This is a genomic window from Enterobacter cloacae complex sp. 309I3, assembly GCF_050031595.1.
GTDB classification, from domain to species: Bacteria; Pseudomonadota; Gammaproteobacteria; order Enterobacterales; family Enterobacteriaceae; genus Enterobacter; species Enterobacter cloacae.
On record NZ_JBLGWI010000001.1, the window covers coordinates 3,542,288 to 3,599,958 of the forward strand.

Below are 57,671 nucleotides of genomic sequence, written 5' to 3' on the forward strand. Positions count from 1 at the left end.
CACCGTCGATTCCGTCCGTGCTGGTGGAGACCTCTTTCATCACTAACCCGGAAGAAGAGCGTCTGCTTGGTACCGCGGCGTTTCGTCAGAAAATCGCCAATGCCATCGCCTCCGGCATCATCAGTTACTTTAACTGGTTCGATAATCAAAAAGCGCACTCCAGGAAACGTTAATGAAACCGAATGCAAAGCGGGTAAAAACCTTCCTGCTGCAGTTGCAGGATGAGATTTGCCAGAAACTGGCCGCTGCAGACGGCGGTAATTTTCAGGAAGATAACTGGCAGCGAGAGGCCGGCGGCGGCGGGCGTAGCCGTGTGTTGCGAAACGGCGGGATCTTTGAACAGGCAGGCGTCAATTTTTCCCACGTTTACGGGGAAGCCATGCCCGCTTCTGCAACGGCGCATCGTCCTGAACTGGCAGGCCGCAGCTTCCAGGCGATGGGCGTTTCGCTGGTGGTACACCCGCACAACCCGTTTGTGCCAACCAGCCACGCCAACGTGCGTTTTTTCATTGCGGAAAAACCGGGGGCCGATCCGGTCTGGTGGTTTGGGGGCGGTTTCGACATGACCCCCTACTACGGCTTTGAAGAGGATGCCGTGCACTGGCATACGACCGCACGCGATCTCTGCCTGCCGTTTGGCGAAGACGTTTACCCGAAATACAAAAAGTGGTGCGACGACTACTTTTACCTCAAACACCGCGACGAACAACGCGGCATTGGCGGGCTGTTCTTTGACGATCTGAACACGCCTGATTTTGATACCGCGTTCAGCTTTATGCGTACGGTGGGCGAAGGCTATACCGACGCTTATCTGCCCATTGTTGAACGGCGTAAAAACACCGACTACGGCGTGCGCGAACGCGAGTTCCAGCTTTACCGTCGCGGGCGCTACGTGGAGTTTAACCTGGTATGGGATCGCGGGACGCTGTTTGGCCTGCAAACCGGCGGGCGCACGGAGTCGATTCTGATGTCGATGCCGCCGCTGGTGCGCTGGGAGTACTGCTACGAGCCAAAAGAAGGCAGCCCCGAGGCTGCCTTGAGTGAGTTTATTAAGGTTCGGGACTGGGTTTAACTGCCGGATGGCGCTGCGCTTATCCGTCCTGGTCAACCCGTAGGTCGGGTAAGCGAACGCGCCACCCGACACCACGCGCTTACAGCGGCTGCGTCTGCGCCTCAACCACCGCCAGCGCCACCATATTCACGATACGGCGTACAGACGCAATTGGCGTTAACACATGCACCGGTTTTGCCACACCCATCAGCACCGGCCCCACGGTCACCCCTTCAGAGCTCGAGACGCGCAGCAGGTTGTAGCTGATACGCGCCGCTTCCACGTTTGGCATAATCAGGATATTCGCTGAGCCTTTCAGCGGGCTGTCTGGCATACGTTCATTGCGGATGCTCTCCACCAGCGCGGCGTCGCCGTGCATCTCACCGTCAATCATCAGCTCCGGTGCGCGCTCGCGAACCAGCTCCAGCGTCTGTCGCATTTTGCAGGCCGCCGCAGATTTAGAGGAGCCGAAGTTAGAGTGCGACAGCAGCGCCACCTTCGGTTCGATACCAAAGCGACGCACGGTTTCAGCCGCCATCACGGTGATCTCCGCCAGCTCGTCCGGGGTTGGATCGTCGTTGACGTAGGTATCGGCGATAAAGGTGTTACCGCTTGGCAGCAGCAGCGCGTTCATCGCACCGGCCGTGTGCACCCCGTCGCGATAGCCGAAGATCTCCTGCACTACGCTGAAGTGCTCGTGGTAATCACCGATGGTGCCGCAGATCAGCGCATCCGCCTCGCCGCGATGAACCATGATTGCGCCAATCACCGTGGTGTTGCTGATCACCGCCCGCTGCGCCTGCTCCTGAGTGATCCCGCGACGTTTCATGATCGCGTAGTATTCGCTCCAGTACTCTTTAAAGCGCGGGTCGGATTCATTGTTGACGATCTCAAAATCAACGCCCGGTTTGATCTGCAGGCCCAGCTTCTGGATACGCATCTCTATAACGCTCGGGCGGCCAATCAGGATCGGCTTCGCCAGCCCTAAGGTGATCAGCTCCTGCGTGGCATGGAGCACGCGCGCCTCTTCCCCTTCCGCCAGCACCACCCGCTTCGCGTCGGCACGAGCCTGAGAGAAAATCGGCTTCATAAACAGGTTAGTTTTGTAAACAAACTCGGTGAGCTTATCCACGTAAGCATCGAAATCGGTTATCGGGCGCGTCGCCACGCCGGAGTCCATCGCCGCTTTCGCAACCGCTGGCGCGATTTTGACAATCAGACGCGGGTCGAACGGTTTTGGAATGATGTAGTCCGGGCCAAAGCTCAGATCCTGATCGCCATAGGCTGAAGCAACCACTTCGCTCTGCTCGGCGTGTGCCAGTTCCGCAATGGCGTGCACCGCCGCGAGCTTCATCTCTTCGTTAATGGCCGTCGCACCTACGTCCAGCGCCCCACGGAAGATGAACGGGAAGCAGAGCACGTTGTTCACCTGGTTCGGGTAGTCGGAGCGACCGGTACAGATGATGGCATCTTCACGCACCGCTTTCGCCAGCGGCGGCAGGATTTCCGGCTCGGGGTTCGCCAGCGCCAGAATCATTGGCGCACGCGCCATCTTCTTCACCATCTCCTGGGTCAGCACTTTCGGGCCTGAACAGCCCAGGAAGATATCCGCGCCGTCAATGACATCCTCAAGCGTACGCTTGCCGTCGTCGTCCACCGCGTAGGCTGCTTTGGTTTCCGCCATGTTCGGTTCGCGGTCTTTGTAGATCACGCCTTTGGAGTCGCAGACCACAATGTTGTGTTTCTGCATCCCGAGCGCCACCAGCAGGTTCATACAGGCAATGGCCGCCGCACCCGCGCCGGAAACTACCATGCGCACGTCAGAAAGATTTTTCTCCACCACGCGCAGGCCGTTAAGAATGGCGGCGGTGCTGATAATCGCCGTCCCGTGCTGGTCATCATGGAACACGGGAATGTTCATACGTTCACGCAGTTTCTGCTCAATGTAGAAACATTCCGGCGCTTTGATGTCTTCGAGGTTAATACCGCCAAAGGTCGGCTCCAGCGCCGCCACGACGTTGATGAATTTATCGGGATCGTGTTCGTCCACTTCGATATCAAACACGTCGATACCGGCGAATTTCTTGAACAGAACGCCCTTTCCTTCCATCACAGGCTTACCGGCCAGCGCACCAATGTTGCCCAGGCCCAGCACCGCCGTACCGTTAGAGATCACGGCGACCAGGTTGCCGCGCGCGGTATATTTGTAAGCGGCCAGCGGATCTTTTTCAATTTCGAGACACGGTGCCGCCACGCCCGGCGAGTAGGCCAGCGCCAGGTCGCGCTGGGTTGCCAGCGGTTTTGTCGGGGAGACCTGAATTTTACCCGGGACAGGAAACTCGTGAAAATCGAGGGCACTCTGTTTTAACTGATCGTCCATCTTGTTATTCCTTTTACGTATCGGTCAGATAGTATCGCCGCAGGCTGCCGCATAAACTTTGAAGGCTGCCAAACTCTCACCATCACACATTAAAAATTGTTATCAATTTATAACAGCCATGTTACCCGTCTCAAAAGCAATGCCTCCCCCGTCTGCTATGCTTTTTTGTTAAGTCCATCATGATTTTTCCAGAAGTGTGAACTAACGCACTCGTCTAACGCTTTTATTTTCAAGGAGTCATGACTTATGAACCAACTTGACGGCATCAAACAATTCACTACCGTGGTTGCAGACAGCGGCGATATCGAGTCGATTCGGCACTACCAGCCTGAAGACGCAACCACCAACCCGTCGCTGCTGCTCAAAGCGGCAGGGCTTTCCCATTTTAGTCATCTGATTGATGACGCCATTACCTATGGCAAACAGCGCGGCAAAACCCAGGAACAACAGGTTGCCGAAGCCAGTGACAAGCTGGCGGTTAATTTCGGTGCGGAAATTCTGAAAAGCATCCCGGGGCGCGTCTCCACCGAAGTCGACGCCCGCCTCTCCTTCGATAAAGAGAAGAGCATCAATAAAGCCCGCCGCCTCGTCGAACTCTACCAGGAGCAGGGGATCGACAAATCACGCATTCTGATTAAGCTCGCCTCCACCTGGGAAGGCATCCGCGCGGCGGAAGTGCTGGAAAAAGAGGGGATCCACTGCAACCTGACGCTGCTGTTCTCGTTTGCGCAGGCGCGCGCCTGTGCCGAAGCGGGCGTATTCCTGATCTCACCATTCGTCGGGCGCATCTACGACTGGTATCAGGCAAAACAGCCGATGGATCCGTACGTGGTGGAGGAAGACCCGGGCGTGAAGTCGGTACGTAATATCTACGACTATTACAAGCAGCACCGCTACGAGACCATCGTAATGGGGGCCAGCTTCCGCCGCACCGAGCAGATCCTGGCGCTGGCTGGGTGTGACCGCCTGACCATCTCCCCTGACCTGCTGAAAAAGCTGCAGGACAAAGAAGAGACGGTGATCCGTAAACTGGTGCCGACCTCCACCGTACTGCCCAAACCGAAAGCCATGACCGAAGCGGAATTCCGCTGGGAGCACAATCAGGACCCAATGGCCGTGGAAAAACTGGCGGACGGCATCCGCCAGTTCGCCGTCGACCAGCGCAAACTTGAAGATCTTCTCGCCGCCAAACTTTAACCTTGCCACGGAGTGAACTATGTCCCGTAAAGAGTTAGCCAATGCCATTCGCGCCCTCAGCATGGATGCCGTGCAAAAAGCCAATTCCGGCCACCCTGGCGCACCAATGGGCATGGCAGATATTGCCGAAGTGTTGTGGAATGACTTCCTGAAGCACAACCCTAACGACCCCACCTGGTACGATCGCGACCGTTTTATTCTCTCTAACGGCCACGCGTCGATGCTGCTCTACAGCCTGCTGCATTTGTCCGGCTACGATCTGCCGCTCGAAGAGTTGAAAAACTTCCGCCAGCTGCATTCGAAAACCCCCGGCCACCCGGAGATTGGCTATACGCCAGGGGTGGAAACCACCACCGGGCCGCTGGGACAGGGTTTAGCCAACGCCGTTGGGCTGGCCATCGCGGAACGCACGCTGGGTGCGCAGTTTAACCAGCCGGGGCATGACATCGTCGATCACTACACTTACGTCTTTATGGGTGACGGCTGTCTGATGGAGGGGATCTCCCATGAGGTCTGTTCGCTCGCGGGCACGCTGGGGCTGGGCAAGCTGATTGGCTTCTATGACCACAACGGCATCTCCATAGACGGGGAAACCGAGGGCTGGTTTACCGACGACACGGCAAAACGGTTTGAAGCCTACCACTGGCATGTGGTGCATGAAATTGACGGCCACGATCCCGAGGCGGTGAAAAAAGCAATTCAGGAAGCGCAAAGCGTGAAGGACAAACCGTCGCTGATTATCTGCCGCACGGTTATCGGCTTTGGTTCGCCGAACAAAGCAGGTAAAGAAGAGGCGCACGGTGCGGCGCTGGGTGATGAGGAAGTGGCGCTGACCCGGCAGAAACTGGGCTGGAAATATCCGCCGTTCGAAATTCCGAAAGAGATTTACCGCGCATGGGATGCCCGTGAAGAGGGTGAAAAGGCCCAGCACGCCTGGAACGAGAAATTTGCCGCCTACAAAAAGGCCTACCCGGAGCTGGCGGCCGAATTCACCCGCCGCATGAGCGGAGGGCTACCGGAGGACTGGGAAGAGAAAACGCAGGCGCTGATTGAAAACCTGCAATCTAACCCGGCCAAAATCGCCACCCGTAAGGCGTCGCAAAACACCCTGAATGCGATTGGCCCAATCCTGCCTGAGCTGCTGGGCGGCTCGGCGGATCTGGCCCCCAGCAACCTGACCATCTGGTCTGGCTCGACATCGCTGAAAGAGGATATCGCCGGAAACTATATTCACTATGGCGTACGCGAGTTCGGCATGACCGCCATTGCCAACGGTATCGCTCATCACGGGGGATTTGTCCCCTACACCGCCACCTTCCTGATGTTTGTGGAATACGCCCGTAACGCCGCACGCATGGCGGCTCTGATGAAAGCGCGGCAGATTATGGTTTACACCCATGACTCCATCGGGCTTGGGGAAGACGGGCCAACCCACCAGGCCGTTGAACAGCTGGCGAGCCTGCGCCTGACGCCAAACTTCAGTACCTGGCGTCCGTGCGATCAGGTCGAGGCCGCGGTGGGCTGGAAGCTGGCAGTAGAGCGCCATAACGGACCGACGGCGCTGATCCTGTCACGTCAGAACCTGGCGCAGATTGAGCGCACGCCGGAGCAGGTGAAAGGCATTGCCCGCGGCGGTTACATTCTGAAGGACAGCGGCGGCAAGCCGGATGTGATCCTGATTGCCACCGGTTCCGAGGTGGAGATTACCGTCAAAGCGGCGGAGAAGCTGACTGCCGAAGGTCACGCGGTACGCGTGGTTTCCCTGCCTTCAACCGACATCTTTGACGCGCAGGATGAGGCATATCGTGAATCGGTCCTGCCATCCAGCGTGACGGCCCGCGTGGCGGTTGAGGCGGGTATTGCCGACTACTGGTACAAATATGTCGGGCTGAAAGGGGCCATTGTCGGCATGCGGGGATACGGTGAATCGGCGCCGGCCGACAAGCTGTTCCCGTATTTCGGTTTTACCGTTGAGAACGTCGTTGAGAAGGCGTTAAGCGTGCTTTAGTGCGGCCTGCGTGCCCGGTGGCGCTACGCTTACCGGGCCTACATGGTTCGAAACGTGGGCCGGGTAAGGCGTAGCCGCCACCCGGCAAAACTAGCGTGTGATCCACAACGTGGGCCAGGCATCTGGCCCATTCCAGTTATCGCAGCTGGGCTCCTCGGCATAACGCACCAGACGGAAGCGCTGGCCGTCAAAGCGCCAGCGCGTCTGGATACCGCAGTCGGCAATCCCCCGCCCTAACGCCAGGGTGGTCAACTCACGCGTTTTCTCATCAAAGCGAGCGTTCATTAACTCCATTTCACTGCTACCGCTGGACGGCGTAAACGGCAGACGCAGCCTGACGCTACGGGAAGAAAACGGTTTTTTACGTGATACCAGCCAGGCCAGATCGACGGTGTTATAGGCCCCCGCTTCGCAACTGACGATCAGCAGCGCTTTGTCATCGGTAAGCGCAGTGACGCGCACTTCCCGACGGTTGGGGTCGAGCGAGCACTGGCTGTTATTCATCCGCCAGGTACCATAATCCAGCAGATCGTTCAGTTCGCTGTGGGAGAGCGGTGTCGGGGTGGGATTCACAACCGCCACCTTTTTCAGGGCCGGTGCGGGCGGCACGCTTAACGGCGGATCGTCACCTTTTTTAATCCAGGCGGTTTCACTGCCGACGCGCTTTTGCTGCGCATCGATAAACAACAGCGCCGCTTTCAGGCCACTGAGGGAGATCGCCTGCTTGCCATCACGCAGGGTTAGCGCTTTCCCTTCCTGGATATGCTTAAGAAATGCAGTGATGGTCGCAGCATCGTCCGTTTTCAGATGCCATGGCGTTAACTGCCAGTGCTGACGCTCCAACGTCACGGGCACCCCATCAAGCAGCAGGCGCGGCGCAATTGCAGGCTCTTTGACAGACGGGTCTGAAAGACCGCCGAGATCGATACGTAACGAGGCATCGGTTTTCGCGCCAGCGCTGCGGCTAAGCGTCATCACCAGACCACGGTGTTCACCGGTGTTGCGTGCCAGGCAAAAATTCTGGTTATTGCAGGTCACCTGCCAGTCTGAGAATGATTGCTGTGCAGGCGCAGCCCACACCCGCGGTGCGGGGAGCACACAAATCAGGAAAAAAATAAAAACGCAGTAGCGCATGAATGGCACAATCCCGGAACGAAAACGCTTAACTGGGCAGTATCTTCGTGTTCCCGCCGGGGTTGCTCAATCGGATTTATCGGATAGATTTATCCGAAAAACAAACTACATCCGTTCGAAAGAGGGATCCATCAGCCCGGTTGTTTGTAAATACTGCAGTAATATTACAGCTTTACCATCTTTAATTTCCCCGGAACGGATCATCTCCAGCGCCTGGACAAACGGTATCTCCAGCACCTCGATATCTTCATCTTCCACCCCACCGCCCTGATGGATACGATGCGCATCGCTGTATTCGGCAATAAAGAAATGGACGATTTCCGTCACGCCGCCGGGTGACATAAACAGTTCGAAAACTTTTTTAACCTCACCCACTTCAAAGCCCGTCTCCTCGATGGCTTCTTTGCGGATACACACTTCCGGCTCATCGTTATCCAGCAGACCAGCGCAGGTTTCAATCAGCCGTCCGTCCGGATTGCCATTGACCCACGTCGCCACCCTGAACTGGCGGATCAGCACCACGCTCTGCTTTTCACGGTTATAAAGCAGAATGGTTGCCCCATTGCCGCGGTCGTAAACCTCACGTTTGTGGCGGATCACGTCCCCGTTATTACGCGTTAAATCATAGGTGATGTTACGCAGGACAAAGTAATTATCAGAAAGGATTTTGTCTTTGATAACGTCAATTTTCAGGGTCATACGGGCTCCACGACACAATGAGTCTGCCTATATTACGCCGTGAACCCCGCTTTGTCGCCCACCCGATTTAATGCGTTTTTAACGCGCTGACGCCCAGCCAGTCGAGGATACCCTGCGCAGCATGTCGCCCTTCCGCCATGGCGGTGACCACTAAATCTGCGCCGCGTACGGCGTCACCGCCTGCGAAAATTTGCGGGTTAGAGGTCTGATAGCGATAGCGGCTCTCCACCGAGGCGATAATTCGTCCCCAGCTATCCGTCTCCACGCCCTGCGCCTGCAGCCACGGCATCTCGTGTGGATTGAAACCAAATGCCATGATCACCGCATCCGCAGGCATCACAAATTCGCTCCCCGCTATCGGTACCGGCCGACGACGGCCCTGAACATCCGGTTCGCCGAGTTCGGTACGCAGCATGCGAATGCCGTTGACCTGTCCGTCAGGTGCCAGAGTTAACTCCACGGGCTGAACGTTAAACTCAAACGCGGCGCCCTCTTCCTTCGCATTCTTCACCTCTTTTTTCGAGCCCGGCATATTGGCTTCATCCCGGCGGTAGGCGCAGGTTACCTTCGCCGCACCGTGACGTAACGCGGTGCGGACACAGTCCATGGCGGTATCGCCCCCGCCGAGCACCACCACGTTCAGCCCCCGGGTATCAATAAATGGCTCTTTGGTTGTTGCCTCAAGCCCCATCACGTGGCGGGTGTTTGCCACCAGGAAAGGTAACGCGTCATAGACGCCGGGCGCATCTTCATGTGCGATACCCGCTTTCATGGAACGATAGGTTCCCACACCAATAAACAGTGCATCGTATTCGCGTTGCAGCTGTGACAGCGGCACATCCTGTCCGACGTCGCAGTTCAGAACGAACTGGATCCCCATGGCCGTGAATATCTCCCTGCGCCGTGCGAGCAGCGATTTATCGAGCTTAAAGGCCGGGATACCAAACGTCAGCAAGCCGCCAATCTCCGGGTGCCGGTCATAGACCGTGACGCGCACGCCGCTGCGCGCCAGCACGTCGGCACAGGCAAGCCCCGCAGGCCCCGCGCCGATCACCGCCACACGTTTATCAACCGGCGTCACGCCGCTCAGATCCGGCTTCCAGCCCATCGCCAGCGCCGGGTCAGAGATATAGCGCTCGATGTTGCCAATGGTCACCGCGCCCGAGATATCACGCACGGTGCAGGCGCCTTCACATAATCGGTCCTGCGGGCAGACGCGGCCGGTAATTTCAGGTAAACAGTTGGTCTGGTGTGAAAGCTCAACCGCCCCGGCGATATCCCCCGCTTTAACGCGTTCAATCCACTGGGGGATATGGTTGTGCAGCGGACAGGTCCATTCACAAATGCTGTGTTCGCCGCACTTCAGGCAGCGCGATGCCTCACGCGCGGCCTGCTCTGCCCGAAACGGCAGGTAGATCTCCTGAAAATGGCTGACGCGTGCACTCGCGGCGAGTTTATCCGGCTCCCCGCGTCGCGGTGTGTTTCTCATCTGCTCAAGGCGGGTGTGCGGCAGGTCTGGCCTTACCGCCTCGTCGTGCCAGGGCTGCGCCTCCTGACGGGCGGTGCGCTGGCGGCGGGTTTTCGCCAGGTGATTCAGCACGGCGGGCGTCGCCAGGGTAAGCACCTGTGCCGGACAATTTTCGATGCAGGCCGGGCCCTGTGGGCGCGTGTGGCAAAGATCGCATTTATGCGCCGAGGCTTTTACGTTGTCCTTGTCGAGAGGCGTAACAACGATCTCCATCGTGCCGAACGGACAGGCAACCACGCAGGCTTTACAGCCAATGCATTTTTGTTGATTCACCTGTACGCTGTCATCGCATTTGCTGATGGCCCCGTTAGGGCAACTCTGCGCGCAGGGCGCATTTTCGCAATGGTGGCAGGTTACAGGCGTGCTCTTCGCGCCAGATTTCAGGACAGTGATGCGGGGATGAAAATGGCGTTCGCTCAGCACGTGTTGTTCATCGTTGTGCGCCATCACGCAGGCCACTTCGCAGGCACGGCACCCTATACACTGCTGGCTGTTGGCCATAATAAAACGATTCATAACGACACCTGTTTTTGGTTCAATAACCTTATTCTTTATAGGAATATTGTATTTACCCACGGCGGCGCTATCAGGCAATGTACAAATGCCCAGGAAGCCGAACTATCTCCAGTGAACCTGTGGCAGATCAATTTTTTTCAGGAAGCTGTTCTGTGACCGTTAAACGACCCGTTTCCAGAAGCCTGGCCCGGGCTTTCATTTCCATTATCGTGCTGTCCGTTCTGACCAGCACCGTCGCACTGTTCACGCTTGCCAGCAGCCAGCGGGATGCAGAAGCCATCAATATTGCCGGTTCCCTGCGAATGCAGAGCTACCGTCTGGGCTATGAGATGCAACGCAACAGCGACGCCCTGGCGGCGCATCGCGAGAGCTGGCAGCAGACGCTGAGCGCCCCTGCGCTACAGAAGCTGAGCCGCTGGTACGTGCCGGACGATGTTAAGGCGCGCTATCAGCAACTGCATCTGGCATGGCAGGAGATGGACAACCACATCGCTCGCGGCGATATCGGGTGGTATCAGGCCCACATTGAAGACTTTGTCGGCCGGATTGACGCCTTTGTGCTCGCCCTTCAGCACTACACCGAACATAAAATCCGGGCGGTGATTCTGATCTCCCTGGCGGGCGGGATGGGCATCCTGATCCTGACGATCTTTACCCTGCGACGCATCCGCCGCCAGGTGGTGTTACCGCTGAATAATCTGGTGGCGGCCAGCGAGCGCATTGAGCGGGGGCAATTCGATACGCCTGCACCGGATACCGCGCTGCCAAACGAACTGGGCCAACTTTCCCGGGCGTTCAACCACATGTCTGCCGAGCTGCATACGCTGTATCGCTCGCTTGAACACTCCGTAGCGGAAAAGACGCAGCATCTGAATGAGGCGCATCAGCAACTCGAGATGCTGTTTAAATGCTCTCAGGCACTGAATACCGGCCAGATAGACAGCCACTGTTTCCGGCATATTTTGCAGATAGTGCATGAGTACACGCAGATGAACTACCTGGAATTGCGCACCAGCGACGACTGGCGGCTCAGTGAGGGTATCGAATCAAACGGGAGCCCTGTCCAAACGCTGCCCGTGCTGATGCAGGATACCCTGTACGGGGAATTACGCTGGCAAAGCGAGACGGGCCACGTTCCTCTGCCGCTGATGGAAAGCGTGGCGACAATGCTCGGACGCGGACTGTATTTCAACCAGGCGCAAAAGCACTACCAGCAGTTGCTGCTGATGGAAGAACGCGCGACGATCGCCCGCGAGCTGCACGATTCCCTGGCGCAGGTACTGTCGTATTTACGTATTCAGCTGGCGCTACTGAAACGCGCTATCCCGCAGGAAAATGCCCCGGCGCAGACCATTATCACCGACTTTTCCCGCGAGCTTAACAACGCCTGGCATCAATTGCGGGAACTGCTTACCACCTTCCGCCTGACGCTTAACCACGCCAATCTGCCCGCGGCCCTACAGGAGTCACTGGACGGGTTACAGAGCCAGACGCAGGCAAAGCTGCACCTCGACTGCCGCCTCTCCTCGCTGGCGCTGGATGCCCAGAAACAGGTGCATTTGCTGCAGATCGTGCGTGAAGCGGTGTTGAATGCGATGAAGCACGCCCAGGCCAGCGAGATAACCGTCAGCTGCGTGACGTCTGCTGACGGCACCCACAGCGTCAGCATTCGCGATAACGGTATCGGGATTGGCGAAGCCAGCGAGCCGCCGGGACATTACGGGCTGAATATTATGCGCGAACGGGCGGCGAGACTTGGCGGAACGCTGCACTTTTCCCAGCCGCAAAACGGGGGGACGCTGGTGAGCGTGATCTTCCCGACAAACGGGGCCGGGAGGTAAATAACGGTAAAAGGTGAAGCGCAGAGAAAAGCGCATGATAATTTACACTATCTCCTTTATTTCTCCACGTTTGGTCTTCGTCTTGCCGCTAAAGTGATGCGGGCAATAAACAATAATGACGTGCAGCAAAACGAGGTCTCATTTTCATGGCGAATTTTTTTATCGATCGCCCCATTTTTGCCTGGGTACTTGCCATTCTGTTGTGTCTGACAGGTGTCCTGGCCATTACTTCACTTCCTGTTGAGCAATATCCCGACCTGGCACCACCAAACGTGCGCGTCACGGCAAACTACCCCGGAGCTTCAGCACAAACGCTGGAAAATACCGTTACGCAGGTTATCGAGCAGAACATGACGGGTCTGGATAACCTGATGTACATGTCCTCGCAGAGTAGCGCCACGGGCCAGGCGACCGTCACCCTGAGCTTTACCGCCGGTACGGATCCGGACGAAGCCGTACAGCAGGTGCAAAACCAGCTGCAGTCGGCGATGCGTAAACTGCCTCAGGCGGTGCAGAATCAGGGGGTTACCGTACGTAAAACCGGTGACACCAACATCCTGACTATTGCGTTTGTCTCTACCGACGGTTCCATGGATAAGCAGGACATTGCGGACTACGTCGCCAGTAATATTCAGGATCCCCTCAGCCGTATTAACGGCGTCGGTGATATCGATGCTTACGGCTCTCAGTATTCAATGCGTATCTGGCTTGATCCGAATAAGCTGAACAGCTTCCAGATGACGGCAACCGACGTGACGGATGCCATTAAATCCCAGAACGCCCAGATTGCGGTGGGACAATTGGGGGGAACGCCCTCCGTCGATAAACAAGCGTTGAATGCCACCATTAACTCACAGTCGCTGCTTCAGACCCCGGAGCAGTTTCGCAACATTACCCTGCGCGTAAATCAGGATGGTTCAGAGGTCCGCCTGGGCGATGTCGCCACAGTAGAAATGGGGGCAGAGAAATATGATTATCTCAGCCGCTTTAACGGTAATCCGGCCTCCGGTCTGGGGGTTAAACTGGCCTCCGGGGCCAATGAAATGGCCACCGCGCAGCTGGTGCTGGATCGTCTGGATGAGCTGTCGCACTATTTTCCCCACGGGCTGGAATACAAAGTCGCCTACGAAACCACCTCCTTTGTTAAAGCCTCTATTGAAGATGTGGTGAAAACACTGCTGGAAGCGATCGCGCTGGTCTTCCTGGTCATGTACCTGTTCCTGCAAAACTTCCGCGCAACGCTGATCCCGACCATTGCCGTTCCGGTGGTGCTGCTGGGTACCTTCGCCGTGCTTTATGCGTTTGGTTACAGCATTAACACCCTGACGATGTTTGCAATGGTGCTGGCGATTGGCCTGCTGGTGGACGATGCCATCGTGGTGGTCGAAAACGTCGAGCGCATCATGAGCGAGGAAGGGCTTTCCCCGCGTCAGGCCACGCGTAAATCGATGGGACAAATTCAGGGGGCGTTAGTTGGCATCGCGATGGTGCTCTCGGCGGTCTTTATCCCGATGGCGTTTTTCGGCGGCACAACCGGCGCCATTTATCGTCAGTTTTCAATCACCATCGTCTCCGCAATGGTGCTCTCGGTGCTGGTGGCGCTGATCCTCACGCCTGCCCTCTGCGCCACCCTCCTCAAACCGCTACATAAAGGGGAGCAGCACGGTCAGAAGGGCTTCTTTGGCTGGTTTAACCGCATGTTCAACCGCAGTGCTGCGCGTTATGAAACCGCCGTCGGCAAGGTGCTGCACCGCAGCCTGCGCTGGATGATGATTTACGTTGTGCTGTTGGGCGGTATGGTGTGGCTGTTCCTGCATCTGCCGACTTCGTTCCTGCCGCAGGAAGACCGGGGGATGTTCATCACTTCGGTGCAGCTCCCGAGCGGGTCAACGCAGCAGCAAACGCTGAAGGTAGTTCAGAAGGTGGAGCAGTACTTCTTTACCAAAGAGAAAGATAACGTGGTGTCGGTCTTCTCCACCGTCGGCTCCGGCCCAGGCGGGAACGGGCAGAACGTTGCACGTATGTTTGTGCGCCTGAAAGACTGGGACGCACGCGATACGAAAACGGGCACCTCGTTTGCCATTATCGAACGCGCGACCAAAGCCTTCTCCCGTATCAAAGAGGCTCGCGTTTTTGCCAGCAGCCCACCGGCCATCAGCGGTCTCGGCAGTTCTGCCGGGTTTGACATGGAGTTGCAGGACCATGCCGGTGCGGGCCACACGGCGCTGATGGCGGCGCGCGACAAGCTGTTAGAGCTGGCCGGTAAAGATCCGGGTCTGACCCGCGTCCGTCACAACGGTCTGGATGACAGCCCGCAGCTGCAGGTCGATATTGATCAGCGTAAGGCGCAGGCGCTGGGCGTTTCCATCGACGATATTAACGACACCCTGCAAACGGCGTGGGGTTCAAGCTATGTGAATGACTTTATGGATCGCGGTCGCGTTAAAAAAGTGTATGTGCAATCCGCCGCGCCATACCGCATGCTGCCGGACGATATTAACCGCTGGTATGTCCGCAACAATGCGGGCGGCATGGTGCCGTTCTCCGCCTTCGCCTCCTCGCACTGGGAGAGCGGTTCTCCGCGTCTGGAGCGCTATAACGGCTATTCCGCCGTTGAGATCGTCGGTGAAGCCGCGCCGGGCGTCAGCACCGGTACGGCGATGGACACCATGGAAAAGCTGGTGCAACAGCTGCCCGCTGGGTTTGGTCTGCAGTGGACGGCCATGTCTTATCAGGAGCGGCTCTCCGGGGCGCAGGCTCCCGCGCTTTACGCGCTTTCGCTATTGGTGGTCTTCCTCTGTCTTGCGGCGCTGTATGAAAGCTGGTCAGTCCCGTTCTCGGTCATGCTGGTGGTGCCGCTTGGCGTGATCGGCGCGCTGCTCGCCACCTGGATGCGCGGTCTGGAGAACGACGTTTACTTTCAGGTGGGGCTGCTCACCGTGATTGGGTTGTCGGCGAAAAACGCCATCCTGATTGTTGAGTTTGCCAATGAGATGAATGCGAAAGGCCATGAGCTGATGGCTTCCACGCTGCATGCCTGCCGTCAGCGCTTACGTCCAATCCTGATGACCTCGCTGGCGTTTGTCTTCGGGGTGTTACCAATGGCAACCAGCTCAGGCGCAGGCTCCAGCAGCCAGCATGCGGTAGGTACAGGCGTCATGGGAGGAATGATTTCAGCCACGATCCTGGCCATTTATTTTGTGCCGCTGTTCTTCGTGCTGGTGCGTCGCCGCTTCCCGCTCAAGGAACGGCCTGAATAAGATAGTGAAAATAAAAAAGGCGGCTCAGTAGGCCGCCTTTTTACTGTGCGATTAATTCACACTATGGTTATTTTACTTATTTAAGTGCTCTTGCAATTCTTACTGAATGTCATTTACGAAGCATGCCTTCGATAAAATCTTTCCAGTTCCCCAGTTCACGTTCAATCATAACAACCTCTCTTATTATTATGCGCATTCTACGAAAACGTATCATCATTGTGAAGACAATTTAACCAATTGCTGTGATTGTACCCCGTCTGCGCGCTGGATTTATGATAAATATGAACGGAGAACCTTAAATTTTGTGTGACGGCCAGCAATATTTTGAAATAACCCTACGCACGGGTGAGTTTTATTTTACCCGCTGAGTTTACAGACAATTTATACCTGATGGACATCTATGCTTAAATGATGAAAGAATATTCAGCGTACAGGTGTGAGTTGAATTAAAAAGAGGTGTTAATCCAGAGCGTTTCTGAATGTGTTATATTCCGTTTAAGGATATATCTTCGAATTTACTGAACATTTAATGGTCATAAGAACAAAAGGATTCAACATGGTTGTCATGTACGGCATTAAAAATTGTGACACGATCAAAAAAGCCCGTCGCTGGCTCGAAGCTAACAACGTCGAGTACCGCTTCCACGATTACCGTGCCGATGGGCTTGATGCAGAATTTCTGCATACCGCCATTAACGAACTGGGGTGGGACGCGCTGCTGAACACCCGCGGCACAACCTGGCGCAAGCTGGACGAATCACTGCGTGCCAGCATCAAGGATGCCAACAGCGCAGCAAATCTGATGCTTGAAATGCCAGCAATCATCAAACGCCCATTGCTCTGCGCGCCCGGGCAGCCTATGCTGCTGGGTTTCAGTGAAACCCTTTATTCCGACTTTTTTCGTTGAGGTGTAGTTTATGTCATGCCCGGTCATTGAGCTGACTCAGCAGCTTATTCGCCGTCCTTCCCTTAGCCCGGACGACGCAGGTTGTCAGGCATTAATGATTGAGCGCCTGCGTGCCATTGGTTTTACCGTGGAGCGTATGGATTTTGGCGACACCCAGAATTTCTGGGCGTGGCGTGGCCAGGGCGAAACACTGGCCTTTGCCGGGCATACCGACGTGGTTCCCGCAGGTGATGCGGACCGCTGGATCAACCCTCCGTTTGAACCAACCATCCGCGATGGCATGCTGTTTGGCCGCGGCGCCGCAGACATGAAAGGCTCCCTGGCGGCAATGGTTGTGGCGGCTGAGCGCTTTGTCGCCCAGCACCCGAACCATAAAAACCGTCTCGCGTTTCTCATTACCTCTGATGAAGAAGCCAGCGCCCATAACGGCACCGTCAAGGTTGTTGAGGCCCTGATGGCCCTCAACGAGCGTCTGGACTACTGTCTGGTCGGCGAGCCGTCCAGCACCGAGGTGGTGGGCGATGTGGTGAAAAATGGCCGCCGCGGTTCGTTAACCTGTAACCTGACCATTCACGGCGTACAGGGACACGTGGCGTACCCGCATCTGGCCGATAACCCAGTTCACCGCGCAGCGCCAATGCTGAGTGAACTGGTAAGCATTGAGTGGGACAAAGGCAATGAGTTCTTCCCGCCAACCAGCATGCAGATTGCGAACGTGAAGGCAGGAACCGGCAGCAATAACGTGATCCCGGGCGATTGTTTCGTTCAGTTTAACTTCCGTTTCAGCACCGAGCTGACCGATGAGATGATCAAAGCGCGCGTTATCGCCCTGCTGGAAAAATATCAGCTGCGTTACACCGTGGACTGGTGGCTTTCCGGCCAGCCGTTCCTGACACAGCGTGGCAAACTGGTGGATGCGGTGGTGAACGCCATCGAGCACTATAATGAAATTAAGCCACAACTGCTGACGACGGGTGGCACCTCAGACGGACGCTTTATCGCCCGCATGGGAGCTCAGGTTGTCGAACTGGGGCCAGTGAACGCGACCATTCATAAAATCAATGAGTGTGTAAATGCCGCGGATTTACAACTGCTGGCCCGTATGTATCAACGTATTATGGAGCAAATCGTCGCCTGACGAGCGCTCTGAGAGGAATAGCGAATGGATTGGCTTGCAAAGTACTGGTGGATTCTGGTGTTAGTGTTTCTGGTAGGCGTATTGCTTAACGTGATTAAAGATCTTAAGCGCGTTGACCATAAAAAATTCCTCGCCAACAAGCCGGATCTTCCGCCACATCGTGATTTTAACGACAAGTGGGATGACGACGACGACTGGCCGAAGAAAGACCAGAAGAAGTAATCCCCTCACCCGTCGCCCCTCTCCCCAGAGGGGCGACGGGTGCCATGTTCCCTCTCCCCTTAGGGGAGAGGGTTAGGGTGAGGGGAAATAATCACATAAATTCAACAATATCATCATCGTCCGGCTTACCGCCGCTGAGCGCTTCATCAAAGTAGTGCTTCGGTACGGTATAGCGCAGATGGTCGAGCGCAAACTGCATGCTGCGATCGTCAATCGCATGACCCAGATCGTCAACGATATCCAGCGTCACATCCCCGCCTTCCCGGATCAGGGCTTCCTGCGCAGCTACGGCATGCGAAAGCTCAATCACCCGGTCTTCGCCACCGTGGATTAGGTGGATCGTCGTCTGCGTGGTCGCGCTCGTCGGTAGCGTCGCGAAACGGCCGTTAAAGGCAATCACGCGCGAAGCCAGACCCGGCTCTGCTTTCACGCTCTCCAGCGACATAATTGCCCCCTGTGAAAAGCCAATCAGCGCGGTCGCGTCGGCACCGACGCCGCTCTGCTGCTGCCAGTAACGCACGATTTCGATAAAGACCGGCATAATGGCATCAATACGCGCCTGACGGTTCTCTTCCGTCACGCCCTGAACGGAGAACCACTGCCGTCCGTCAGGGCCACACGGCTCCACACCGCCGATACTGACAATCAGCGCCTCAGGAAAAACAGGTGCAAACCAGCGTCCAATCTCTCCCATATTGACGGCGTTATCGCCAACGCCATGAAACAGCAACAGTAACTGTTTAGCCGGTTTGTCGGGGCTTTGAACAACAAAATGATCGTGTTTCATGGCGGTCTCCTTAATTGATGACCTGGATTCTACGCCTTGCGGGGGGAATGACCATGCCACTTTACTGAAGAAGTCATTGAAAAAATTGCCATTGCAAAATGTCGCTTTTGAGCTGCTGACTGCGTGCTTTATCAAGACATTCAAGGGCCTGCGCCGTTTCAACGCGTAATCTTGCCAGCACCGCTTTTCGCCCGGTGAGCGACAGTTCAGCACTGAGCGCAGCGTCCTCTCTTCGTGCCTCAATTTTACCGCGCAGGGCCGGAAGCGGCAGATCGACGGCGAGCAGCAAACGCGTCAATGCGGCAACGGACGTAGCAAAGGGCCGGTGTGCAAAGGCAAAGCCTGCCAGCTCCAGCCAGTCGTCACTATTAAGGGTAGCTTCCCACTCATCTGCCACCGGGATCTTTTCGCCATTCCACAATGATAAGACACGCGCATCGCGATGCAGGCGCAGCCGGGCCTGTTCACACAGACGATGCCCCGCCTCACTTTGCGGCAATAATGCCATTGCGGTATAGCAGCCGCTGCTGGCTTCGCGGTGGCTGCCCATCCGTACCAGCTCAAAGCCGCACTGCTGCCAGAAATGCCACAGCGCGTCGGTAAAGCCAAAGCTCACCGAGAGATAATCCTCCCCGCAGGCCTCGCGGATGAGCGCCCGGCCGATCCCTTCCCGTTGCCGGTGAGGGTGAACAGCGATGCGCGTGATCCGTCGACCTTTCAGCGTTGCTGCCAGAGGCGTGCCGCCATGCGCGGCCAGTGACTGCGCGACAAGGTTGCCGCGAGGTCGACGAAAACCCGCCCATACTGCGCGACTTAGCGCCGGGCTTAACCCGCCTTCGTCTACCAGCCACAGCGCGCCCGCGATGACCGGGTCCGTTTGCGCGACGGCAACGTGCTGACCGGGGGCGTCCATCATACGGCGCAGATCCAGCGGCGAGGTACGGTAATGGGCCGCACAAAGCAGCTCGTAGACACTCGCGGCGAGTGCGGGCGTGCGCTTCCATGCGTCGGGGGCCAGAGAGGTCAGTTGCACCTCTCCTTTCGGCTGCTGGTCGATGAGCGTGTCGTCAAACAGCAGCGCGCTGGCGACCACCCGCTCAAGCGGACATCCCGCAGCCCAGCGAACGGGGGTGGATAAGGTATAACGCTGCAGGGCGCTGAACTGCGCGCAGAATTTAAGCAAAAACCCTCTTCCGGTTCCTTCATACCCTTGTACCGTCGTGGTTAACAGTACCCGTGGAAAGTGCGCAACCAGCTTCTCCAGCACAGGGCCGGGTATGGCCGCCGCCTCATCGACAATCAGCCAGTCGGCATGGTGTGAGGAGGCCAGCAGCGCATCCGGTGCCATAAAGTGAAAATGTTCACCCGCAAACCGTGCGATGACCTCCGTTGCTCCCTTTGCCGGTGCGGTGACAACTGCTCTGCCCTCAATGCTGTTCAGCAGCATGCCGGCAAGCGCCGACTTTCCCCGCCCGCGCGGGGCGGTAACGGCCGCAACGCCTTTCGGCATTGCACGAAGTGCCTGCAGGATCTCCGCCTGCTCGCGCTGGGGTGCACCGTTAGCGGGTTGCCAGTCAGGGGCATCAGGAAACGGAGGAAGGGTTAACGGCTGGTTTTGCTGCCAGACGATTGCATCGGGGTCGCGGGTAATCGTCTGACAAAAGTGGCGAATGAAATTCGGCGTGGGAATGGGTTCCGCGCTGTCGCTCCAGCGCAGGGAATCACTGTCGGGCGTGTCTGCCCACACCGCAAGCGGGGGAGCCAACAGCACCAGCAGGCTCCCGGCACGCAGCGTTCCGCTCAGGGCGGCAAAGGCTGAGACATCAAACCCGGCGCGGGCATCAAAAACAGCATGCCGGAACTCGCGCCCCAGCAGCCCGCTTATCTCCCGGGAAGGGTTTTCATCCAGCCACACCCAATCCCCGGAAAGCGTATCACGCAGCGCCCCGGCCTGCGCCAGGGACCACTGCGCATCACCGCTGAGCACCACCAGCCGACGCTGGCCGGTGCGCTCAAGCTGGCTAATCAGTTGGTCAAACGCCACCATTACATGGCTTTACCGAAGGTATTGCACTGCGCCGGGTCACCACTGTCAAAACCGCGTTTAAACCAGGTGTAACGTTGTTCTGACGTCCCGTGAGTGAAGCTGTCCGGCACAACCCGGCCCTGGCTCTGCTGCTGGAGACGGTCGTCACCAATGGCCTCTGCGGCATTTAACGCCTCTTCCAGGTCGCCAGATTCCAGCACGCCCTGCTTCTGCATGCTGTTCCCCCAGACGCCCGCGAAGCAGTCCGCCTGCAGCTCCATACGCACGGAGAGGCGATTGACCTCTGCCTGCGAGGCGTTTTGCTGAAGCTGACGAACCTTAGGCTCAATGCCCAGCAATTTTTGCACGTGATGCCCCACTTCATGCGCAATCACGTAGCCCTGAGCAAAATCACCGTCGGCACCGAGTTTGCGTTTCATGTCATCATAAAAAGAGAGATCGATATAGACGGTGCTGTCTGCCGGGCAGTAGAACGGCCCCATCACCGACTGTCCGGTGCCGCAGCCGGTGCGGGTCGCACCACGGTACATCACCAGCTTCGGCTGCTGGTAGCTGCGCCCCATTTTCTCAAACTGCTGGCTCCACGTGTCTTCAGTGGTCGCGAGAATAACGGAGGTAAATTTGGCCGCTTCATCTTCATTTGGGTTGATGGAGCGCTGAGATTGCTGCTGTTGCTGCAGCGGCTGACCGGTCATTAACCCGGTGAGATCGACCCCGTAGTAACCCGCAACCAGCACCACAATCAGTAGAATGATTCCGCCTTTTCCGCTGGGTAAACGGAAGCCGGGGCCACCCATGGAAGGGCCGCCACCGCTATCACCACGTCTGTCTTCTACATTGTCACTTTCACGACGCCCTTGCCAGCGCATAACTACCTCGAACTATTCCATTAATAATAGCTATGATCGTAGGCGGTTAACGGCAAGATTACCATAGGAAACAAAGGTAAGACGCCAAAGGATATGAACATCCTTTGGCGATGAGGGAGTTAGTCGAGCTTAACGCCTAAACGGTGAGCCACTGCTTCGTACGCTTCAATCAGGCCACCCAGGCTCTGACGGAAACGGTCTTTATCCATTTTATCCAGCGTTTCTTTGTCCCACAGACGGCTGCCGTCCGGTGAGAACTCGTCGCCGAGTACCACTTCGCCTTTGAACAGACCGAACTCCAGCTTGAAGTCGACGAGGATCAGGCCAGCATCATCAAACAGTTTTTTCAGCACGTCGTTGGCTTTGTAGGTCAGCTCTTTCATGCGCGCCAGGTTCTCTTTGTTCACCCAGCCGAAGGTTTCACAGTAGGAGTCATTGACCATCGGATCGTGCATGGCGTCGTTTTTCAGGAACAGATCGAACAGCGGTGGATTCAGCTCGATGCCTTCCTCAATGCCCAGACGCTTCACCAGGGAGCCCGCGGCACGGTTACGAATGACGCACTCAACCGGAACCATATCCAGTTTTTTCACCAGACATTCCGTATCGGACAGCAACGCTTCCATCTGAGTCGGGATACCCGCTTCGGCCAGTTTGGTCATAATGAAGTGGTTGAACTTGTTGTTCACCATGCCTTTACGATCGAACTGCTCAATGCGTGCGCCATCCCCTGCTGACGTATCATTGCGGAACTCGAGCACCAACAGATCCGGGTTTTCCGTGCTGTATACGGTCTTCGCTTTGCCACGATACAACTCAGCTTGCTTCTGCATCTTGATTACTCCTGGTGTGATGATTTGTGTTCAAAACTGGGCATATTATGCCACGCACACGTTTGCGTAGCACGAAAATAAAAAGGGCTGGATTCACCAGCCCTCGTATTTATTTGCTGAATGCAGCCTGGAAGACCGCGACCAGCGCATCGTTCTGCGACTGGGTCAGCGTGTGACCTTTCGGATCGATAAACTGCAGGCTACTGCGGTTATCAAGGTCGCCTACCTGAATCTTGTAGTCGCCGGAAGCGAGCTGTGGATCGCGTGCGCCCAGCTCCTGCCATGCGCTGTCGGACAGCGGCTTATACGTTGCGGTTATGCTACCGGTTGAACGCGTGCTGTCGGTCACCTTCATGCCCACTTTCTCCAGCGTCGCTGGCAGGCGCTGCCAGGTCTGGTTGAATGGCGCACGAACAACCAGCATTGGCAGGCCGGTATCATCCGCGCCGCTCTGGACATCAAACGTCATGCCGTTGCGGTTCTGTGAGGCGTTAGCCGCGTCTGTGGCGTTCTTATCCAGACCCGCCGCAATCACGTTCAGCATTTCAGTGCTGTAACGCTGCATAGAGGCAGCATCCGCCACCGGTTTGCCCGCCTGCTCCAGGTTCAACAGCTTAACGGTAACCGCCTGCTGATAGCCCTGCGGTTTAACGGAGACTTGATAACGACCACGGTACTGCTGGTCTTCATCCAGACGGTTCCACTCGATCCAGTCGGTGGTTAACGTCTGGCTGGCGTCATCGCGCTTGTCAATCGTGTAGTTCTTCGACTGAATGACGCTCACCACCTGTGGCCACAGCGTGCTGCCACGTGCGCTTTCCACCATCAGAGACGCGGTATCACCGGTAAACTGGGTGCGCGCCCCGCTCACCAGCGCCAGAGGCTGTGCTGGCGGACGAATATCAAGCGCTTTGCCCACCGGGCCGCTGCCGTTGGTCACGGGGATATTATAATCGCCGTTCTGAATCGGCAGGATCATGCCAGCCGGTGCATGAAGTTCAGCAAGCGGGGTCGCATCCAGATAGGATTCATCACCGCTCACCTGGCGCTTGTAGCGCGAGTCTGAACTACAGGCAGCGAGCAGCATAACAAGCGAAACACTCGCAACCTTCGCCAGGCGCGACTTCTGTACTGAATAAGCCATCAAATCTCCCTAAACTTTACAGCAAACCGGCATGCTTCAGCGCTGCAGTGACGATTTCACGACCGTGGTCGGTAATCGGTGTCATTGGCAGACGCAGCGTATCGGTTGCTACAAGTCCCAACTCCTTACATGCCCATTTCACCGGGATCGGATTGGGTTCGACAAATAATTTATTGTGCAACGGCATCAGACGTTTATTAATGAGACGGGCTTCATCAAAGTGACCTGCCGCCGCCAGCTTGCACATTTCCGCCATATCGCGGGCCGCAACGTTCGACGTTACGGAGATCACGCCATGACCACCGAGCTGCATGAAGTCCAGCGCGGTCGCATCGTCACCGCTCAACAGGATAAAGTCGTCTGAAACCAGCTCTTTGATCTGATGAACGCGGCTTAAGTTCCCTGTCGCCTCTTTAATCCCGATAATATTTTTTACTTTCGAGAGACGACCAACGGTTTCCGGCAGCATATCGCAGCCAGTACGGGACGGCACATTATACAGAATTTGTGGCAAGTCAGTATGTTCAGCGATGGCTTTGAAATGCTGGAACAAACCTTCCTGAGTAGGACGGTTGTAGTAAGGGGTGACCGTCAGACAACCAACAACGCCGCTGTCGTTAAAACGTTGGGTCAGGCTGATCGCTTCTGCGGTTGCATTCGCGCCCGTTCCCGCGATGACCGGAATACGTCCGTCAGCCAGTTCGAGGGTCAACATCACCACATCGCCGTGCTCTTCGTGGCTCAGCGTTGCAGATTCACCGGTAGTCCCTACCGAAACGATCGCCGAGGTTCCATTGGCGACATGGTAATCAATCAGCTTCTTCATGCTTGACCGGCAGACATTACCTTTTTCATCCATCGGTGTTACAAGCGCGACAATACTTCCCGTGAACATGAGCCATCCTCTGTGCGAACAAGAGCCTCAATGGTACGTTTGGAACTGTAATAAAAGCAAGCGACCTGAGGCCCTCAGGCGGTTGTATGCATGTTTTTTTTATGCTTTCCTTAGGAAGACTTAACCAAGCAAAGGAAGAACAGGTTTGACAACCTCATCACAACATTACCTGGTTATCACTGCGCTGGGTGCTGACAGGCCGGGTATCGTGAACACCATTACCCGCCACGTGAGCAGCTGCGGCTGTAATATCGAGGACAGCCGTCTGGCGATGCTGGGCGAAGAGTTCACGTTTATTATGCTGCTGTCCGGGACATGGAACGCCATCACGCTTATCGAATCTACCCTGCCGCTGAAAGGCGCAGAGCTGGATTTGCTGATCGTGATGAAACGCACCAATGCGCGTCCGCGTCCGGCCATGCCTGCCACCGTCTGGGTACAGGTTGAAGTTCCTGATTCCCCTCATCTGATCGAGCGTTTTACCGCGCTGTTTGACAGCCATCAGATGAACATTGCCGAGCTGGTTTCCCGCACACAACCGGCTGATGAGAGTGCCGTTCCTACCCTCTTTATTCAAATCACCGCCCACAGTCCTGCATCACAGGATGCGTCAAATATCGAGCAAGCGTTCAAAGCCCTCTGTACAGAATTACACGCGCAAGGCAGTATAAGCGTCGTAAATTATTCGCAGCATGAACAGGATGGAGTTGAGTAATGAACCCACTGAAAGCCGGTGACATCGCACCGAAATTTAGCTTACCGGATCAGGATGGTGAGCAAGTAAATTTGACCGACTTCCAGGGACAGCGTGTTCTGGTCTATTTCTACCCGAAAGCCATGACCCCGGGCTGCACCGTGCAGGCCTGCGGCTTACGCGACAACATGGACGAGTTGAAAAAAGCCGGCGTGGAAGTGCTGGGCATCAGCACCGATAAGCCAGAAAAGCTGTCACGATTTGCTGAAAAAGAGCTGCTGAACTTCACGCTGCTTTCCGACGAAGATCATCAGGTCTGTGAGCAGTTCGGCGTCTGGGGCGAGAAGACGTTTATGGGCAAAACCTATGACGGCATTCACCGCATCAGCTTCCTGATTGACGCTGACGGTAAAGTGGAACATGTCTTTGACGACTTCAAAACCAGCAACCACCACGACGTGGTGCTGAACTGGCTGAAACAAAGTGCCTGAAAGTGAGTGTCGGGTGGCGGCTTCGCCTTACCCGACCTACAAGATAAATGCAAAACGGCAACCTGGTTGCCGTTTTTAGTGTTTTCCCCCTCTCCCCCGTGAGAGAAGGGCATCAGGCCGCACAAAAACTACTTCTCCTCCACCGCTGGCACATCCGGCCATGCATGGACGACGGCTTTAATCAGCGTCGCCAGCGGAATGGCAAAGAACACGCCCCAGAATCCCCACAGCCCGCCGAAAATCACCACCGATAAGATAATCACCAGCGGATGCAGATTCACTGCTTCTGAGAACAGCACTGGCACCAGCAGGTTGCCATCCAGGGCCTGAATAATCAGGTACACCGCGAAGCAACTCCAGAACTCGGTGCCCAGGCCAAACTGGAACAGCGCGACCCCAACAACCGGAATGGTGACCACAAAAGCGCCAATATACGGAATAAGGACCGACAGCCCCACCAGCACCGCCAGCAGCAGCGAGTAGTTAAGTCCGAAGATCAGGAAGCCAATCCACGTCGCGACCCCAACCACAATCATCTCCAGCACCTTGCCGCGAATGTAGTTGGTGATCTGCTGATTCATCTCTTCCCACACCTGCCCGGCCAGCCCGCGATTACGCGGCAGAATACGCCGCACGGCGTTGAGCATCTGGTCTTTGTCCTTCACCAGGAAGAACACCATCAACGGCACCAGCACCAGGTAGACGGCGAGCGTAAGGAGCCCAACCAGCGACGCCAGGGAGTATTTCACCACCGAATCGCCCATGGTCATGATGCGGGCGCGCATGTTTTCGGCCATCGCATCGATGATCCCCGCGTCCATCAGCGCCGGATAACGACGCGGCAGCGTGGCGGCAAAATCGGAAAGCTTATTTAACATGCCGGGCATATCGCGGATCAGGTTGATCCCCTGCTGCCAGGCGACGGGCATGACCACAAACGCCATCAACAGCAGAATGCCAACAAACAGCACCAGCACGATGCTGGTCGCCCAGCGTCGGGAGCAGCCGATATTCTCCAGCCGCGCGGTTGGCCACTCCAGCAGATAGGCCAGCACAATGGCCACCAGCAGTGGTGCCAGAAGGCCGCTGAAGAAGAACAGAATACCGAACCCGGCAACCAGAATAACCAGCAAAGCAATGGCTTCCGGGTCGCTAAACCGGCGCCGGTACCACTGCATTAACATTTCGAGCATACAACCCTTCCCTGAATCGAATGACGGGAGTCAGAAGGTGAATTGTATCTAACTGTCACAAAAAAGACTTTCGCTTTTTGTATCGCTGTCACAATCCGCAAAAGCCTGATGAATGGGATTTTCTTCATGCCACAACACGGCTACACTCGCAGGGCAGTGGAGATGAACGATATGCGGGTTCATCGGTCAAATTAGCACATCCAAAATACAGGACAGTGGTTATGTTCAGGCAGTTGAAAAAAACAGTGGTTGCGACACTGATTGCCGCCGTAACGGTCGGTCAGGTGTTGCCAGCTTTCGCTGATTCGTCCGATTCATTGCCGGACATGGGCACCACAGCAGGAAGCACGCTCTCCATTGGTCAGGAGATGCAGATGGGTGATTACTATGTTCGCCAGCTGCGCGGCAGTGCTCCGCTGATCAATGACCCATTGCTGGTGCAGTACATTAATGGTCTGGGGATGCGCCTGGTCGCGCACGCCAACTCGGTAAAAACCCCCTTCCACTTCTATTTAATCAATAACGACGAAATCAACGCCTTCGCCTTCTTTGGCGGTAACGTGGTGCTGCATTCGGCGTTATTCCGTTATTCCGATAACGAAAGCCAGCTGGCGTCGGTCATGGCGCACGAAATTTCCCACGTGACCCAGCGCCATCTGGCCCGTGCGATGGAAGACCAGAAACGCAACGCGCCCCTGACCTGGGTGGGTGCGCTGGGCTCTATTTTGCTGGCGATGGCCAGCCCGCAGGCCGGGATGGCCGCATTAACCGGCACGCTGGCAGGCACGCGCCAGGGGATGATCAGTTTCACCCAGCAAAACGAACAGGAAGCGGACCGCATTGGCATCCAGGTGTTGCAGCGCTCGGGCTTTGACCCACAGGCCATGCCCAGCTTCCTGGAAAAACTGCTCGATCAGGCACGCTACTCGTCACGTCCACCCGAAATTCTGCTCACCCACCCGTTACCGGAAAGCCGTCTGTCCGATGCGCGTAACCGTGCCAATCAGATGCGTCCGGTGGTGGTGCAATCCTCACAGGATTTCTACATGGCGAAAGTGAGAACGCTGGGCATGTACAATTCCGGGCGCAACCAGCTCACCAGCGACCTGCTGGATGCCCTGGCAAAAGGCAACGTGCGCGAGAAGAACGCGGCGCAATACGGTCGTGCCCTGCAGGCGATGGAAGCCAGCAAATACGACGAAGCGCGAAAAACGCTGCAACCGTTGCTGGCCGCCGACCCGAATAACCCGTGGTATCTCGACCTCTCCACGGATATCGATCTGGGGCAGAAGAGACCTGCCGATGCGATTAACCGCCTGAAAGGTGCCAAAGAGGTGCGGACCAACCCGGTGCTGCAGCTTAACCTGGCGAACGCTTATCTGCAGGGCGGCCAGCCGGGTGAAGCGGCCACTATTCTGAACCGCTACACCTTCGACAATAAAGACGATCAAAACGGCTGGGATCTGCTCGCTCAGGCAGAAGCCCAGCTGGGCAACCGCGATCAGGAGCTGGCGGCACGTGCCGAAGGGTTTGCCCTGGTGGGGCGTCTGGATCAGGCCATTTCGATGCTCAGCAGCGCCAGTTCGCAGGTCAAACTTGGCAGCCTGCAACAGGCCCGTTACGATGCGCGTATCGATCAGCTGCGCGCGCTACAGCAGCGCTTCAAGCCGTACGAAAAGATGTAAAAAGGAAGAAAATATGACTGACGCGGTAAAAATCTACCATAACCCTCGCTGCTCCAAGAGCCGCGACACCCTCAGCCTGCTGAAATCCAACGGCGTAGAGCCTGAGGTGGTGCTGTATCTGGAGACACCACCAGACGCGCAGACGATCCGCCAGCTCCTGCATATGCTGGGTATGGGCAGTGCACGTGAGTTGATGCGCCAGAAAGAGGATCTCTATAAGTCACTTAACCTGGACGACACGCGTCTCACTGAAGCTGAGCTCGTGCAGGCGATGGTTGACAACCCGAAGCTCATTGAACGCCCAATTGTGGTGGCAAACGGCAAGGCGCGCATTGGGCGTCCGCCGGAAGATGTGCTCGACATTCTTTAAACCTCGCGCCGCAGCCCTTCCAGAAAGGCCTGCGGCGTACTTTCCCCCAGTTTTTTCTGCGCTTTACCCCGGTTGTAAAACTCGCACAAGGTCATCAATAGCGCCCCCGCCGGTTCCACATTCACCCGCGGAATAATATCGCGTAAGGGCACCATCACCTGAAGTGCACTGCAGGTACGTTGATGTGCCTTCACCGCAATGTCGTTAACAGCCAGCGTCGCCTCAAAACCAAAAGTCTCAATAGATTGTATAGCAGCCGGACACGCCGCCAGCACCTCCTGCGTCCAGGTATTCAGTCGTTGAGGCGACAGCCCCGCATAAAGCCGGGCATAGCACCAGCCGCTCACCGGCTCTCGCGCCCAAAGCAGATGCTGCTCCCCGCCGTCGTCCATATGCAGCGACAAAGGCAAATGGTGCAGTTCCAACGTATGGGGCGTAATACCCGCTTTCAGCGCCTTTTTCCCCTGCAAGGGGGCCCCTTTTTGCTTTGCAGCGGCTGGTTTGAGATAGCGGTTCAGGGTGGCGCGGGAAACAGCGATCCCCAGGACGTCGTTGACCATAAGCAGCAGGTCATCCAACGGCGCACCCAGGATGTCACGCAGGGCATTCACCAGCGCAACCTGCTCTTGTCTCATCGCTTTGTGTATCACTTTAGGCGTCGTATGGTTATCCGACACCTGGTCGCGATTGCGCCAGCGTCTGACGGTGGTGACCGAAATGCCCAGCTCGACGGCCAGCTCTCTGTCGCTCTTATCCGACTGTTGAAGATAACGACGGATGCGCGGCGTCGTGGTCGCATTGGCGTGCAGTTTGATTTCCATCGCAACAAACTCCAGAACTAATCTTATGAGATTTATAATACACCAGCGATTGCTTTGTGACCGATTTCACCTTTCGCACGCCGCGCTTCACTGATAATCCCCAGAGATAACATAAACAACACCTCTCAATCTTGTACGGAGTTCACAATGAACAATGTTCTGGGATTTCTTGAAGCAAAACTGATGCCGCTGGCGGCCAAAACGGCCCAGCAGCGTCATCTTGGTGCCATTCGCGGTGCCTACGTTTCATTCATGCCGTTTATCATCGTCGGCTCTATCCTGCTGGTGATCTCCTCCTTTCCCAATCAAACCTATCAGCAGTTTATGTCTCAGGCGTTTGGGGAAAGCTGGAGCGCGATTATCGAAATCCCGTTCAACGCGGTGTTCTCGACCATGTCGCTGTTTATCAGCTTCCTGGTCGCCTATCGCCTGGCTGAACACTATGGCGAAGACCGTATCTCCTGCGGCATTCTGGCGCTGGTCGCCTTTCTGATCCTGACCCCCTTTATCAAAGTGGCGGAACAGGGTGGCATCACCGTCATGCCGGTAGAGTGGATTGGCAGTAAAGGGTTATTCGTGGCGATGATTGGCTCTCTGCTTTGGACGGAGCTGTTCTGCTGGCTGAAGCGCAAAAAACTGGTTATCAGAATGCCGGATGGCGTGCCGCCTGCGGTGCAGGAGTCGTTCGCGGCGCTGATCCCTGCCCTGCTGGTGATGATTCTGGTGCTGGTGATCCGCATCGGCTTTGAAAACACCCATTACAACACCATCCACCAGTTTATTTACGAGGTGGTGGCAACCCCGGTTCGCCACTACGGCACCTCCTATTTTGGCGCGCTGATGACCGTATTCAGCATCACCATTCTGTGGTCAGTGGGCATTAACTCCGGTTCGATGATCAACGGCATTATTCGCCCGCTGTGGATGGAGAACCAGACCGATAACATCGCCGCGATTCAGGCCGGCGCCACCCCACCGCACATTATCACCGAACAGTTTTTTGACATGATCTGGATGGGCGGCGCAGGGGCCACGCTGTCGCTGGTGATTGCGATGCTGATTTTCGCCCGCAGTAAAAACATGCGCGAAGTGGCACGCCTGGGCGCGGGGGCCTCGGTGTTTAACATCAACGAGCCGATTCTGTTCGGCCTGCCGGTGATCATGAACCCGATCATGCTCATTCCGTTCAATCTGGTGCCGCTGGTGCTGGTCACCGTGCAGTACGTGGCAATGAAAATTGGTGCGGTCGCCGTCACCACCGGGGTGTTTATCCCCTGGACGCTGCCGCCTGTTATCAGCGGTTTTATCGTCACCGGGCATCTCAGCGGCAGCATCATGCAGCTTATCAACCTGCTGATTGGCGCCATGCTGTATCTGCCATTCATGCGTATCGTGGATAAACAGTACCGCGCCGCGGAGATTGCCGCCGTGACGCAAACCGACACCACCCTTGCAAAACAGGAGTAAAGCATGTGGGGAATTATCGCCACCTGGCGAATGGCGCTTGAAGGCGTCACCGAGTCGGCCTCTGCGCTGGCAGCAGGGAAACCGGTGGCTGCCGCGGTCGTGGATGCCGTTGCCGCCGTCGAGGACTTCCCGTTCTATAAATCGGTCGGCTACGGCGGGCTACCAACCGAAAATGGCGAGGTGGAACTGGACGCCGCCTACATGGACGGCGACACGCTGGCGTTTGGCGCCGTGGGAAATCTGGTGGATATCGCCAACCCGGTACGCGTGGCGCAGGCGTTAAGCCGCCAGCGCTATAACAGCCTGCTGGTCGGCCAGGGCGCACGCGAGTGGGCATTGAGCCAGGGTTTTGCCGACAAAACGATGCTCACCGACCGGGCCATGCAGCACTACCGCAAGCGCTGCCGGGAGACGCTGGATAAAGGCTTAAGCCCCTACGATGGCCATGACACGGTCGGGATTATCGGTCTCGACAAACAGGGATCCATGAGCGTGGCGACCTCCACCAGCGGCCTGTTTATGAAAAAGCGCGGCCGACTTGGCGATTCGCCGATCATCGGCTCCGGCTTCTACTGCGACAGTGAAACCGGCGCCGCCACCGCCACGGGCGTGGGCGAAGATCTGATGAAAGGCTGCACCAGCTACGAAATTGTTCGCCGCATGGCGCAGGGGATGTCTCCGCAGCAGGCGGCAGATTCCGTGGTGTTCGAGCTGGAAGACAAGCTGATGTCGCGCTTTGGCCGCGCGGGGGATCTCTCCGTGGTATGCATGAATAACAAAGGTGAATTTGGCGCCGCCACCAACATTAAGACGTTCTCCTTTGTGGTGGCGACGGCACGCCAGCCGCTGACCGTGTTTCGCGCCGAACGCCTGCGGGAAAAAACGCACTATCAGGCGGTGGATGATGAATGGATGCAGGCCTATGCCGCACGGATCCGCGCACCGATTGAGGAGTAATGATGATGACGTATCAGCTGATCACCGCCCTTTCTGACGTAAAGCCACACGGCCACCTCATCGCCCGCAGCTCGTCTACGCTGTTACCGGACACGCCACTGATTGCGGAAATGCGCGGGCAAGATGCCGTTGCCGACACCCGTTTTGGCTGTGCGCCTTTTGCGCGCATCACGCTGGTGCCGGATGCTCTCTGGCAGGATAGCCTTACCGAAGGATTGCTTACGGCACTCCGTCCGCTGCTGGCCACGCCCGTCAGCACTGACGTGGTCCTGGATGTCACCCGCATGGATGACGTTGTGCTGCAACAGGTCCTGCGTTTTCTTTTTAATCAGCCGCACAGGCTTAGCGATCTGCAGCTGAAGAAAGCGGACGATGTCACTTTGCGCGTTGAGCACGTTACCGCCCTCTGCCTGCCAGAACAGCAGGCGCGGCTGGACGTTATCTTCCGCCAGCAGCTCGCCATTAGCCGTGGAATGGTCGCCGCACGCCGTCTGGCCGATATCCCCTCCGACCGCTGCACGCCGCAGTTTATGGTGCAGGAGGCGCAGACGCTGTGCGCGGCCTTCCCTACCCTGCGCTGTGAAGTGCTGGATGAAAAGCAGATCGTTGAGCAGGGTCTGGGGCTGCTTCACGCCGTTGGCAAAGGCGCCTCCTGCACGCCACGACTGCTGGCTATTCACTATGACGGTGTTTCTGACGGTCCGGTGCGCTGCTATGTTGGTAAAGGCATTACCTTCGATACCGGCGGCCTGTGGCTCAAGGATGGCGCGGGCATGTACACCATGAAATATGACATGTGCGGGGCAGCGAACGTTCTGGGGCTGATGCTGACCGTTGCAGAGCTGGCGCTCCCCGTGCGCCTCATGGGCGTGCTGGCGCTGGCAGAAAACGCCATCGGCCCGGACGCCATGCAGCCTGGCACGGTAGCCAGAGCCTGCAACGGCACCACGGTTGAAATCAACAATACCGATGCCGAAGGCCGACTGGTGCTGGCAGACGCTATCGCCTGGGCCAGCCAGCGCCATCCGCAGGCGCGCTACATCATCGATATGGCAACGCTGACGGGTGCGGTGGTCAAAGCGCTGGGATATGAGCTGAGCGGGTTGATGACCCAGGACGAGCCACTGCGCCAGGCGCTGACGCAGGCAGGAAAACAGAGCGGAGATGAAGTGTGGTCCCTGCCGCTGGATGCGCGGCTGAAAAAGCAGACCGACAGCGCCATCGCCGATCTGTGCAATACGCCGCCCAACAATGCGGCGATCAGTGCCTCGGCGGCGTGGCTGCTGCATCACTTCTGCCCGCCGACAATCCCGTGGGCGCATCTGGATATTAGCGGTACGGCGCTGTGGCGTGAGGGTGGCAGAAGCGTGGCCTCAGGGAGGCCGATTCCGCTGCTGGTTGAGCACCTGATGGGAGACCTCTAGCCGGGTGGCGGCTGCGCCTTACCCGGCCTATTCGATCCCGTAGGCCCGGTAAGCGCAGCGCCACCGGGCAAAAAACTCAAAGCTTCAGAATATCTTTCACAAACGGAATGGTGAGCTTGCGCTGGGCGGTAATGGAGGCGCGATCGAGCTGATCGAGCGTATCAAACAGCGTGCGCATCTCGCGATCCAGACGCTTGAGCAGGAAGCGCCCTACGTCTTCCGGCAGTTCAAATCCGCGCAGTCTGGCGCGCAGCTGAAGCGCCTGGAGTTTGTCTTCATCTGACAGCGGTTGCAGTTTGTAGATTTGCCCCCAGTCGAGTCGGGAGGCCAGATCCGGCAGCCCCAGATTCAGCTGGCGCGGCGGACGATCGCCGGTGATCAGCAGCCGGGTTTTGCCCGATTCCAGGATACGGTTATAGAGGTTAAAGATCGCCATTTCCCACGGCTCATCCCCCGCCACGCATTCGATATTATCGATGCAGACCAGGGAGAGATGTTCCATTCCCTCCAGCACGTCAGGCACAAACCAGGTACGTTTATCCAGCGGTACATAGCCTACCGCATCCTCCCGCGCTGAAAGCTCAGCACAGGCGGCATGCAACAGGTGACTGCGTCCCGCGCCTTCGCGTGACCAGATATAGATGTATCCGCTGTGATCCTGGCGCAGCACATTCTGCAGTGCAGCCAGTAAAGAGGGGTTATCACCCGGCCAGAAACTCGCGAAAGTTTCGTCGTCAGGGAGATAGAGTGGCAGAGAGAGCTGTGCCGGTCCGTTCAGAAGTACCTCAACCAGATCTTACATAAAATCGGAACGGAGTTTAGCACGGAACCTGCCAGGAGAGAACCGGGCGGATCGTCCACCCGGTTTTACGATCAGTGTGACGCTTTTTCGCTTTCGTCGGCGTCCAGCACCACCTCTTCAGGGCGGATCACGGAAATCAGCTTGAAAATCAGGCTCAGGCCCACACCAACGATGGTCGCCAGCGCCATGCCTTTCAGCTCGGCCGCGCCGATGTGTACCTTCGCGCCGCTCACGCCGATGATCAGGATAACGGAAGTCAGGATCAGGTTCTGCGCTTTGCTGTAGTCCACTTTGGACTCAATCAGCACGCGAATACCGGATGCGCCAATTACGCCGTACAGCAGCAGAGACACGCCGCCCATCACCGGAACCGGGATGATCTGGATCGCTGCCGCCAGTTTACCCACGCAGGAGAGCAGGATTGCGATGATTGCCGCGCCGCCGATAACCCAGGTGCTGTAAACGCGGGTGATCGCCATGACGCCAATATTCTCACCGTAGGTGGTGTTTGGCGTGGAGCCAAAGAAACCGGAGATGATCGTCGAGAAGCCGTTTGCAAACATCGAACGGTGCAGACCCGGGTCGCGGATCAGGTCACGTTTGACGATGTTCGCCGTCACCACAAGGTGGCCAACGTGTTCAGCAATAACCACCAGCGCGGCAGGCAGAATAGTGAAGATAGCAAACCATTCAAAGCGTGGCGTATAGAAGGTTGGCAGGGCAAACCAGTGCGCCTGAGCAATTGGCGTGGTATCGACAACACCCATCACGAAGGAGAGTGCATAACCCGCCAGCACGCCGATCAGGATCGGGATAATCGCCATAAAACCGCGGAACAGCACGGAGCCAAATACCGTCACGCCCAGCGTCACCAGTGAGATGATGATGGTTTTGGAGTCCGGCGACTGCCCATCAGCAGGCAGCAGGCCAGCCATATTCGCCGCCACGCCTGCCAGCTCCAGACCGATGACGGCAACGATGGCCCCCATCGCCGCCGGTGGGAACATCACATCCAGCCAGCCGGTACCGGCCTTCTTCACAATGAAAGAGACCAGGCAGAACAACACACCGCACATGATAAAGCCGCCCAGCGCCACTTCATACCCCAGGGGCAACAGCAGCAACACCGGCGAGATAAAAGCAAAGCTCGACCCCAGATACGCCGGGATTTTGCCTTTACAGATAAAGAGGTACAGCAGCGTCCCGATACCATTGAACAACAGCACGGTAGCCGGGTTAATGTGAAACAGGATTGGCACCAGCACGGTTGCGCCAAACATAGCGAACAGGTGCTGCAAACTAAGCGGGATAGTCTGTAAAAGCGGCGGTCTTTCACTCACCCCGATAGCACGGCGCGTCATAGTGTTTTCCTCTGAGATGGTTAGTTATGTGTGTTTTATTCAAAAAAAAGCCGACTTTCAAAGTCGGCTTATTTATCGTTATTCGATTATTTCGTACCAAAGATCTTATCGCCGGCATCGCCCAGCCCCGGGATGATGTACCCGTGCTCGTTGAGCCCCTGGTCGACAGACGCGGTGTACAGCTCCACATCCGGGTGTGCTTTTTCCAGCGCCGCGATCCCTTCCGGTGCCGCAACCAGCACCAGCACTTTGATGCTGCTGCAGCCTGCTTTTTTCAGCAGGTCGATGGTGGCAATCATTGAGCCGCCGGTCGCCAGCATCGGGTCAACCACCAGTGCCATACGCTCGTCGATGTTAGACACCAGCTTCTGGAAGTACGGAACCGGCTCCAGGGTTTCTTCATTACGGTAGATCCCCACCACGCTGATACGCGCGCTCGGTACGTGCTCCAGCACGCCTTCCATCATGCCAAGACCAGCACGCAGGATTGGCACCACGGTAATTTTCTTACCTTTGATCTGCTCAACCTGCACCGGGCCGTTCCAGCCTTCGATGGTCACTTTTTCCGTTTCGAGGTCAGAGGTCGCTTCGTAGGTCAGCAGGCTGCCGACTTCAGATGCCAGTTCGCGAAAACGCTTCGTGCTGATGTCATGCTCACGCATCAGGCCCAACTTGTGTTTAACGAGTGGGTGTTTCACTTCCACAATCTTCATTCTCTTTCTCCTCTGAGGTGGCGTCCGCAAAAAAATCGCGGGATTATACCGCTTTTTTCGGATTAGGCCATACCCATCTTGCTTGACGTATATCAAGCAAAGTGATTTAGAGACAAAAAAACCGGAGGCGAGACTCCGGCTTGGGTGCGGGGTTCTGCCCGGTGGCGCTGCGCTTACGCGGGCCTACGTGTAGTGTAGGTCGGGTAAGCGTAAGCGCCACCCGACAATTACAGGTTGTCGCCGTTGCTCGCAATCACCTGCTTATACCAGTCAAACGACTTTTTCTTGCTGCGGTTCAGCGTGCCGTTCCCTTCGTTGTCTTTATCAACAAAGATAAACCCGTAGCGTTTCTTCATCTCGCCGGTGCCGGCAGAAACGAGATCGATACAGCCCCACGGGGTGTAGCCCATCAGATCCACGCCATCTTCCACCACCGCTTTTTTCATCTCGCGGATGTGCGCCGAGAGATAATCAATGCGGTACTGGTCGTTCACCGTGCCGTCGCTCTCCTGCACGTCAATCGCGCCGAAGCCGTTCTCAACGATGAACAGCGGCAGCTGGTAGTGATCCCAGAACCAGTTCAGAGAGTAGCGCAGGCCAACCGGGTCAATCTGCCAACCCCAGTCAGATTTCTGCACGTACGGGTTGGAGACCAGGCTCTTGCTTTCATCGTAATCCAGTTCCGGGTTATCCGCCGTCGCTTTGGTGGCGAAGGACATGTAATAGCTAAAGCCGATGTAATCCACGCAGCCCTGCGTCAGCGCCGCTTTGTCTTCTTCGGTAATGTCCAGCGTGAAACCACGACGCGCAAAGTAGTTAAGCAGATGCTGCGGATACTTGCCACGCACGTGAACGTCGGTGAACCAGTAGCGACGATGCATTGCGTTCATCGCCATCATGATATCGTCAGGCGCGCAGGTCAGCGGATAAATGGGGCACATGGCAATCATGCAGCCGATCTGCAGGGAAGGATTAATCTCGCGCCCGGCTTTTACCGCCAGCGCGCTGGCCACCAGCTCATAGTGCGCGGCCTGGAACATCACTGGCTCACGGTCTTCACCCGGCGCATACTTCAGCCCGGAGTTGGTAAACGGCGCAAAATCTTCGTGGAAGTTAGCCTGGTTGTTGATCTCGTTAAAGGTCATCCAGTACTTCACCTTATGCTGATAGCGCTGGAAGACCGCTTTTGCGAAGCGGACAAAGAAGTCGATCATCTTACGGTTGCGCCAGCCGCCGTACTCGGTGACCAGATGATACGGCATCTCAAAGTGCGACAGGGTGATAACCGGTTCGATGCCGTATTTGAGGCACTCATCGAACAGGTCATCGTAGAATTGAAGGCCCGCTTCGTTCGGCTCCAGCTCATCCCCTTTCGGGAAAATACGCGTCCAGGCAATGGAGGTACGGAAGCATTTGAACCCCATCTCCGCAAAGAGTTTGATGTCTTCTTTATAGCGATGGTAAAAATCGATGGCTTCGTGGTTCGGGTAGTTTTTTCCTGGCAGCACGCCGTCGGTGATTTCACGCGGCACGCCGTGGGCGCCAGCGGTCATGACATCGGCGACGCTTACGCCTTTACCGCCCTCTTTCCAGCCACCTTCCAGCTGGTGCGCGGCCACCGCGCCGCCCCACAGAAAACCTTCTTTAAATCCTGACATACTCTTTCCCTCATTCGATGTTGCTGATTGCTGACGGATACTGCTGTCTGAAGTGGTAAACCGCGCCGACAAGACCGGCCCGGTTGCCGTGGCTGACGACATCGGCGATATCCGCGATGCCAAACCACGCAAGATGGGTGCGAAGCAGATCCATAAACCCGGGCCGCTCCGCGATACCGCCGCCAATGAAGATGGTCTGCGGGTCGAACACATTCGCCAGGTTGTAGAGCCCTGTCGCAATGCCGTTAAGAAAATCATCCACCAGGCGGCGGCATACGGTGTCGCCTGCGTCATAGCCATCAAAAATGGCCTCGCCGGTGACGCTCTCAAGCGTCAGACCATGAAAATCGGCATAGCGCTTGCGAAGCGTGCGTAACGTGCAGTTTTCATTCATGGAGTGGCGGGCAACACGTCTTGAGTCTGCCCTTTCCGTGAGCATGTAGCCGAACTCTCCGGCGCGAAAACGCGCCCCGTGAACCAGCCTGCCGTTGCAGAAAATCGCCCCGCCGATCCCGGTGCCGATGGTCAGTACCAGAAAGTTATCGATATCCTTCGCCTTGCCCTGCCAGCGCTCCGCCAGCAGCACGCAGTTAGCGTCATTCTCGACGGTGACCGGTAAACCCGTTTTCGCCTCAAGCCAGCCTTTCATTGCGAACTGGTCGAAGCGGCGAATGGCCCCGCCCATCTCAATAAAGCCGGTATGCGGATTAACATACCCCGGCGCGCTGATGGCGATCCCCTTAAGCCCGGGATGGGCCGTTACCCAGTTCAGCATCTGCGCAAGAATGGCGTCACCGTCGCTGTTCCTGATGGCGGCCTTATCCGTTTGCAGTAGCTCTCCCTGCGCTGTCGCAATGCCCATTTTTAACGCGGTGCCACCGATATCAAATGCGGCGATGTTCATGGCCTTCATTCCTCCTAAATGAAACTGAAACCGGTTTCATTTCATGATGTTCATTCCCTAAACCGCATGCAAGCAGATCGCCGAAACCGGTTTCATTTTCGTGAACGGAGTCAAGTTTGCGCGCCGCCGGGGGCGGAGCAGAAAAAAAGATCCTCGCGCCGAGAATAGGCTCGCAAACGTTTGCCTGGACTGTTAGAATTGCGCCGATTTTTCTTACTAGCTATGCAATCGCGTGGGGACTTGAGCCGTGACCAACAAAACTTCTCTCAGCTACAAAGATGCCGGTGTTGATATTGACGCAGGTAATGCGCTGGTTGACCGAATCAAAGGTGTGGTGAAAAAAACCCGCCGCCCGGAAGTGATGGGTGGTCTGGGTGGCTTCGGCGCACTGTGCGCGCTGCCGCAAAAATATCGTGAACCTGTTCTGGTCTCGGGTACTGACGGTGTAGGCACAAAACTGCGCCTGGCGATGGATTTAAAACGTCACGACACGATCGGTATCGATCTGGTCGCGATGTGTGTAAACGACCTGGTGGTACAGGGCGCTGAGCCGCTGTTCTTCCTCGACTACTACGCGACAGGCAAACTGGATGTGGATACCGCAGCCAGCGTGATCAACGGTATTGCCGAAGGCTGTCTGCAGTCTGGCTGCGCGCTGGTTGGCGGTGAAACCGCAGAAATGCCAGGCATGTATCACGGCGAAGATTATGACGTCGCAGGCTTCTGCGTGGGTGTGGTAGAAAAATCAGAAATTATCGACGGCAGTAAAGTGGCTGATGGTGATGTGCTGATTGCGCTGGCCTCCAGCGGCCCGCACTCTAACGGCTACTCGCTGGTGCGTAAAATCCTCGAAGTAAGCGGTTGCGACCCACAAACCACCGAACTTGAAGGTAAACCTCTGGCTGACCATCTGCTGGCACCGACCCGCATCTACGTGAAAAACGTGCTGGAGCTGATTGAGAACGTTGACGTTCACGCCATTGCCCACCTGACCGGTGGCGGCTTCTGGGAAAACATTCCGCGCGTACTGCCGGACAACACCCAGGCAGTAATCGACGAATCGTCCTGGCAGTGGCCAGCTGTCTTTAACTGGCTGCAAACCGCGGGCAACGTGAGTTCTCACGAAATGTACCGCACCTTTAACTGTGGCGTAGGTATGGTGATCGCCCTGCCAGCGAGCGAAGCGGATAAAGCCGTTAAGCTGCTGACGGACAAAGGTGAAAACGCGTGGAAAATCGGTATTATCAAAGCTTCCGATTCCGAACAGCGTGTGGTCATTGAATGAAAAACATCGTGGTGCTCATTTCCGGCAACGGAAGCAATTTGCAGGCCATCATTGACGCCTGCAAACAGAAGAAAATCAATGGCACCATTCGGGCAGTATTCAGCAACAAGGCCGACGCGTTCGGCCTTGAGCGCGCCCGGGAAGCAAACATTCCCGCGCACGCGCTGGAGGCCAGTCAGTTCGCCGGCCGTGAAGCGTTTGACCGCGAGCTGGTTCAGGAGATTGATGCCTACGCGCCGGACGTTGTGGTGCTGGCGGGGTATATGCGCATCCTGAGCCCGGCGTTTGTCGGGCACTACGCCGGGCGTCTGCTGAATATCCACCCTTCGCTTCTGCCGAAATATCCCGGCCTGCACACCCATCGTCAGGTGCTGGAAAACGGCGATGAAGAGCACGGGACCTCGGTGCATTTCGTGACCGATGAGCTGGACGGCGGACCAGTGATCCTGCAGGCGAAAGTCCCGGTCTTTGACGGCGACACCGAAGACGACATCACCGAACGGGTGCAGAGCCAGGAACATGCCATTTATCCACTGGTGGTCAGCTGGTTTGTCGACGGGCGTCTGGCGATGCGCGACGGTGCTGCCTGGCTGGATGGCGTGAAACTGCCCCCGCAGGGTTACGCGGCCGAAGAGTAGTCTGTTCTGTCGGGTGGCGCAGCAGCGCGTACCCGACCAACAAAGCGCATTACCCGATATTCCCTTCTCCAACCTTCTAAAATCTCCAACAAAAAAATAACTGTCATACTTTTCTGGCACTGTTGGACATATCGTGGAAATGCTCGCCATAATAAGGACGAGACGGATTTACCACGTCCTGTGATTGAACTGGAGTGTGAGCTGTAATGGGTCAGGAAAAGTTATATATCGAGAAAGAGCTAAGCTGGTTAGCATTCAACGAACGCGTACTCCAGGAAGCGGCGGACAAAAGCAACCCGCTTATTGAGCGCATGCGTTTTTTGGGCATTTATTCCAACAACCTTGATGAGTTCTACAAGGTTCGCTTTGCCGAGCTGAAACGGCGGATCATCATCAGCGAAGAGCAGGGCTTAAACTCTCACTCTCGCCATCTGTTAGGCAAAATTCAGTCCCGCGTGTTGAAAGCCGATCAGGAATTTGACGGCCTCTATAACGAGTTGCTGCTGGAGATGGCACGCAATCAAATCTTCCTGATTAACGAACGTCAGCTCTCCGTTAACCAACAAAACTGGCTGCGCCACTACTTTAAACAGTATCTGCGCCAGCACATCACCCCTATTCTGATCAACCGCGAAACCGATCTGGTGCAGTTCCTGAAAGATGACTACACCTACCTGGCGGTGGAAATTATTCGCGGTGAATCCATCCGTTACGCGCTGCTGGAGATCCCGTCCGACAAGGTGCCACGTTTTGTGAACCTGCCGCCGGAAACCCCGCGCAGACGCAAACCGATGATCCTGCTGGATAACATCCTGCGCTACTGTCTGGACGATATCTTCAAAGGCTTCTTCGATTACGACGCGTTAAACGCCTACTCGATGAAGATGACCCGGGACGCCGAATATGACCTGGTGCACGAGATGGAAGCCAGCCTGATGGAACTGATGTCCTCCAGCCTCAAGCAGCGTCTGACGGCCGAACCGGTGCGCTTTGTCTATCAGCGTGATATGCCAGACGCGATGGTGGAAATGCTGCGCGACAAGCTGACTATCTCGCGCTATGACTCCATTGTGCCGGGCGGTCGTTACCATAACTTTAAAGACTTTATTGGCTTCCCGAACGTCGGCAAAGCCAATCTGGTGAATAAACCACTGCCGCGCCTGCGTCATCTCTGGTTCGATAAGTTCCGTAACGGTTTCGATGCCATCCGCGAACGCGACGTCCTGCTCTACTATCCGTATCACACGTTTGAACACGTGCTGGAGCTGCTGCGTCAGGCCTCCTTTGACCCGAGCGTGCTGGCAATCAAAATCAATATTTACCGCGTGGCGAAAGACTCCCGCATCATCGACGCGATGATCCACGCCGCGCACAACGGCAAAAAAGTAACCGTGGTGGTTGAGCTGCAGGCACGTTTCGACGAAGAGGCCAATATCCACTGGGCGCGCCGTCTGACGGAAGCAGGTGTCCACGTTATCTTCTCCGCCCCGGGGCTGAAAATTCACGCCAAGCTGTTCCTTATTTCCCGTAAAGAGGGTGACGACGTGGTGCGCTATGCCCACATCGGTACCGGGAACTTTAACGAGAAAACCGCACGAATTTATACCGACTACTCGCTGCTGACCGCCGACGCGCGCATCACCAACGAGGTGCGCCGGGTGTTCAACTTTATTGAGAACCCGTACCGCCCGGTGAGCTTCGATTATCTGCTGGTGTCACCGCAGAACTCGCGCCGCCTGCTGTACGATATGATCGACAAAGAAATTGCCAACGCCCAGAAAGGCTTGTCGTCCGGCATCACGCTGAAGCTCAACAATCTGGTCGACAAAGGTCTCGTGGACAGACTCTATGCGGCGTCCAGCTCCGGCGTTCCGGTTAACCTGCTGATCCGCGGCATGTGCTCCCTCATCCCGGAACTGGAAGGCATCAGCGATAATATTCGCGTCATCAGCATTGTAGACCGCTACCTGGAGCACGATCGGGTCTATATTTTCGATAATGCGGGAGATAAACAGGTCTATCTCTCTTCGGCAGACTGGATGACGCGCAATATTGATTATCGAATTGAAGTCGCAGCGCCACTGCTGGATCCGCGCCTGAAACAGCGTATTCTCGACATTATCGAGATTCTGTTTAGCGACACGGTGAAAGCGCGCTATATCGACAAAGAACTCAGTAACCGCTATGTACCGCGCGGCAACCGCCGCAAAGTGCGGTCGCAACTGGCGATTTACGACTATATCAAATCACTCGAGCAACCCGATTAACCTATGCCGATAAATGATAAGACCCCACGACCACAGGAATTCGCCGCGGTCGACCTTGGTTCTAACAGTTTCCACATGGTCATCGCCCGTGAGGTGGATGGCGCGCTGCAGATCATCGGTCGTCTGAAGCAGCGCGTACACCTGGCAGATGGTCTTGATGAACGCAGCATGCTCAGCGAAGAGGCGATGGAGCGCGGCCTGAACTGCCTGTCGCTGTTTGCCGAACGCCTGCAGGGCTTCTCACCCTCCAGTGTCTGCATTGTGGGAACGCATACCCTGCGCCAGGCGCTGAATGCCCCTGAATTCCTCAAGCGTGCGGAAAAAGTGATCCCCTACCCCATTGAGATCATCTCCGGTAACGAAGAGGCGCGTCTGATTTTTATGGGCGTTGAGCACACGCAGCCGGAAAAAGGCCGCAAGCTGGTGATTGATATCGGCGGCGGCTCCACAGAGCTGGTCATTGGCGAAGACTTTGAACCGCGTCTGGTGGAAAGCCGCCGTATGGGCTGCGTCAGCTTTGCGCAGATGTATTTCCCGGGCGGCGCGATCTCGCGGGAAAACTTCCAGCGGGCGCGCATGGCCGCCGTTCAGAAGCTGGAAAATCTGGCCTGGCAGTACCGTATCCAGGGCTGGAACGTCGCGCTGGGAGCCTCGGGCACCATCAAAGCGGCCCATGAAGTGCTGCTGGCGATGGGTGAAAAAGACGGTTTTATCACCCCCGAACGCCTGACGTTGCTGACCGAAGAGGTGCTGAAACATAAAAGTTTCGACGCGTTAAGCCTGCCGGGTCTTTCCGACGAGCGTAAAGCGGTGTTTGTACCGGGGCTGGCTATCCTGTGCGGCGTATTCGATGCGCTGGCCATTAAGGAGCTGCGTCTCTCTGACGGCGCGCTGCGTGAAGGCGTGCTGTATGAGATGGAAGGCCGCTTCCGCCATCAGGATATTCGCAGCCGCACCGCGCAAAGCCTGGCAAACCAGTACAACATCGACCGCGAACAGGCGAAGCGGGTGCTGGAAACGACCGTTCAGATGTACGATCAGTGGCAGGAGCAGAATCCAAAGCTTGCCCATCCGCAGCTTGCCGCCCTGCTGAAATGGGCCGCGATGCTACACGAAGTGGGGCTGAACATTAACCACAGCGGCATGCACCGTCATTCCGCCTACATTCTGCAAAACAGCGATTTGCCGGGCTTCAACCAGGAGCAGCAAACCATGATGGCGACGCTGGTGCGCTATCATCGCAAAGCCATTAAGCTCGACGATCTGCCGCGCTTCACGCTGTTCAAGAAAAAGCAGTTCCTGCCGCTTATTCAGCTGCTGCGTCTGGGCGTGCTGCTGAATAACCAGCGTCAGGCCACCACCACGCCGCCTACGCTGAAACTCAAAACGGATGACCATCACTGGACGCTGAGCTTCCCGCACGACTGGTTTAGCCAGAATGCGCTGGTTCTGCTGGATCTGGAAAAAGAGCAGCAGTACTGGGAAGCGGTCACCGGCTGGCTGCTCAAAATCGAAGAAGAGAGCGCCGACGTCGCGGCGTAACGGCTCAGGCGTCCGTCAAGGACGCCTCTGCCTCCAGCAGTGAATCAAGTGCCACCGGCCGACCTATCAGATAGCCCTGCACATAGTCGATACCGAGCGCGTGAACCGCGCTACGTATCTCTTCGGTCTCCACATATTCCGCAACCACCAGCATCTTTTTCATTCGCGCTAAATGGCAAATAGAGGCCACAATCTGGTAATCCAGGCTGTTGCTGACGATATTGCGAATAAAGCTGCCGTCAATCTTGAGGATGTCTGCGTCCACGCTTTTCAGCCGCGCATAGCTTGCATAGCCGGTACCAAAATCATCTATCGCAATGCGTACGCCCATTTTTTGTAGCTGCCGGAGGGTATGCATCGCCTGCTCCGCGCTGCCGAAGGTACTGCACTCGGTCACCTCGAAGATCAACTGCCACGCCTCCACGGCGTATTTATTCAGAAGACGGCTCACCTCCAGCGGGAACTGAACCCGACAAACGGTTGAGGGCGCAAGATTAATGGCAAAGCGCTGGCCGGGCAGCCTGTCACGGTGTTCGGCCAGGAAACACAGCGTGCGCTCCAGCACCCACAAATCGACCCGCGACGACAGGCCAAACTCCTGAGCGACGGGCAGGAACCGATCGGGAGTAAGTAACGCGCCGTCCGCATCCGGCATCCGCAGCAGCACTTCATGATAGCGATCGCCACGCAGGCCGCGAACGGGCTGCGCCAGCAGGGTGAATTCGTTGTTGTCGAGCGCCTTTTGCAGGCGGCTCATCATCGCGATTTTATCCTTCAGGCTGCGCTGCAGATGGACAGCACCACGCTGCTGAAGGTTTTCCGGGTGGTTGGTTGAGAGCGACAGATCGGCAATAACCCCTAACTCCCCCAGCACCAGATAGAGATGGTTCACGGGTGAGCGCACATAGCAGTAGCTCATGCCCACCTGCGGCTGAAGCGGCATGCCATCCCAGATAAAACGGAACTGTTTGATATGCTCATCCAGGGTCTCGATTCGCTGCTGGTGCGATTCCGCGTTGAGTCGCACCGCCAGATCATACCCGGTAAGGTGATACACCCGCTCATTGGGCTGGAGTGTGCCATTAACCCACTGTGCCAGCTGCTGTTTGTACAAAATTCGCAGCAGCACGCCATAATTTCGGCCCAGCACTTCCAGTTCAGGAATACGCAGTAAACAGAGCGCCGACCACGGGTTCCGGGCCAGATCGCGTAACAACGCACGCAGGTTAGGCATATGGACAACCGGGTCGAGGAGCGCCAGCCTGCGGGAGCGCTTATTCACGGTACGCTGGCGGGTCGACAGCATCGACATATAGACCACCACAAACGAGAAGACCAGGTAGCTGGAAGAGGTGATCGCCAGTTGAATGTCGTAGCCCTGATTCACAGGGATATAACGGTAAAAATAGTGAATAGAGACCAGCAGGACCGGCGTCCAGATGAGGGATGTCAGCCTGTAACCAAAGCGCATCGCGCCCCAGAGCATCACCGGCATCAGGAGCGACAGCGTGTAGTTAGTGGTGAAGATAGAGCTGTTCTCATTCATTGGTATCAGCAGCAACAGCAGCAGCCCGCCCAGTATGATCAACCAGACCAGAAACTCGATGAGCGTCACCTTTTTATCTATCTGCGCGCGGCTCTGTGAAATCAATGCCCTGAAGTAACGCGGATGGCGAATCAGCCGGATTATCAGGTAACTCAGCGGTACGCCCGTTAAGCCGCTGACCAGCAGCGCCTGATAGTTGATCAGCGTGTGAATATTAAGCGGGTTCAGCCCCGCCAGGCTCTGGCGACTCTCATACACGCCCAGATAAACCGCAAACTGAAACAGCACCAGAAACAGCGTTGCCGGACATAACACCTGCCAGAAAATGCGCTGCGCCATCAGCCGTATATCGCCGTAAGCCGTCATATTGCGTCTGGGGGCAAAAACGCGATAACCGCCCCAACTCAGCACTAAGGGAATAATAAAATGGAAGATCCCGGCAACGGTTTCAAACAGCCCAACTTGCGGGTAATAGCGAATAAACAGCGACAGCACTATTCCGGGAATAGCCCCAATGCCGAAAAACAGCATTAAGGTGAGCAGGAAAAAGAGCGGCAGATAATAGAGTGCCACAATGCCGTCGCCCAGTTGCGTCAGGGTATTGGCCGCGCTCAGCACGGGCAGCAACACCACCGGTAAAATAAGCGGCAGCGCCCACCAGCGGTCTTTATTCTGTTTCAGGAAAGCAATAGTGTTCATAGATGCCCGGTTAAACCCCTTTCTCCTGAGGGAAAATGAAGACAGGCATCCGACCTGACGTACGTGCTGCCCGCTAACACCCGGGGCAAACAGTATGGAGGAGGGATTTTAAATACCACTGCGGGGAATCCGTTGACTTAAATCAAACTATTTAATTCAAAATTTCCTTTCTTCTGTTTTTTTCCGGTTAATTTTCTTCGTGTTATCAATATCGTAAATGCAATTATTATTTTTAATAACATCGGTTAATGTATATGTTGACGGTTATTTACACATCGCAGAATTGACCCACCCTTCCCGCTGTGCCTTAATATCCGCGTCGCCCAAAAGGGTATGTCCAGGAAAAACACAGTGAGTCAGGCCACACGTATGCGAAAACGACATCGATTTAACACTCGAATGACCCGCATCATATTGCTAATCAGCTTCCTGTTTTTCTTTGGCCGCTTCGTTTATTCCTCCATTGGTGCCTGGTATCACCATCAGGACAAACTCCAGTCGCAGCAAACGGGTCTGGTGGTCGACGCACCCGTGCGCTAGTCAGAATGTCGGGCTTCCCTGCCCCTGGCAATTAAAGCACGAATCCACCGTCAATCGTCAGGCTCGCGCCTGTCATATATCCAGACTCTTCTCCAGCAAGCCATGCGGCAAGTGATGCGATCTCCTCAGGCTGCCCAATGCGTTTTAAAGGGATATGTGCAGTGATCTGCTCCGCCATTCCGGCCGTCATATCCGTGGCGATGGGGCCGGGCTGGATATTGTTAATTGTGATCCGCTTCGGAGCCAGATCCAGCGCCAGGTTTTGCACCATGGCTGCCACCGCAGCTTTACTCATCGCATAAACGCTACTACCCGCATGCCCGGTTCGCACAGCGGTATTGCTGCCAATGGTGATCACCCTTCCCCCTTCCCTCATTCGTTTAACTGCCGCCTGCACAGAGAGGAAAACGCCGCGCACGTTCACCGACAGCGTGGCATCCAGATCGTCCACTGAATAATCCTCAAGCATACCCAGCCGCAGTACGCCTGCGTTCACTACGGCAACATCCAGCCTGCCGTAATGGTTGATCGTGGCATCAACCGCAGCCTGAATTGCAGTTGCATCTGCGCTATCAGCGTTAATCACCAGCGCCACCCCGCCCGCATCAGTAATGGATGAGACCAGTGCATTAGCCCGGTCCGGACGTGATACCCATGTCACGGCAACGCGATATCCTTCCTTCGCCAGCCGTGCCGCTATAGCCGCACCAATTCCACGTGCGCCGCCGAAAATCAACGCAACTTTTTCGCTATTCATGATGTTTTCTCCGGGAAATCTCCGCATCTGATAGATGCGCCTGAAGACACCATGCCAGCAAACTTCTCGTCATGCCCGGGGGAAATGTATCGCACTGTATCTCCCTCATCTGGCTTACGCATCGATACAAAAATCCCGCATCAGCAAACAGACGCGATACATAAAAATGGTCTGCTGTCTCTCGTGACATGACCCCACGAGGAGAGACCAAAATGATTCGCCAGCATCTGTTGCTTCCTTTACTCGCGCTGACGTCTTCCGTCTGCGCCGCGCCCTTGAGCGGCCTCAGCGCCGCCGACGTCAACGGTCCGGCTGCCGTTGCCCCGCTTGAGCAGCCCCAGCCACCCGCCAGGCTGATTGTCGATCCGCCGCTGGCAGGCCCGCTGAGTAAGGGGGCTGTCTTTATTCAGTACCGTGTTGAAAACCTGCGCATTGAACCTGTCTTTGGACCCGACGCGCTGAAAGTCACTCCGCGCATCGGCCATATTCACGTTGTGGTGGATGACGCGCCCTGGCACTGGGCGGACACCAGCGGTGAGCCGGTGATTCTGGTGGGACTACCCGCCGGAAAACATAAGGTGACCATTATCCTGGCCGACCCGACGCATAAGCCTCTCGACCATAAAACCCTTGAATTCACCGTGCCGCCGCATGCGCCGGTCCACCATTTCTGAGGAGCCTGAAGATGAAAACATTATCGATACTGACGGCGGGTCTGCTGGCGATGTCGGCCAGCGCCTTTGCGCAGAGTGAAACCAGCGTGGTGCTGGTGCATGGCGCCTTTGCCGACGGCAGCAGCTGGAACAAGGTGATTTCCCTTTTGCAGAAACGCCACACCGAGGTAATAGCCGTCCAGCTGCCGCTGACCTCACTAAAAGATGATGTAGCAGCCACCCGGCGCGCCATCGCTCGTGCACACGGGGACGTGGTACTGGTAGGTCACTCCTGGGGCGGCACCGTGATTAGCGAGGCCGGCAACGATGCGCGGGTGAAATCATTGGTGTATGTGGCGGCGTTCGCGCCGGACGCCGGTCAGTCAACGGCAGAGCTGGCGAATAGCTACCCGGCGCCCCCGGGGAGCGCGGGTATCGCGAAAACCGCGGACGGCTTTTTATACCTGCCGCCTGCGTCGGTCAGTAAGGACTTCGCACCGGATGTGAAACCGGGTGAACAACAGATCATCGCCGCCACACAGGGGCCAATAAAGGGCGATGCGTTTGGCGAAAAGGTCACTCGCGCGGCGTGGCACGCGAAGCCGAGCTGGTATGTGGTAAGCAAGAACGACCGGATGATCAATCCTGAGCTTGAACGCGCGATGGCGAAGGCCATCCACGCGAACACCACCGAGGTCGCGGCGAGCCACGTATCGATGGTGAGCCAGCCGGAAGCCATTGCCCGCACGATTGAGCAGGCGAGGCAGATGCACTGAAGACAATTCGGCCAGCGGCGCTGTGCTTGCGCGAGCCTACGGTTTCGTAGGTCGGGTCAGCGCAGCGCCACCCGACAAGAAAGGCCGCTTCAGCCCCCATTCTCTGCGGGATAATCCCGGTTAATCCACGCGTGGTCCTCTTCCCACGTGAACATCCATTTGCGCACCGGCCCGGCCATCACGTTGAGGTAGTAGCTGTCATACCCCGCCATGGTTGCCACCGGGTGGTAGCCCTTCGGCACCATCACCACGTCACGGTTGTAGACCGCCATGCATTCATCCAGCGTTCTGTCGTCAGTGTAGACCCGCTGCATGCAGAACCCCTGCTCCGGGTTGAGGCGATGGTAATAGGTCTCCTCCAGATACGTCTCCTGGGGCGGATTATCCGTGTCGTGCTTATGGCTCGGGTACGAGCTGGTGCAGCCTTCGTTGGTCCAGACCTCCACCACCAGCAGGCTGTCAGCCGGTTTGTCTTCCGGCAGAATGTTGTGCACATAGCGCTGGTTATGGCCTTTGCCGCGCGCTTCAGCGTCGATATCCTGCGGTGCAATCAGCCGCGTCGGCCAGCTACCTTTACCCGGAGCGGCACAAACCGCCAGTTCCAGCTTCGTGAGCGCCTTCACCTGCACCGTCTCCTGCGGGGTAACGTACACCGCCCACGGCTTGATGCGCTCGAACGGGCTCATCCGCTCGCCAATATCGTTAAACTGCTCGGAAGGCGTGCTGATGGAGGCACGCCCGGCCACCAGCACCAGACAGCGCTCTTCGCTGACGGCGGGCAGCGTCAACTGCTGCCCCTCCTGCAACTCATAGGCCTCAAAGCCAACATATCCCCACCCGGCGCGTTCCGGCGTGACGGACTGGGTCCGCCCTTCATCGTTCGGCTGTTGCCAGCGTGATAGCAGACGTGACATATCACCTCCTCAGATAAGCCCGGCGTCGCGCGCCAGACGGCTCAGGTTGTTATACCCCAGACGGGCATAGGTCAGCGGATGGGCAATCGCCGGATCCTGCTCCGCCTCCACCACCAGCCAGCCGTGATAATCCTGCGCTTTCAGCAGTTGCATGATCGGCGGATAATCCACGCAACCGTCGCCCGGCACGGTAAATACGCCGCTCAGCACCGCATCGAGGAAGCTGGTTTTGCGGTTTTTGACATCCGCCAGCACGTCGGCACGCACATCTTTGCAGTGAACGTGGTTGATGCGCGACGCCCAGCGCTGCGCCACCGCCAGCGGATCGGCCCCGGCAAAAGTCAGGTGACCGGTGTCCAGCAGCAACCCGACCTCTTCGCCAGTATGGGTCATCAGGTTGTCCACGTCGTCGGCGGACTCAATCACCGTCCCCATATGGTGGTGATAGGCAATCTGCACCCCCTGCTGCTGAGTGTAGCGGGCAAATTCCGTGAGCTTCTCGCCATACTCCTTCCAGCGTGCCTGCGGGAAGCGCGGGCGCAGATGCACCGGCGTCTGCTGCTCGCCGTGAATGCAGCCGCTCACCTCCGCAAATACCAGCACCTTTGCCCCCAGCTCACGCAGCAACGTCAGGTGGGACTGCACGGCGGCAATCTCCTCTTCCACGCTGCGCTCCAGCAGTCGGCCGGAGTACCAGCCAGAGACCAGCTGCAGATCGTGGCGCTGCAAAATAGGGCCAAGCAGGCGCGCTTCACGCGGGAATTTGTTGCCCAGTTCGAAACCGGCAAAACCGGCCTCTTTCCCCTCGCTCAGACAGGTCTCCAGCGGCGTTTCGGCACCAAGGGAAGGCAGATCGTCGTTAGTCCACGTCAGGGGGTTAATGCCTAATTGCACACTCATTGTCGTCTCCATTATGCGTGTCCGCGCTCGCGCCACCAGGCGATAAGCTGCAGGTAATTGTCCCGGATGCGCGCCACCAGCTGCGCATCGTCAATATCGTGTTTCAGCCATGCGCGGGAAGCTTCGCCAAACAGCGTGCGCCCCACGGCAAATCCTTTCACCAGTTCGTGCCCTGCCGCGGCGTTAAACCCGGCACGCAGCTGCTCGGCAGGCGCATCCAGCCCGAGGATCACCACCCCACGACAGTGCGGATCCCGGCGCTGGATAATCTCGCTCAGTGCCGTCCAGCCATCGGACGTCAGCGGCGGCAATTTCCACCAGTCCGGGTAAATACCCAGGTTGTAGAAGCGGGAGATGGCACGCAGATAAAGTTCATCGCTGCGCGGCATGCTGGCGGGCAATATCACCTCCAGCAGCAGCTCATGCCCGGACTGGCAGCAGGCGTGGTAGACCTCGGCAATTTTCTGCTCCTGCTCCAGGCGCAGGCCGTGGGCATCTTCCGGGTGGAAAAAGACCAGGCACTTCACCACATGCTCCTGCGGCCAGCTGATAAGCTGTGTGCCGATGTTGCCGTGCTCCATCTCCAGCGGACGGGAGCCCGGCAGCTCAATGGGTCGCCCGATCCACCACCCTTCACCGGTAATGGCGTTGAGCGCGTCCTGACCAAACGTACCGTCGCACAGCAGGCCCGCTTTGCCTGCCAGCCCGGCACGGCTCGCCGCCTCGCGGCTGGCCTGCAGGATCAGCTGCTTGAGCGCCGGAATACGTTTGAGCGACGCCCCGCACTGCAGCGCCATATCTTCAAGCTGGCTGCGGTGATCGAACGCCATTACGCACAATTCCGGCCATTCGCGGCGACGGGTGGTGACCCGGTGCAGATGGTTCAGACGCGGGTCGAGATCCGGGCGTGGAACGAGCGCGGCGCGCGCGAGATAGTCATCCAGCTCAATTTTGCTCGGCATCGCCGGGGCGCAGCCGTGGCGCGAGACCACCAGCGCGCCGCAGGCGTTGGCATAGCGGCACGCCTGCTCCCAGCCCTCGTCGTTCAGGTAGCCGCGCAGCAGGCCAGACATAAAGGCATCGCCCGCGCCGAGGACGTTCAGCACCTCCACGCGCACGCCGGTCACCGTCAGGCCGTCATCCAGACGGGCCGGAATGGCACCGGTATAGACCGAACAGCCAAGCGCGCCGCGTTTGCAGACCAGCGTGGCCTGGCTCACGGCACGCACTTGCGCCAGCGCCAGCAGGGTGTCCGTGCTGCCGCCCGCAATGTGAAACTCCTCCTCGGTGCCGACAATAACGTCGAAGAGGTGCAGCACTTCCTGAAGTTCACGGGTGACCTGATCGGCCGCGATAAAGCGCGTTTCGCCGTCGCCTAAGGAGGTCAGCCCCCACAGCACCGGGCGGTAATCAATGTCCAGCACCGTGCGCACGCCGTGACGACAGGCATAGCCCAGCGCCGTCAGCACCGCCTCGCGGGTCTGCGGATGAGAAAGGTGAGTCCCGGTGATGGCAAGACACCGTGCGGAAGCGATGTAGTTTTCGTCCACATCGCTGGCCGTAATGGCCATATCCGCGCAGTTATCGCGATAAAAAATCAGAGGAAAGGTGTCCCGGTCTTTAATGCCGAGTAGCACCAGCGCCGTGAGGCGTGTTTTATCGGTGATCAGATGGCTGGTATCACAGCCCACCTGATTTAGCTCTTCGCGCAGGAATCGGCCCATATGCTCGTCGCCCACGCGCGCCAGCATCGACGAACGCAACCCCTGCCGCGCCGTGCCGTACGCCACGTTGCCGGACGAGCCGCCGAGATATTTGGCAAAGCTCGACACATCCTCCAGCCGCGCACCAATCTGCTGACTGTAGAGGTCTACCGCCACGCGGCCCATGCATATCACATCAAACTGCTTTTCCACGTTGATACCTCTTCAGACAATGTCATTCACGTTCAGCCAGCGGCCTTGCTGGTGTGAGAGTGCGATGGCGTCCAGCACGCGCGAGACCTTCCACCCCTCTTCAAAGTCCGGCCACATCGGTGCGTCGGCGGCAATGCCATCCACCAGGTCACGCACTTCCACCGTTTTTTGATCGTTAAAGCCAATACCGTGGCCTGCACCCATACAGAACGCGCCGTAGTCCGGGTGTGCCGGGCCAACCAGCAGCGTGCGGAATCCCTGACGGTTGACCGGATCGTCATGCAGATAGAGCTTCAGCTCGGCCATGCGCTCCTGAGTGAAGCTGATGGCGCCTTTCGTTCCGGTTACCACATACGACAACCCCATCTTGCGGCCGCAGGCGACGCGGGAGGTTTCAATCACACCCTGCGCCCCGCCCGCGAAACGTACCATCGCGTGGGCCTGATCCTCGTTTTCGACGGCAATCATCTCCGACGACCCGGCCTTCGCCGGACGTTCCGGGACCACAATCTTCAGGTCGCCGCAAACCTGCTCAATCTCCCCCACCAGGTACTGCGCCATATTGACGATATGCGCCGCCAGATCGCCCAGCGCCCCCAGCCCGGCAGTCTCTTTGAAGCAGTGCCAGTGAATGGGCGAAAGCGGGTCGGCCATGTAGTCTTCGTTGTGGGTGCCGTAGAAGTGGATCACCTCGCCTATTTCGCCGCGGGCGATAATCTCTTTCGCCAGCTGCGCCGTCGGGTTTTTCATGTAGTTGAAGCCCACCAGGGTTTTCACCCCTGCCCGCTTAGCGGCCTCGACCATCTCACGCGCGTCGTGGGCGTTCAGCGCCAGCGGTTTTTCCGAGTAAACGTGCTTGCCGTGGCGGATCGCCTCCAGCGCCATCTCTTTATGCAGATGGTTGGGCGAGCAAATATCCACTACATCAATGGCCGGGTCGGCCACCAGCGCCCGCCAGTCTCCCGTTGAACGGTTAAAGCCAAACGCCTGCGCGCGCTCTGCCGCCAGCGTCGGGTTTACCTCGGCCACCATCTCACGCACCAGCTTGCCGCGCAGGTTGAACACCGTCGGGGCCTGGGCATAGGCGATGGCATGCGCCTTGCCGATATACCCGGTGCCAATTAATCCAATACGAACCTCTTTCATCGTGATCCTCACAGTGCGCCGCGACGGCTCTTGGCGTAGGTGTCGAACGCCACCGCCAGAACGATAATTAACCCGGTGATAATCTGCTGGTAGTAAGCCGAGACGTTCATCAGCACCAGGCCGTTAATCAGAATGCCCATAATGATGGAGCCGATAATGGTGCCGCCGATGCGTCCGTAGCCGCCCATCAGCGAGGTGCCACCAATCACCACCGAGGCAATGACGCGCAATTCAAAGGAGATCCCGGCCACCGCCTCGGCGCTCCCCAGACGCGCGCTGAGAATAAAGCCCGCCAGCCCCGCCAGACAGCCAATCAGCACATAGACGCTGACCAGTACGCGCTTCACGTTCACACCCGCCAGACGAGCCGCCTCCGGGTTGCCACCGATGGCGTAAACGAAGCGCCCCCAGCGGGTTTTGTGCAGCGCCAGATAACCGCCAACGGCGACGATGGCGAAGATCCAGATCGGAATGGAGATACCGAGCAGCTCGCCCCGTCCCCACCAACGGTAGCCCTGATCGAAACCGGCGATTGGCGCGCCGTCGTTAATCACCAGGGTCAGGCCGCGCCAGATGGTCATCCCCCCGAGGGTGACGATGAACGGCGGCAGGCGCAGGCGGGTGACGCCCAGACCGTGCAGAAAACCAATCGCCGTGCCCATCGCCAGACAAATCCCCAGCCCTATCAGCCAGCTCATGCCGCCCCAGGCGTTCGGGTCGACGGTGGTAAAGTTGTCGCCTTTAATCACGTACGCCGCGGTCATGGCGCACACCGCCAGAATGGAGCCGACGGAGAGGTCGATCCCGGCGGTCAGGATGACGAAGGTCATCCCCACGGCCATGATCCCGTAGATGGAGACTTCGGTCAGGATGTTGAAAATGTTGCGTTCCGAGAAAAAATTGCTGTTCTGCGACTGGAAGAAGATCAGCAGCAGGATCATGAAAATCAGCACCCCAAAGCGCTCGAAGAAGGCGATGGGATCGATGCGTCCGGCGCGTTTGACCGGGGCCTGCGTTTTAGAAATCATCTGCGTCATGAGAAACTCCGTTATGCCGCGTTCAGGGCGTTGTGGTTGATGGCCATCATCGTCATCAGCCGCTCTTCGTTGGCATCATCGCCGTGGATCTCGCCGGTAACCCGGCCTTCGCTCAGGGTGATGATCCGGTCGGACACCGCCATCACTTCAGGCAGATCGGAGGAGATCACAATCACCGCCACGCCCTTTTTCGCCATGTCAAACAGCACCTGGTGCACTTCTGATTTGGTCCCCACGTCGATGCCACGCGTTGGCTCATCGACGATCAGCACCCGCGGGTTGAGCGCCATGCAGCGCGCGAGGATCACTTTTTGCTGGTTACCGCCGGAGAGCTTGCGCACCTCCTGCGCACTGTTGACCATCTTGATCTGCAGCGCCTGGCGGTAGGACTCAATCAGATCGTCCTCTTTGCGGGTATTGACGAACCAGCGCCAGTGCAGCAGTGACGAAAGGCAGGAGAGCGACAGGTTGTCGCGAATCGACAGCCCCAGCACCGCCCCCTCTTTTTTGCGATCTTCCGGCACCAGCGCCACGCCCTGATCGAGGGCATACAGCGGGTCGCGCGGCTGGTACGGCACGCCGTCAAGCTCAAAGCTGCCAGAGGTAAACGCGTCTGCGCCAAACAGGCAGCGGGCCACTTCGGTGCGTCCGGCCCCCACCAGTCCGGCGATACCCAGCACCTCACCCGCGTGGACATGAAAGCTGATGTCATGCAGGGCAATACCGTGCGGATCCAGCGGCGGCTTTTCGCGGCTCAGCCCCTTCACGGCCAGACGGATGGGTTTATCCTCATGGTGGGTTTCGCTGGCGGGACGGCGGTTAAACGCCACGTCTCGCCCGACCATCAGGCGGATCAGCTGCTCTACGTTCGTTTCTGCCACCGCGCCAGTGCCGGTGAAACGGCCATCCTGGAAAACGGTGAAACGGTCGCAAAGCTGGAAAACTTCATGCAGGCGGTGCGTCACATAGATAATGCTCACCCCGCGGTTTTTAAGCTCCCGCACCACACGGTGCAGGCTTTCTACTTCGCTGTCGCTCAGCGCGGCGGAAGGTTCATCCATGATGATCAGCCTGGCGTTGAGGGTCAGTGCTCTCGCGATCTCGACCATCTGCTGCTGGGCCACGCTCAGGCGGGCAACGGGTGTGGTCGGCGCGACGTTCAGCTGCAGATAATCAAGAATGACCTGCGCCTCCTGGTTTACCGCTTTTTCATCGACGATCAGGTTCCGCTTGCGCGGCTCGCGCCCAAGGAACATGTTTTCCGCGACGGTCATGTTGGGCAGCAGGTTAAATTCCTGATAGATGGTGATAATGCCCTTGTTCTGTCGTTCCACCGGGGAGTCATCTACCGGCAGCGTTTCGCCGTTGAACCAGATCTCCCCGCGCGTTTGCGGCTGCGCGCCCGCAAGCGCCTTCAGCAGCGTGGATTTTCCCGCCCCGTTTTCCCCCAGCAGGGCGTGGATTTCTCCCGGCCCGACGGTCAACTGGGCATTACTCAGCGCCCAGACGCCGGAAAAGCTTTTCGCCAGCTCGGTCACTTTCAGTAAGGGTTGCGACATCAGTCTGCTCCTCCTCATGATGAGCCGCCAAAGGCGGCTCGGGACATATTAGTTACCGGCCTCACCGATACGCTCAGCCTGCTGCAGGTTCTCTTTGGTGATAAGCGTTGGCGGGTAGTCCGCGCCGGTGATGGCTTTCTTCTCACGCACGTTGGCCACCAGCTGGCTCATTGCCGTTTGCACCGCAAAGCCCGGGCGCTGATCCGCAGTCACCGCCAGCCAGCCGTCACGCACGCGAGCCAGCGCTTCAGGAACCGCATCAAAGCCAGTCACCAGTATTTCACCGGGCTTCACGCCCTGGCTCTGCAGGGCTTCAATCGCCCCCAGCGCCATATCATCGTTGGCAGAGAGGATCACCTGCGGGCGTTTCGGCAGTGACGGCAGAACGCTTTCTACAATGCGCATCCCTTCAGAACGCATCCAGTTGCCGGTCTGATCGGCGACGATCTTGTATTTATCGCCACCCGCTTTCAGGCTGTCGCGGATCCCTTTGGTGCGTT

At 57.1% G+C, this 57,671-nt stretch carries 50 protein-coding genes (2 of these 50 running past the window's edge); 23 read left to right on the forward strand and 27 right to left on the reverse strand.

Annotation, left to right across the window (positions count from 1 at the left end):
- Together amiA and hemF are read left to right on the forward strand one after the other, a co-directional pair.
- On the forward strand, nucleotides 1–173 hold the 3' portion of the coding sequence (gene amiA / locus ACQG22_RS16925; protein ID WP_013098210.1) for an N-acetylmuramoyl-L-alanine amidase AmiA. Its footprint begins 703 nt before the window's first position; only the last 173 of its 876 coding nucleotides appear in the window; its start codon lies off the left edge, out of view; its stop codon occupies nucleotides 171–173.
- Entirely contained in the window at nucleotides 173–1,072 is a 900-nt protein-coding gene (gene hemF / locus ACQG22_RS16930) for an oxygen-dependent coproporphyrinogen oxidase (protein WP_029881763.1), read from the forward strand. The genes amiA and hemF overlap by 1 nt, the downstream gene beginning before the upstream one ends.
- A 79-nt stretch (nucleotides 1,073–1,151) precedes the next feature.
- On the opposite strand, the gene maeB is transcribed toward hemF, so the two are convergent.
- Entirely contained in the window at nucleotides 1,152–3,431 is a 2,280-nt protein-coding gene (gene maeB / locus ACQG22_RS16935; protein ID WP_013098212.1) for an NADP-dependent oxaloacetate-decarboxylating malate dehydrogenase, read from the reverse strand.
- Between the two features lie 246 nt (nucleotides 3,432–3,677).
- Here maeB and tal point away from each other — a divergent pair, with 246 nt between their 5' ends.
- Entirely contained in the window at nucleotides 3,678–4,628 is a 951-nt protein-coding gene (gene tal / locus ACQG22_RS16940; RefSeq protein ID WP_335278807.1) for a transaldolase, read from the forward strand.
- A gap of 19 nt (nucleotides 4,629–4,647) precedes the next feature.
- Nucleotides 4,648–6,636: a transketolase gene (gene tkt, locus ACQG22_RS16945; protein ID WP_369706729.1), complete on the forward strand. Its 1,989-nt coding sequence runs from the start codon at nucleotides 4,648–4,650 to the stop codon at nucleotides 6,634–6,636.
- Between the two features lie 90 nt (nucleotides 6,637–6,726).
- Here tkt and ACQG22_RS16950 read toward each other — a convergent pair whose 3' ends face one another.
- From ACQG22_RS16950 to aegA, 3 genes are all read right to left on the reverse strand, one after another.
- Nucleotides 6,727–7,770: a DUF1176 domain-containing protein gene (locus ACQG22_RS16950; protein ID WP_020689967.1), complete on the reverse strand. Its 1,044-nt coding sequence runs from the start codon at nucleotides 7,768–7,770 to the stop codon at nucleotides 6,727–6,729.
- A gap of 105 nt (nucleotides 7,771–7,875) precedes the next feature.
- Nucleotides 7,876–8,469: a GDP-mannose pyrophosphatase NudK gene (gene nudK / locus ACQG22_RS16955; protein WP_155023067.1), complete on the reverse strand. Its 594-nt coding sequence runs from the start codon at nucleotides 8,467–8,469 to the stop codon at nucleotides 7,876–7,878.
- Between the two features lie 67 nt (nucleotides 8,470–8,536).
- Entirely contained in the window at nucleotides 8,537–10,513 is a 1,977-nt protein-coding gene (gene aegA, locus ACQG22_RS16960) for a formate-dependent uric acid utilization protein AegA (RefSeq protein ID WP_369706730.1), read from the reverse strand.
- A gap of 152 nt (nucleotides 10,514–10,665) precedes the next feature.
- On the opposite strand from aegA, the gene narQ reads away from it, so the two are divergent.
- Both narQ and acrD read left to right on the forward strand, forming a co-directional pair.
- The gene (gene narQ, locus ACQG22_RS16965; protein ID WP_369706731.1) at nucleotides 10,666–12,354 is read left to right on the forward strand and encodes a nitrate/nitrite two-component system sensor histidine kinase NarQ; all 1,689 of its coding nucleotides are present in this window, start codon (nucleotides 10,666–10,668) and stop codon (nucleotides 12,352–12,354) included.
- Nucleotides 12,355–12,500: 146 nt separating this feature from the next.
- Nucleotides 12,501–15,614, forward strand: a complete 3,114-nt coding sequence (acrD, locus tag ACQG22_RS16970; protein WP_029882269.1) for a multidrug efflux RND transporter permease AcrD — start codon at nucleotides 12,501–12,503, stop codon at nucleotides 15,612–15,614.
- A 109-nt stretch (nucleotides 15,615–15,723) separates the two neighbouring features.
- On the opposite strand, the gene ypfM is transcribed toward acrD, so the two are convergent.
- A complete protein-coding gene (ypfM, locus tag ACQG22_RS16975; RefSeq protein ID WP_015572204.1) occupies nucleotides 15,724–15,783 on the reverse strand; it encodes a protein YpfM in 60 nt (19 codons plus the stop codon).
- Nucleotides 15,784–16,170: 387 nt separating this feature from the next.
- Here ypfM and ACQG22_RS16980 point away from each other — a divergent pair, with 387 nt between their 5' ends.
- The 3 genes from ACQG22_RS16980 to ACQG22_RS16990 are packed head-to-tail and all read left to right on the forward strand — an operon-like array spanning nucleotide 16,171 to nucleotide 17,881.
- The gene (locus tag ACQG22_RS16980; protein WP_020689972.1) at nucleotides 16,171–16,521 is read left to right on the forward strand and encodes an ArsC family reductase; all 351 of its coding nucleotides are present in this window, start codon (nucleotides 16,171–16,173) and stop codon (nucleotides 16,519–16,521) included.
- A gap of 10 nt (nucleotides 16,522–16,531) precedes the next feature.
- Entirely contained in the window at nucleotides 16,532–17,659 is a 1,128-nt protein-coding gene (gene dapE / locus ACQG22_RS16985; RefSeq protein WP_102752249.1) for a succinyl-diaminopimelate desuccinylase, read from the forward strand.
- A gap of 24 nt (nucleotides 17,660–17,683) precedes the next feature.
- A complete protein-coding gene (locus tag ACQG22_RS16990) occupies nucleotides 17,684–17,881 on the forward strand; it encodes a YpfN family protein (RefSeq protein ID WP_013098222.1) in 198 nt (65 codons plus the stop codon).
- Between the two features lie 91 nt (nucleotides 17,882–17,972).
- Here ACQG22_RS16990 and ypfH read toward each other — a convergent pair whose 3' ends face one another.
- The 6 genes from ypfH to dapA form a co-directional block, all read right to left on the reverse strand.
- On the reverse strand, nucleotides 17,973–18,668 hold the full coding sequence (ypfH, locus tag ACQG22_RS16995) for an esterase (RefSeq protein WP_102752250.1): 696 nt from the start codon (nucleotides 18,666–18,668) through the stop codon (nucleotides 17,973–17,975).
- A 73-nt stretch (nucleotides 18,669–18,741) separates the two neighbouring features.
- Complete coding sequence (locus ACQG22_RS17000) at nucleotides 18,742–20,715, reverse strand: tRNA(Met) cytidine acetyltransferase TmcA (protein ID WP_369706707.1); 1,974 nt, start codon at nucleotides 20,713–20,715, stop codon at nucleotides 18,742–18,744.
- Nucleotides 20,715–21,584 (reverse strand): KPN_02809 family neutral zinc metallopeptidase, encoded by an 870-nt coding sequence (gene ypfJ, locus ACQG22_RS17005; RefSeq protein ID WP_029882266.1) that lies wholly within the window; start codon nucleotides 21,582–21,584, stop codon nucleotides 20,715–20,717. The genes ACQG22_RS17000 and ypfJ overlap by 1 nt, the downstream gene beginning before the upstream one ends.
- A 119-nt stretch (nucleotides 21,585–21,703) precedes the next feature.
- Complete coding sequence (gene purC, locus ACQG22_RS17010) at nucleotides 21,704–22,417, reverse strand: phosphoribosylaminoimidazolesuccinocarboxamide synthase (RefSeq protein WP_008501631.1); 714 nt, start codon at nucleotides 22,415–22,417, stop codon at nucleotides 21,704–21,706.
- 109 nt (nucleotides 22,418–22,526) lie between these two features.
- Entirely contained in the window at nucleotides 22,527–23,561 is a 1,035-nt protein-coding gene (gene bamC, locus ACQG22_RS17015) for an outer membrane protein assembly factor BamC (RefSeq protein WP_013098226.1), read from the reverse strand.
- A 16-nt stretch (nucleotides 23,562–23,577) separates the two neighbouring features.
- On the reverse strand, nucleotides 23,578–24,456 hold the full coding sequence (gene dapA / locus ACQG22_RS17020; RefSeq protein WP_013098227.1) for a 4-hydroxy-tetrahydrodipicolinate synthase: 879 nt from the start codon (nucleotides 24,454–24,456) through the stop codon (nucleotides 23,578–23,580).
- A 145-nt stretch (nucleotides 24,457–24,601) separates the two neighbouring features.
- Here dapA and ACQG22_RS17025 point away from each other — a divergent pair, with 145 nt between their 5' ends.
- Together ACQG22_RS17025 and bcp are read left to right on the forward strand one after the other, a co-directional pair.
- Nucleotides 24,602–25,171: a glycine cleavage system transcriptional repressor gene (locus tag ACQG22_RS17025; RefSeq protein WP_013098228.1), complete on the forward strand. Its 570-nt coding sequence runs from the start codon at nucleotides 24,602–24,604 to the stop codon at nucleotides 25,169–25,171.
- Entirely contained in the window at nucleotides 25,171–25,641 is a 471-nt protein-coding gene (gene bcp, locus ACQG22_RS17030) for a thioredoxin-dependent thiol peroxidase (RefSeq protein ID WP_013098229.1), read from the forward strand. The genes ACQG22_RS17025 and bcp overlap by 1 nt, the downstream gene beginning before the upstream one ends.
- A 128-nt stretch (nucleotides 25,642–25,769) precedes the next feature.
- On the opposite strand, the gene ACQG22_RS17035 is transcribed toward bcp, so the two are convergent.
- Nucleotides 25,770–26,834 carry an AI-2E family transporter gene (locus tag ACQG22_RS17035; protein WP_013098230.1) on the reverse strand — a complete coding sequence of 355 codons (1,065 nt, stop codon included), beginning with the start codon at nucleotides 26,832–26,834 and terminating at the stop codon, nucleotides 25,770–25,772.
- Between the two features lie 221 nt (nucleotides 26,835–27,055).
- Between ACQG22_RS17035 and bepA the strand changes: the two genes are divergently transcribed.
- On the forward strand, nucleotides 27,056–28,519 hold the full coding sequence (bepA, locus tag ACQG22_RS17040; protein ID WP_013098231.1) for a beta-barrel assembly-enhancing protease: 1,464 nt from the start codon (nucleotides 27,056–27,058) through the stop codon (nucleotides 28,517–28,519).
- Between the two features lie 13 nt (nucleotides 28,520–28,532).
- Nucleotides 28,533–28,889, forward strand: coding sequence for an arsenate reductase (glutaredoxin) (gene arsC, locus ACQG22_RS17045; RefSeq protein WP_023620395.1), 357 nt, complete (start codon nucleotides 28,533–28,535; stop codon nucleotides 28,887–28,889).
- On the opposite strand, the gene ACQG22_RS17050 is transcribed toward arsC, so the two are convergent.
- Nucleotides 28,886–29,710 (reverse strand): hypothetical protein, encoded by an 825-nt coding sequence (locus tag ACQG22_RS17050; protein WP_058651787.1) that lies wholly within the window; start codon nucleotides 29,708–29,710, stop codon nucleotides 28,886–28,888. The two genes, arsC and ACQG22_RS17050, sit on opposite strands and share 4 nt — an antisense overlap.
- Before the next feature lie 147 nt (nucleotides 29,711–29,857).
- On the opposite strand from ACQG22_RS17050, the gene celB reads away from it, so the two are divergent.
- From celB to ACQG22_RS17065, 3 genes are read left to right on the forward strand one after another with little or no spacing between them, the layout of a single operon-like run.
- On the forward strand, nucleotides 29,858–31,177 hold the full coding sequence (gene celB / locus ACQG22_RS17055; RefSeq protein WP_369706706.1) for a PTS cellobiose transporter subunit IIC: 1,320 nt from the start codon (nucleotides 29,858–29,860) through the stop codon (nucleotides 31,175–31,177).
- Between the two features lie 3 nt (nucleotides 31,178–31,180).
- Nucleotides 31,181–32,134 carry a N(4)-(beta-N-acetylglucosaminyl)-L-asparaginase gene (locus ACQG22_RS17060; protein WP_013098235.1) on the forward strand — a complete coding sequence of 318 codons (954 nt, stop codon included), beginning with the start codon at nucleotides 31,181–31,183 and terminating at the stop codon, nucleotides 32,132–32,134.
- A gap of 2 nt (nucleotides 32,135–32,136) precedes the next feature.
- Nucleotides 32,137–33,558 carry a leucyl aminopeptidase family protein gene (locus ACQG22_RS17065; protein WP_284953349.1) on the forward strand — a complete coding sequence of 474 codons (1,422 nt, stop codon included), beginning with the start codon at nucleotides 32,137–32,139 and terminating at the stop codon, nucleotides 33,556–33,558.
- A 76-nt stretch (nucleotides 33,559–33,634) separates the two neighbouring features.
- Here the strand turns inward: ACQG22_RS17065 and ACQG22_RS17070 are convergent, their stop codons facing one another.
- From ACQG22_RS17070 to bglK, 5 genes are all read right to left on the reverse strand, one after another.
- Complete coding sequence (locus ACQG22_RS17070) at nucleotides 33,635–34,336, reverse strand: DnaA inactivator Hda (protein ID WP_284953348.1); 702 nt, start codon at nucleotides 34,334–34,336, stop codon at nucleotides 33,635–33,637.
- A gap of 95 nt (nucleotides 34,337–34,431) precedes the next feature.
- Complete coding sequence (gene uraA / locus ACQG22_RS17075) at nucleotides 34,432–35,721, reverse strand: uracil permease (RefSeq protein WP_013098238.1); 1,290 nt, start codon at nucleotides 35,719–35,721, stop codon at nucleotides 34,432–34,434.
- 86 nt (nucleotides 35,722–35,807) lie between these two features.
- Complete coding sequence (upp, locus tag ACQG22_RS17080; protein ID WP_003860560.1) at nucleotides 35,808–36,434, reverse strand: uracil phosphoribosyltransferase; 627 nt, start codon at nucleotides 36,432–36,434, stop codon at nucleotides 35,808–35,810.
- 227 nt (nucleotides 36,435–36,661) lie between these two features.
- Nucleotides 36,662–38,092, reverse strand: coding sequence for a 6-phospho-beta-glucosidase (locus ACQG22_RS17085; protein WP_369706705.1), 1,431 nt, complete (start codon nucleotides 38,090–38,092; stop codon nucleotides 36,662–36,664).
- Between the two features lie 10 nt (nucleotides 38,093–38,102).
- Entirely contained in the window at nucleotides 38,103–38,996 is an 894-nt protein-coding gene (gene bglK / locus ACQG22_RS17090; protein ID WP_013098240.1) for a beta-glucoside kinase BglK, read from the reverse strand.
- Nucleotides 38,997–39,243: 247 nt separating this feature from the next.
- On the opposite strand from bglK, the gene purM reads away from it, so the two are divergent.
- The 4 genes from purM to ppx all read left to right on the forward strand — a co-directional run bounded on the left by purM (nucleotide 39,244) and on the right by ppx (nucleotide 44,728).
- A complete protein-coding gene (gene purM / locus ACQG22_RS17095) occupies nucleotides 39,244–40,281 on the forward strand; it encodes a phosphoribosylformylglycinamidine cyclo-ligase (protein WP_013098241.1) in 1,038 nt (345 codons plus the stop codon).
- Entirely contained in the window at nucleotides 40,278–40,919 is a 642-nt protein-coding gene (gene purN, locus ACQG22_RS17100) for a phosphoribosylglycinamide formyltransferase (protein WP_020689985.1), read from the forward strand. Before purM ends, purN begins: the two co-directional genes overlap by 4 nt.
- 206 nt (nucleotides 40,920–41,125) lie before the next feature.
- Nucleotides 41,126–43,186, forward strand: coding sequence for a polyphosphate kinase 1 (gene ppk1 / locus ACQG22_RS17105; protein ID WP_013098243.1), 2,061 nt, complete (start codon nucleotides 41,126–41,128; stop codon nucleotides 43,184–43,186).
- Between the two features lie 3 nt (nucleotides 43,187–43,189).
- Nucleotides 43,190–44,728: an exopolyphosphatase gene (gene ppx, locus ACQG22_RS17110; RefSeq protein ID WP_014832869.1), complete on the forward strand. Its 1,539-nt coding sequence runs from the start codon at nucleotides 43,190–43,192 to the stop codon at nucleotides 44,726–44,728.
- A 4-nt stretch (nucleotides 44,729–44,732) separates the two neighbouring features.
- On the opposite strand, the gene ACQG22_RS17115 is transcribed toward ppx, so the two are convergent.
- Nucleotides 44,733–46,973 (reverse strand): bifunctional diguanylate cyclase/phosphodiesterase, encoded by a 2,241-nt coding sequence (locus ACQG22_RS17115; RefSeq protein WP_369706704.1) that lies wholly within the window; start codon nucleotides 46,971–46,973, stop codon nucleotides 44,733–44,735.
- Nucleotides 46,974–47,324: 351 nt separating this feature from the next.
- On the opposite strand from ACQG22_RS17115, the gene ACQG22_RS17120 reads away from it, so the two are divergent.
- Nucleotides 47,325–47,513: a YfgG family protein gene (locus tag ACQG22_RS17120; RefSeq protein ID WP_086528036.1), complete on the forward strand. Its 189-nt coding sequence runs from the start codon at nucleotides 47,325–47,327 to the stop codon at nucleotides 47,511–47,513.
- 31 nt (nucleotides 47,514–47,544) lie between these two features.
- Here ACQG22_RS17120 and ACQG22_RS17125 read toward each other — a convergent pair whose 3' ends face one another.
- A complete protein-coding gene (locus ACQG22_RS17125) occupies nucleotides 47,545–48,270 on the reverse strand; it encodes an SDR family oxidoreductase (RefSeq protein WP_284953328.1) in 726 nt (241 codons plus the stop codon).
- Between the two features lie 212 nt (nucleotides 48,271–48,482).
- Here ACQG22_RS17125 and ACQG22_RS17130 point away from each other — a divergent pair, with 212 nt between their 5' ends.
- Both ACQG22_RS17130 and ACQG22_RS17135 read left to right on the forward strand, forming a co-directional pair.
- On the forward strand, nucleotides 48,483–48,944 hold the full coding sequence (locus tag ACQG22_RS17130; protein WP_013098248.1) for a DUF6130 family protein: 462 nt from the start codon (nucleotides 48,483–48,485) through the stop codon (nucleotides 48,942–48,944).
- A gap of 11 nt (nucleotides 48,945–48,955) precedes the next feature.
- Complete coding sequence (locus tag ACQG22_RS17135; protein ID WP_013098249.1) at nucleotides 48,956–49,699, forward strand: alpha/beta fold hydrolase; 744 nt, start codon at nucleotides 48,956–48,958, stop codon at nucleotides 49,697–49,699.
- A gap of 89 nt (nucleotides 49,700–49,788) precedes the next feature.
- Here ACQG22_RS17135 and iolB read toward each other — a convergent pair whose 3' ends face one another.
- The 7 genes in view from iolB to ACQG22_RS17170 are tightly spaced (at most 48 nt apart) and all read right to left on the reverse strand, a layout consistent with a single transcriptional unit that may run on beyond the window.
- A complete protein-coding gene (iolB, locus tag ACQG22_RS17140; protein ID WP_284953326.1) occupies nucleotides 49,789–50,613 on the reverse strand; it encodes a 5-deoxy-glucuronate isomerase in 825 nt (274 codons plus the stop codon).
- A gap of 9 nt (nucleotides 50,614–50,622) precedes the next feature.
- Complete coding sequence (gene iolE, locus ACQG22_RS17145; protein ID WP_047360346.1) at nucleotides 50,623–51,513, reverse strand: myo-inosose-2 dehydratase; 891 nt, start codon at nucleotides 51,511–51,513, stop codon at nucleotides 50,623–50,625.
- An 11-nt stretch (nucleotides 51,514–51,524) separates the two neighbouring features.
- Nucleotides 51,525–53,429, reverse strand: coding sequence for a bifunctional 5-dehydro-2-deoxygluconokinase/5-dehydro-2-deoxyphosphogluconate aldolase (locus tag ACQG22_RS17150; RefSeq protein ID WP_284953323.1), 1,905 nt, complete (start codon nucleotides 53,427–53,429; stop codon nucleotides 51,525–51,527).
- A gap of 12 nt (nucleotides 53,430–53,441) precedes the next feature.
- Nucleotides 53,442–54,575, reverse strand: a complete 1,134-nt coding sequence (locus ACQG22_RS17155) for a Gfo/Idh/MocA family protein (RefSeq protein ID WP_114519222.1) — start codon at nucleotides 54,573–54,575, stop codon at nucleotides 53,442–53,444.
- Nucleotides 54,576–54,583: 8 nt separating this feature from the next.
- Nucleotides 54,584–55,612 (reverse strand): ABC transporter permease, encoded by a 1,029-nt coding sequence (locus ACQG22_RS17160; protein ID WP_013098254.1) that lies wholly within the window; start codon nucleotides 55,610–55,612, stop codon nucleotides 54,584–54,586.
- Between the two features lie 11 nt (nucleotides 55,613–55,623).
- Complete coding sequence (locus ACQG22_RS17165) at nucleotides 55,624–57,171, reverse strand: sugar ABC transporter ATP-binding protein (protein WP_029882255.1); 1,548 nt, start codon at nucleotides 57,169–57,171, stop codon at nucleotides 55,624–55,626.
- Between the two features lie 48 nt (nucleotides 57,172–57,219).
- Nucleotides 57,220–57,671, reverse strand: partial view of a sugar ABC transporter substrate-binding protein gene (locus ACQG22_RS17170; RefSeq protein ID WP_013098256.1) — the 3' end only. 478 nt of this gene lie beyond the right edge of the window; the window shows 452 of its 930 coding nt (coding positions 479–930); the start codon falls outside the window, past its right edge; it ends in the stop codon at nucleotides 57,220–57,222.

Coding starts and splice junctions, on each gene's coding strand:
- ACQG22_RS17065 (WP_284953349.1), top strand. CDS start 32,137: ATGATGACGTATCAGCTGATCACCGCCCTTTCTGACGTAAAGCCACAC.
- hemF (WP_029881763.1), top strand. CDS start 173: ATGAAACCGAATGCAAAGCGGGTAAAAACCTTCCTGCTGCAGTTGCAG.
- ACQG22_RS17050 (WP_058651787.1), bottom strand. CDS start 29,710: ATGGAAATCAAACTGCACGCCAATGCGACCACGACGCCGCGCATCCGT.
- maeB (WP_013098212.1), bottom strand. CDS start 3,431: ATGGACGATCAGTTAAAACAGAGTGCCCTCGATTTTCACGAGTTTCCT.
- upp (WP_003860560.1), bottom strand. CDS start 36,434: ATGAAGATTGTGGAAGTGAAACACCCACTCGTTAAACACAAGTTGGGC.
- ppk1 (WP_013098243.1), top strand. CDS start 41,126: ATGGGTCAGGAAAAGTTATATATCGAGAAAGAGCTAAGCTGGTTAGCA.
- ACQG22_RS17060 (WP_013098235.1), top strand. CDS start 31,181: ATGTGGGGAATTATCGCCACCTGGCGAATGGCGCTTGAAGGCGTCACC.
- tkt (WP_369706729.1), top strand. CDS start 4,648: ATGTCCCGTAAAGAGTTAGCCAATGCCATTCGCGCCCTCAGCATGGAT.
- ACQG22_RS17130 (WP_013098248.1), top strand. CDS start 48,483: ATGATTCGCCAGCATCTGTTGCTTCCTTTACTCGCGCTGACGTCTTCC.
- ACQG22_RS17165 (WP_029882255.1), bottom strand. CDS start 57,171: ATGTCGCAACCCTTACTGAAAGTGACCGAGCTGGCGAAAAGCTTTTCC.
- ACQG22_RS16990 (WP_013098222.1), top strand. CDS start 17,684: ATGGATTGGCTTGCAAAGTACTGGTGGATTCTGGTGTTAGTGTTTCTG.
- ACQG22_RS16980 (WP_020689972.1), top strand. CDS start 16,171: ATGGTTGTCATGTACGGCATTAAAAATTGTGACACGATCAAAAAAGCC.
- acrD (WP_029882269.1), top strand. CDS start 12,501: ATGGCGAATTTTTTTATCGATCGCCCCATTTTTGCCTGGGTACTTGCC.
- ypfJ (WP_029882266.1), bottom strand. CDS start 21,584: ATGCGCTGGCAAGGGCGTCGTGAAAGTGACAATGTAGAAGACAGACGT.
- bglK (WP_013098240.1), bottom strand. CDS start 38,996: ATGAACATCGCCGCATTTGATATCGGTGGCACCGCGTTAAAAATGGGC.
- dapA (WP_013098227.1), bottom strand. CDS start 24,456: ATGTTCACGGGAAGTATTGTCGCGCTTGTAACACCGATGGATGAAAAA.
- ACQG22_RS17155 (WP_114519222.1), bottom strand. CDS start 54,575: ATGAAAGAGGTTCGTATTGGATTAATTGGCACCGGGTATATCGGCAAG.
- tal (WP_335278807.1), top strand. CDS start 3,678: ATGAACCAACTTGACGGCATCAAACAATTCACTACCGTGGTTGCAGAC.
- bcp (WP_013098229.1), top strand. CDS start 25,171: ATGAACCCACTGAAAGCCGGTGACATCGCACCGAAATTTAGCTTACCG.
- celB (WP_369706706.1), top strand. CDS start 29,858: ATGAACAATGTTCTGGGATTTCTTGAAGCAAAACTGATGCCGCTGGCG.
- bamC (WP_013098226.1), bottom strand. CDS start 23,561: ATGGCTTATTCAGTACAGAAGTCGCGCCTGGCGAAGGTTGCGAGTGTT.
- ACQG22_RS17125 (WP_284953328.1), bottom strand. CDS start 48,270: ATGAATAGCGAAAAAGTTGCGTTGATTTTCGGCGGCGCACGTGGAATT.
- ACQG22_RS17135 (WP_013098249.1), top strand. CDS start 48,956: ATGAAAACATTATCGATACTGACGGCGGGTCTGCTGGCGATGTCGGCC.
- bepA (WP_013098231.1), top strand. CDS start 27,056: ATGTTCAGGCAGTTGAAAAAAACAGTGGTTGCGACACTGATTGCCGCC.
- uraA (WP_013098238.1), bottom strand. CDS start 35,721: ATGACGCGCCGTGCTATCGGGGTGAGTGAAAGACCGCCGCTTTTACAG.
- arsC (WP_023620395.1), top strand. CDS start 28,533: ATGACTGACGCGGTAAAAATCTACCATAACCCTCGCTGCTCCAAGAGC.
- ACQG22_RS17035 (WP_013098230.1), bottom strand. CDS start 26,834: ATGCTCGAAATGTTAATGCAGTGGTACCGGCGCCGGTTTAGCGACCCG.
- dapE (WP_102752249.1), top strand. CDS start 16,532: ATGTCATGCCCGGTCATTGAGCTGACTCAGCAGCTTATTCGCCGTCCT.
- purN (WP_020689985.1), top strand. CDS start 40,278: ATGAAAAACATCGTGGTGCTCATTTCCGGCAACGGAAGCAATTTGCAG.
- ACQG22_RS17115 (WP_369706704.1), bottom strand. CDS start 46,973: ATGAACACTATTGCTTTCCTGAAACAGAATAAAGACCGCTGGTGGGCG.
- nudK (WP_155023067.1), bottom strand. CDS start 8,469: ATGACCCTGAAAATTGACGTTATCAAAGACAAAATCCTTTCTGATAAT.
- iolE (WP_047360346.1), bottom strand. CDS start 51,513: ATGAGTGTGCAATTAGGCATTAACCCCCTGACGTGGACTAACGACGAT.
- purC (WP_008501631.1), bottom strand. CDS start 22,417: ATGCAGAAGCAAGCTGAGTTGTATCGTGGCAAAGCGAAGACCGTATAC.
- ACQG22_RS16950 (WP_020689967.1), bottom strand. CDS start 7,770: ATGCGCTACTGCGTTTTTATTTTTTTCCTGATTTGTGTGCTCCCCGCA.
- ppx (WP_014832869.1), top strand. CDS start 43,190: ATGCCGATAAATGATAAGACCCCACGACCACAGGAATTCGCCGCGGTC.
- ACQG22_RS17160 (WP_013098254.1), bottom strand. CDS start 55,612: ATGACGCAGATGATTTCTAAAACGCAGGCCCCGGTCAAACGCGCCGGA.
- ACQG22_RS17000 (WP_369706707.1), bottom strand. CDS start 20,715: ATGGTGGCGTTTGACCAACTGATTAGCCAGCTTGAGCGCACCGGCCAG.
- iolB (WP_284953326.1), bottom strand. CDS start 50,613: ATGTCACGTCTGCTATCACGCTGGCAACAGCCGAACGATGAAGGGCGG.
- aegA (WP_369706730.1), bottom strand. CDS start 10,513: ATGAATCGTTTTATTATGGCCAACAGCCAGCAGTGTATAGGGTGCCGT.
- ypfH (WP_102752250.1), bottom strand. CDS start 18,668: ATGAAACACGATCATTTTGTTGTTCAAAGCCCCGACAAACCGGCTAAA.
- ACQG22_RS17085 (WP_369706705.1), bottom strand. CDS start 38,092: ATGTCAGGATTTAAAGAAGGTTTTCTGTGGGGCGGCGCGGTGGCCGCG.